Below are 41,580 nucleotides of genomic sequence, written 5' to 3'. Positions count from 1 at the left end.
AATCCTCCTATAGAGGAGAAAAAAATCAACGTCGACATAAAAACTGTACGGATGGTGCCTCTAAAAATGATTAAAAAAACAAAGCATCTCCAAAATCGGGTTTTTAGAGATGCCCTTAACGATTAACGATTAACGATTAACGACTAACAAATTCACATGAGAGACGTAATGTTATTTTTTCATTTCATCGGAATCACGATGGGATTAGGTACAAGCTTCGCGCATGCTTTCCTGGGAATAGCCGCGGCAAAGATGTCAACAGAAGAAGCTGCCAAGTTCAGGATGCACACGCTTGTCCTGGGAAAGATGGGACATGTAGGCCTTGCGTTGCTATTGGTCTCCGGTTTTTACCTGATCACGCCCTATTGGAAATCACTTGCTGATATGCCTTTGTTGATCGTAAAACTCGTACTTGTACTAACGCTAATTATCCTGATCGTCATCATCACCCGGGCTTCTAAGAAGGCGCAGCAAGGTGATGCAGAAGGGCAGCTTAAAAAAATGGCGGCAGTAGGTAAGTTAACGTTAATTGTCGCGCTGGCTATTGTTGGCGTAGCTATCGCTGTATTTCACTAAATAAAACTGCGATGCATATTATCTTTTCACGTGTCCATTAGTGATTCATGTTCTAAATTACAAAATCATCTTAATGAAAATGACGAGAGAAAAATTGATTGACTTGGTAATAGAAATTATTAGTGTCGAGGGAAAAACGTTGGAACAGATTGATAGGCTTATCGAGGTGTTTGAAAAGAATGTCCCCCATCCGTCACCGACTGATTTAATTTATCATGAGGATCTCACGCCCGAAGAGATCGTCGACAAGGCTTTGCGCTACAAGCCAATTCAGCTTTGAATGATACAGAACTTGAGCGCTGAAAATAGGCAAATCGTCTGATTGTTCAAGATAAATCACGACGTTCATCAGCGACGCTAATGTATTGATACTGTAAACACCTATGGCTAAAAATACACCGCCGGTTATAATTCGTATGAGTGCACTTGAGTCTTCATATCGATATTTTTTAACTTGGTGTTTATTGATGACGTGGAATACACTTTTGGTTCACACTTGGATCTCCAGGAATGTTTCTCCTCGGAATTCTTTGAAGTAGAAGATGTCAAATACGATCTTCGATATGATGGTTTGAATTTCATGCAACGAAGTTTCTGCGTCTTGATGCTTTTGTCGAAAGGTTAACTTATCGCCGCCTTCTTCAATCGTGAATCCTAACGCTATAAAATGGTCAAGACCATGGTTGGTGATGGTCATGGATTTTCTCAATGCTTGAACGTTCGAGACCTCAATTTTAAGAATAGCGCCGTCGGTTGATAAGCGAAGTGCAAGATTAGCGGATTTTTTTAGTACGATGTTAATGCCCTTTATCTTTCTAGACAAGAGTTCGCCCAAATGTTCAAACAGAATGGAACTTTCTGTAAGCGCGTCGGTTTCCTTCTCCCGGCTCGTGGAGAACGTGTCGTCGTCTTGTGTGGGTATACCAAAAATTTCCGCTAGACTTTTCTTGTCGAAATTTTTGTCATCGAGATTATTTAGTGTGTGAAGCTTCTTGTTGATGATGGCTATCCCTTCTTGGTGAAAATGAGCCGTTAAGTATTCGCCATTTTTTACAGCGTCATCGATCAAATTTTTCAGGTTTGCTTTTTCTTGTTCGAGCTCCTGTATCAAAGTGTGTAGCGCATTCAAATTCTAAGTGTTTGATTTCCTGTTGCCAACGTTGTATCGTGTCTTCATTTGTATATTAAATGAAGTAAGTATAGATATCGAAGTTACAAAATTAGTAGGAGAATGAGCAATCTGCATAGTTTGTTGTGAACTACAATGTGGCAATTTTATTTTGATTGTCATGATTACCTTTCCAGCGTAGCTGTATTTTTTATTCGCTGAAAAAATCCATCGCGATAGCATTGATGAGTTCTGGTCTTTCTGCAAATACTTCATGCGTTGTATTCGGTAACACGCAGTACTGACTGTTTTTTATTTTTCTATGCATCTCTAATCCATGGTCTAAGGAAATCATATCGCGGTCACCAAGTACAATCATGACGGGAATGTTAATGCCTGCATACACGCTTTCTGAAAAATATTCCCTGTCGTAGACCATCGTGTTCATGTTGTGAAAGACTTTTTTCCAATCCTTTTTGGGTGTTAAGGTATTGTACCATTCGATGTCTTTTGTGTTTTGCGATTCCCAGTATTCCAGTGACGGTGGGGTGACTGAGTCGAGAATAACGCCTTCTGGAATATTGAAGCCTCGCAACCCATTATTTGCGCCAACGGCAATCACCTTCTTGATTTTATCCGCGCGTTTATTGGCGAGTAGAATACTGACAATACCACCGTCACTCCATCCCATCACATAAGCACTATCCAATTTCAACGAGTCGATTAGTTTTGACATTGTGTCGGTGAGCCACGCATAACTCAAGGTATCTGTTTCTCCCGACATGCCTTGCCCGGGCGTATCGGGTGCAATTACCCGGTAGTGTTTTGAAAAAGCGGCGATGCATTTTTCGAAATCTCTTATGCTTCGGTTGATTCCGCCACCTGAGAGTAAAATCAGTGGCGTACCGTGTCCACATTCTTCGTAGTAGACCGTTGTACCATTGATGTTTACAACGCCAGTACTATTCGCTGCAACGCGATTGGCCTCCGGTGCTGATTTACAGCTAATCCAAAGAAACGAAATGAAAATTAATGAAAGTGTATTTTTCATAGTGAAGTAAGGATGCGCCGCGTCCGTAAAAAGTTGATCCTGCTTTAGTACGTGTCTGCGACATTTACCATCTTATAATTTCATTGTGGCTCACAAACCAAGTAAATCGATTCGCGTATCGTTTGGTCACTAGTTATTAGGACAAGATTGCCATGTCCTGTCAGACTCCCCGCGATTCGTCTACTTTCTAAGGTTCCTGAAATGTGAATCTCTAATGAATCATTTTTAAATGCGCTGAGGAATGGACCAGCCTTGATGTTCAGTGGGGTAGTTGCTTCTAGATGTATTGTTTGCCCTCGAAAGTTTATCCTCATTTGCCCATCTTTTTCAATAAGCGCAATCATAAGTTTACCCCAATAATCATGTTCGTCAACGGCAACGATGCAACTGATCGTTTCCCACTCTGAGTAAGATAATGCAAACTCCATCAGGGGGTGGTGTGTGGAATCTTTGCGATACAATTCCCCCGCTGTCAAGGTAATGGTGTCTAAATAGACTTTTCTACCAGCATCGGAAGTTCGCTGATAAACTATTTTCTTGCCACAATCAATTGAAATAGGGTAGGTGATTGAATCAGCAACACCCGGCGTACGTGTTTTAGTATGGTCGATGCAGCTGAAAGCAATGATAGCGTTGAATGCAAATAGTAGTTTGTTCATCACAATTAATAGCCATTATTTACTTTCTTAGTTTATCGAATACCAAATAGATCAACGGACCAACCACAACGAAGAACACAATAAAAAAAGTCCAAAGTATCTTATGCCGGTTTTTGTTGTCCTTTCTCCATAACTTCATAAGTGCAACGATGGCCAGTACTAGGGCTACAGCTTGAATGATCAAGGGGTGTACTTCAACAGTTATAAGTTCCATTTTGCTAATTTAGAATGACTGTGATTTTTACAATGTAGTATCAATTGATCAAACTAATGGCGAACAAACAAGCCTTTACATCATCATAGGCGTTTTTTGTTCCGCAGTAGATCCAATCATCGTGTGTGGTGTCGGTCTCAATATTGTGTCGGATAAACAATGTAGATCCGAACAGCATAATTGCGAACAACGCCGTGAAGAAAACTAATATGATGACGAGGTTGATACACTTCATGATATCTAGCGATGGAACTTTAACTTTTTTAATACTGCCTCTTCGTCTACTTTTAGTTTTTGGTCAATGGATTCCCAGTCGTTCTCAGAGAGCTTATCGTAAAAGAAGTTTAGGTCGTTTAGATAGGTGGAGAAGTACTTGGTAAGAGACGAGAGAGAATTATTCCAATGGTGCATGACCTTTTTGATCTCTTCGTTCGCAACGGCTTTGTTGTGATTTTTTAATGCCGTGAAAATAACGACTGCTTCATTTCGTTTGCTGAAGTTGCCGGTCGGGAATTGTCTAAGGTTCTGTGCTATTTCCAATGTAGAGCGATACTGTTCAAAGTAGGGAAGTACGTACGCGACAATTTGTCTAGTGATAAAGTCGGCAAGTAACGGATGCTCAAGAGTGATGCGCGTATGATTTCTGATGTTCGGAACGATCTCCTCAATGTTTACGATACCGCTGAGTTCGTCGTGTATAAAGATGGTATTACAATAAGGCATGATACTGATCGCGATGGTATAGTGTTCGCTTACACCAGTCCAAGATCCTCTCGTGTCTATATGAATGGTTTGAATAACGTCTTGAGAAATTCGTTGGATCATTCTCCCGTTTAATCGAAAGCCGAGAGGCGCTAAGTTATCGGCGATGGATTTTGTGAAAGCTTTAAAAGCATTTTTAAGCTCTTCCTTGGCTAACGGCGTGTACACTTTTAAGTCTTCCCATTTCATAGAATTCGATATTAGGGTAACGGTTGGTTGTGTCCGTATTAATTTTGAAAAATTGGTTGGCTATGGAGCCGAATTGGTTGTATTTACCCCTTCAAGTACAAGGCTACATCGGCAAACGTCGGATGTCCAGATTCATTAATTTTGTTTCTTTGGTCGTCGAGATTTAGTTTGAACAGAATATCACGTGCTTGAAACTTTTCAGTTGTGGTGTCAAATCGACTGCGACTAATGCTTATATGAATATGGAAATGATAATCCACGTCATTTAGCAATCCTTCGTAAAATGTATATTTTAGGTGGCTGCGTACAGGACCTGAATTTGCAAGCATAACCTTGATGAACTTTCTACTTGGATTATTTCCCGTGAAGTAAGTCCATGCATGCGTAGCTTTTTCTGGATCTTCAAAGATGTCGAAGTGCAATGAATATTCTGTTGATCCAGAAAGATCTTGCTCGGATATTGAAAGTTGACATTGGTAGCCCGCGTATATTTTTTCGTTAGACGACCGACTTGCCTGTCCAGAAACATTGTATCGAAGCCATAGGGTAGTCAGTGTATGATATGATGGATTGATGGCATTCCATTCGAGGCTTAGCGCAATTTTTTCTTCGACAGGAAAGGTTGAATTCCAAATGTTATCAACCAGGTTGTCGTGTGCAGAGAGGTTATTATTTGTGATGAAGTCTTGTAGTGTCATTGCTAAACAAAGTTAGAAGCCCTTTCGTATGATTCTGTAACACCGCCGGCGTCTATGCAAGTACATGCAAACATCTTAACGCCAACGGCAAGAAATGTTATCAGTAAAAATATGCTTTTGGCTATACCGCTTCGACGTGGAATAGAATGGTATGGATGTAGATTATGCATGTTGGGGTAACGGTTGTCGGGTAAATTTAGTGATTATTTGGCAATCACTTAGCGATCGATCATTTACATCGATCGCGATTGGCCTGATGTAGGAAAGATTAATAGTTTTGTAACGGACGTGCTCAGAGCAAACTTGTAACGGAAAGGCTATGCGACTAAAATTCACCATCTGCATTTTTCTTGCTTTCATGACGTCAATCCTGATACAGCGGTGTAAACGTGAAGCCCCTGCGGCGAACATTGCCCCGGGAGCAATATGCCTCATCGCCGATGGACTTGGCAACTATGGTCTGATAAAAGTAATTAAGGTGGGGAATAACGCGATCCATTTTATTATTTACGCTAATCGTTATCACGGCAGTCCACCGCAGCAGTTTGATGTATCGATGATTGAAGAAGCTGCTCCTCATTTAAACCCTTTAGCGTTAATCGGTAAAGAAGAATTTGAAGATTGGAAGCCAGTAGTTGTTGCTGTAGAAGCTGTGCGAGAGGAAGAGTTCCAACCTTTGACGCGGCGGAAGAAATAGTTGCTTGCATTGAAGAACGCTTAGGGGGTTTTCTTCAATGGATTTTGATGTTTCAAATTACCTAACGTCTTGGAGGGTGCTAGGCGGCTGGCCATCTTTTTAAGGCAATCTTCTATGGATGCGATTTCAAAAGGTCAATGATTTTCGATGTAGTATCCGACCTCATTAAATTCATCATCAAAAAATATCTTTGCGTTTGAAGGAATGTTGAGGCTGTCCGATACCCTTGTATTCATCAACCTCACGGATCCGTAGGGGAATTCATGTTCCTCAACCTGGTCAAATAGATTTTTGGTCGTCAATCTAACCTGTCTGTCCTCATCGTTGAATTCAAACGCAATGATAATGCTGCGGTAATTGTAAATGCGATTAATGATCAATACAACTGTACTTCCGATGAGTAGTCCAACCCCACCTGTTATTGTCAATGCGGCGATAGACATGCTCCGCATGCCGTAAAAAATTTTCAGAATCGAAATTGCAGTTGGATCTTGTTCACGATCATGATGATAAAGTGCAACGCAGACAAATATGGCGATTACAATATAGAGGACAGTCAGAAGCCTTCTAATTTTGCGCGTTCCAGAGAAGTCACGTTGGTAATATTTGGATTTGAAGTGCTGCATTTTTTGTCTCGTGATTTACAAGACTACCAGCGGACGATTATCTAGTGAATTTTGTTTCCCTTTAAATCCTCCTGGATTTTCGTTAACCGATTGTCTATAGATGCTAAACCATTTAGTATTTCATTAACACCTTGTTTTATAATCCTGACGATGACGATACCAAAAATTAATATCGTTAAAAAAATTAATGTTAGTAAAAGTTCCATAGTGTCCTTGGGCTGTGGTGTGAAATGTTTGTTGATGTGAGATATTAAATATTTGTATTTAGGCCGTTGTACTTACCTATTCAAGCAGCCAGTTCAGTTTTTCTGCGTTGAGAATGTTTTTACCTTTCAAGTCTTTAATCGTGGCAATCTTAATGCGTTCAAATCCAACCCTTTTTCCAAAATCTTTTATGTTTCCGAACTCGCTTTCACAGAACAATTCATTATTGTTCTCATCTATAAAGTAGTAGAATTGACCTTGCATATCGCATAGGTCATCTTCTTCCCAGTATGTGAAAAGTCTTTCGAGTGTCAATTCTGTTGCTCGAACGAAATCTTTTTCCTTCGGCGCGATGTTCTCCCATTGTTTTATCTGCTCTTCGTGCGCGTACCGGGTGATCGGTATTTCAGTCCAATAAATTCTCCGTACTTGATTTATCTTGAAATCAAAGGAATCTGTATTGAGGAGTGTCCCAAGCGTTTTAGCATTCTTTAAAACCGAGGTAACCATTTCTCTCTTTTTCTTCGATAAAGAATTAAGAAACTCCTTTTGAATGTTTATTAAATGGGTTTGAAGATTCATAGTGTATGCCTGTGAAGAACGTCAAATCTGTTTGCATCGATGGTCTTAATGAACGCGTTCCATACCACGCGTCAATAATTCGATAGGATAGAACATCGTGAAATAAACAAACAAAATGGACGCTAACAATGCGATGGTCATGAACACCCAGTTGGGTTGACCTTTGTGTTCTTCAACGTTATAGGGCACTAGTTTGGTGCCTGCAATAAAATCGCCAATGCGCCTTTCGTTGTTGGCAAGGGCAAGGATCCCTTCTATGGGCCACAGGATGATTGTCAGATTTCTAACAAAACATCTTAGGGCATTTGCAGGCTGTCCCGTTTTAATATCGATAAGTTGGAGTTTTAAAATTCTCTTGCCGAGGCTTCTCCCGAGATAGATGTCTTTGTTGAAGTACAGCGGAAACGCGAAGAGATTCAGATAATAGTTGCCGAGCATGAGTTTCGGCTGTGCGTTGGGATTTCCGAAAGTTTGCGCGATGTCGTATATCACGCCTGGCATAACAACAACCATAATGATGACCGTCATCAACACGTGGTCTAATAGCATGGTGCCAATTCGATTCCCAGTATTCAGGGTGTTCATTTGTAAATCGGGGTTACAGGGCGTTTAAACGGCGTTGCTCACAACTTGGATGCGGCCGTTTAAGTTTTACTTAAAAATAGAGAATCAAATTTAAACTTCCGTCAGTTTTCCTGGCTTCATCCTCTAGTGCCAACGGTTTTGTTCTTGCTGAATATCTGCATCGCGCATCTCGTCTATACTTTTGTTACTGGGACCAGTGACAAATTCAGTTACATCATTGTTGGGGTGTCATGTATTGCCTTGGTGACTTCCCTTGTTTTGAGACGCAAGGTCTTGTTGGTAACCGCCGCATTTCTTTATGCCTGTATATTTGTCGTCGGCGTTGTGGCGTAGTTGCGCACTGCCCAGGCAGAAGTTTCTTATGTGCAGATAAGGGATGGAATCCTATCTTTACGTTCCCATGCCAAACGTATTACACGATCTCGATCAACTTTCAACAACTCAACTATGGATTCTTTTCTTGGTAGAGAATCTACTCATTACGCTTAGTGTGCTTGTTATTGGTGGGTGGATCATGAAAAGTCATCAAAAACCGCGGACACGCCCGACGCGAAAAGATTGGGTTATATGCGGTGTAACGAACGTAATCAATACCGTTGTGACGTACCTCGGCTTTTACTTATGTCAGACAGGTTATATTGCGATCGACACACAATTGTCGTGGTACATTCTTCTGGATTTTATGATACTTTTCTTTGCCATGGATTTGTTGATGTACGTGTTTCACTACCTTATCCATAAGTCTTTCTTATATGAGGTTGTACATGGGTTACATCATCAATCCGTGAATCCGAAGCCGATCGATCTTTTTGTACTGCATCCGGTCGAAACGTTTGCCTTCGGAACGTTGTGGCTGGTGTTGCTGATGACGAATTCCTTTTCGCTGATCGCGATCATGATATACCTCACGGTTAATGTCGCCTTTGGATTATTGGGTCACTTGGAAATTGAACCGTTGCCGGAATTATGGCGACAAAAACGAATCTTTCGTTATATCGGTACAGCCACATTTCATCATCGTCACCACCAAGATGTAACGGCAAATTTTGGTTTCTATACCAGTTTGTGGGATAAGTTATTTGGTACTTTCGGTAAGTCATGAAATAACATTCTCCACGCCGCATACGCGCCAAACCAACCGGCTATTCCAACCGAAGATTCAGTTCCTGTGTCAAATTGCTTTAAAACGTCGTATCCTGTAATTTCGCACAAAAGAATAGACAATGACAAGAAAGGAAATAGCCGATAAGATTTTAGCACGTTTGGAACCGATGAAAGCGGAACTTGCAAAAGAGTTTGCAAAGCCGGGTCGTGTCAATACGTTTTATGTTGATGATCTGCTTGATGAGGCCTCTGCCAAGAAAATCTACGAAGCATTTCCTGATAAAAGTGAAATGATGGAGAAGAAGTCGTTACGGGAATACAAGAATGTAGCGGCGCAGATGAATAAATACAATCCGTTGTTGGAAGAAGCCGTCTATGCTTTTCAAGATCCACGGCTCATCGCCTTGGTGAGTGAAATTACAGGTCTTCGTGAAGCCATTCCAGATGATCGACTCTATGCCGGTGGGATTAGCTTGATGTCGCAAGGGAATTTTTTGAATCCACACCTAGACAACTCACACGACAATGCGCGTGAACATTATCGGATTCTTAATTTGCTCTACTATGTTACGCCGAACTGGGAAGAGTCATTTGGTGGAAATCTTGAGCTTTGGGATAATGGTGTCGATAAACCTCAACGTACAATCTTCAGTAAGTTCAATCGTTTGGCGGTGATGATTACGAATAAATCGTCTTTCCATTCCGTAAGCAAAGTGGTAGTTGACGGCAACAGATGTTGTGTATCGAATTATTACTTCTCATCGATCCCAGCAGAGCGTGAGCATTATTTCCATGTTACTTCGTTCTATGGACGCCCTGAAGAGAAGTTTAAGGATTTTATCTTGAGGATAGATTCCTCCTTAAGGAATTTGGTGCGCAAGGTATTTAAGAAGGGCGTTGTTAAGACAAAGCACATCTACGATAAAAACGTAAAATAGCATACCAGCATAATAACATTGAGTGTAGCCATGAACGCGAGTTCGTGGCTTTTTTGTTTAAATCGATAGCGCTGCGTTCTGATCAATCTCCTGATCGCACTTTTAAAAAGTGTAAAGACCACAGTAAATCAATAGCGCGGGTCGAACACTGTTTTATCGTCGGTTTTCTTACATAAGCGTCTGTAAATCGCACTAAAAGGGCGATATTTGGAGCACATTTTCCTGTCCTTGTTAACCCCAATTGCCTACAGAAAATGACGTTACCGCAACCATTATGTTACGCTGCCTTTTGCCGGAAGATGGCAGCAGTCATTTTTACTTTCCAACTTGGATTTCTTATGGCACACGTACTGCGTAAAACGGTAACACCGCTTATCATACTTCTGTTGCCCTTGGTTTTCATGGCATGTTTTAAAGAGGAAGAAATTCCAGTAACCACGGATTTTACCTATAGAATTGCCAATGAGCGTGCGATTATTCCTGCGAAAATTGCGATTGATAATAAGACCAGCGGGGCCGACTTTTACACCTGGACTTTCGAGGGCGCAACACCTTCATCGTCGAATAAAAAACAGCCCGGTGAAATTTCGTATTCGTCTCCGGGCACTTACACCATTAAGCTTGAAGCGTGGAATGATACGCAACGTTCGGTTAAAGAAATTCAAATCGTATTGGATGCGGAAGCAACATTAGATTTCGCTACAGAAATTCTTGTGAACGATTTTGCTCCTGCCACGGTGGTGATTACAAACAACGAAGTGGCCCCCGTTTACGAATGGATCTTCGAGGGCGGCACACCAGCTACTTCGTCGGCTGCAAATCCTCCGGAGGTCGTCTATAATACGCCGGGCACATACGAGATTATACTCCGCGTTTCCGATGGTGATGGCGCTTTCACTACCGATACACGTACAATAGAAGTGAAGCCAGCACTTGCGCCAGCGTTTCAATTTGTCCCGACGTTACTAGATGAAGATTATGAAGCGCCAGTATCAGGTAATCTTCAGAATCAAACCATCAGTGGTATCACGTATCAATGGCAATCGTCGGGAGGCACAATCGGTAATAAAAATGCTGAACACACAACCCTCCAGTTCGCGGCCGCTGGTACTTATACTGTTACACTCACGGCGTCGAATGGAAAAGAAACGAAGTCGGTTCAACAGCAAATTGTTATTAAGCCGAATACAAATTTGTTTGTCTACAACGATGTAAAATTCGGCGTGAGTAGTGCTCATGAAACGCTCGGAAGCTTTTTCTCTCCCTCGTTAAAAGCAATTCTTAAGAAGGCGGATGTGAACGGTGACAACGGTACTACAATCGATCTCGTGTTTTTCGGTATCAACTCGTCATTCAATTATTGCCGCTTTATTTCACCAGACTCAACAACGAAGTTTACGCTTCCGGAAATTCCCCAAGCGAGCCATACATATTTTGTCAATACGCAAGAAAGTACTACGCTGAATTTTACGGTGAGTAACTTCGATGCGATGAAGAACGATACACCGATAAAATCATTAGCGATCAAGCAAAACGACACGGGTACAAAGTTTTTTTCAATGTCGTCAACACCCCGAGTTGTTCTCTTCCAAACTAACGATGGTCGTAAGGGCGCGATTAAAATTAAGAACTTCGTAAACGAGGGTACGCAGTCGTACATCATAGCTGACGTTAAAATTCAAAAACTTCCCTGATGAAAAAAACTCTACGATTTTTAACACGCGGAAGCTGGATGGACGTCATAAGCACGTTGCTGTTGCTACAGGTGATCGCATCTGCGGCGTATGGTCAGCAAGTTGATTTGAACAACGTAAAAAAGAACTTTACAGAGAAACCGTTTCGCATGGGTGGCGGTATTTCTGCCAACACAATTTTTTATGATGGTAACGATGGACAAGGTCGACAACCGTTTACTTATTTTCTGAATGGCAATGTAAATTTCAATCTGTTTAACCAGATCAATCTTCCATTCTCTTTCAGCTTAACAAATTTGGGTGCCGATTATGGTTACCCGACATTACCCAATCGCTTGAGTGTTCATCCCATGTACAAGTCTATTACGGGACACATTGGCGATGTTGCCATGAGTTTTTCTCCTTACACATTGAATGGCCACATGTTCAGAGGTGTTGGTGTAGACGTTGCGCCGAAGGGGCCTTGGAAGTTTAGCGCCATGTACGGAAGACTACAGCGAGCCAGTGAATTCGATTCTGCCAGGACACTTGTGCCTGCTGCTTATCAACGGATGGGCTATGGCGCAAAGGTTCGTTACGATCAAAGTGGCTACTACGCCGGTATGAATTTCTTTACCGCGAAAGATGATCCGAATTCATTGAAGTTTCATCCCGATAGCTTAAATATCTTTCCACAGCATAACGTTGCTTTCGGATGGGAAGGCGGAGTTAAATTAATCGACAACTTGATGCTTTCGGGTGAATTTGGATTAAGCTTGCTCACCCGCGACATTCGATCAAATAGAGAAAGCGACTCTTGGCTTGACGACGTTTTTGTTAACCGTACATCGACGCACGCTTACAAAGCTTACAAAGTTAATCTGAATTATCAGTTATTTAAAAATACAATCGGTCTCGGCTATGAGCGTATCGATCCGGAGTATAGGACCCTCGGTGCCTACTATTTCAACAATGACTATGAAAACATCACTGTGAATTATGCGCGTCCATTTCTGCAAGATAAAATCACGATCGCGTTAAGCTGGGGAATTCAACGTGATGATCTAAATAACGACAAAGAGCAATCGTCAAAGCGATTGGTAAGCTCTGCCAACATCAATTATACGCCGAATGAGAATTTTAATGCGGCACTTTCTTATTCCGGATTTCAAACATACATGAACATCCGATCACAGTTTGACTACATCAACGGACAGACACCATACGATAACTTGGATACACTAGACTTTACACAGTTGTCACAAAACCTTGCGCTTACCACACTGTATTCTTTCGGCAAGAACGAAAATCGTCGCCACAGCTTAAATACAAATTTAAGTTATCAAGAGGCTGCCGATAAACAAGGTGATGTGATCAGGCCCGGCGCGTTATCGCAATTCTATAATTTCAGCACACAATATACTTTGTTGTTCGTACCGCAGGCTGTGAGTGTTCATGCCTCGATTAACGCAACCTATAATTTAGTAGGTGGTGAAGAGTTTATCATTGTAGGGCCAACCGCAGGAGCGAAGGCAAGGATCTTTCAAAAGAAATTGACAACAGGTCTATCATGTTCGTATAATGTGAGTTATCAGGCGTCTGAAAGGCAAGGTAAGGTTGTCAATGTTCGCTGGAATGCGGGTTATGCCGTAGCGAAGAAACACATGCTGATGGCCAACACCGTTTGGCAACAACGTGATTTGAAGACGCGCAGCAATGCACAGTCGATTACGGCAACGGTGGGATATTCCTATAGTTTTTGAGCGTTATTAAGTGTTCAAGTGTTCAAGTAAAATGGACTGACTAAGTTGAAACGAACTAGGTGTTCAAGTAAATGCACTGGCTCACCGGAAACGAATTAAATGTTCGAGTGTTCAGGTGTTCAAGTGTTCAAGTAAATGCACTGGCTAAGCGTAACGAATTAAGTGTTCGCGCACTGGCTAACCGGTTGACTGGAAACCGAAAACAAGCTCCCCCACGCTTACGCAAAAAAAAAGCACACTATCTACTAGCGTGCCGTTTAGATTAAGCCACTGATTTTATTTCTTTATCGCGCCGATGTTACCGTTTGGTTCTCTTTACTAAATGCGGGCGTATAGTTTTTTGCATCTGTTTCACTTAGCATTCCTTTTCCTGGATTTCCCTTTACCGTGGGCAAGTGCGCGATGTTCATCGTTCTCACTGCTTCGCCCAGCATTTCAAGTTCCATGAGATGATTAGCGATACGATTCGCGTCAATCTCATTTGATACGCCATTTACACTCATGGCAATTAACTTTCCTGCTTCGTTGTACTGCGGTGTAAAAGAGTATGCGGGATATAACTGGGCATAGTCATATAGTTTTTTCGACACAGCATTGATCGAAGCTTGTACGTTTTTATAATCAGTTTGTGATTTGATTTCCGTTTGAGCTTTCGCGGTAACACTAGCGAGTCCGAAAGCGGCAACAAATGCGGTGCGTTGTAGGAGGTTCATGCGGTGTATGAGTTATTCGACACGAACATGTGGGGAAAATTTGTGCCAACTCATCGAATGGCCGATCGCCGTTAATTAATGCGTATCTACAACTATAAAAGTTCAATTTGCTCTCTATTTGGGATAGGTTTAAACCAAAAATTGGAAATACAGGAACGCGTTGATGAAATCATTATCCGGGAAATCACGGTTTCGGGTATGCAGCGATGTGGCCATCTTCGAAGGATACTTTGATCACAAAAGCATGGGAAATGAGTGATTGTGGAGCCCGCATGAAAGTGTAGCCATGAAGGTTGCACATGAATTCTGGTTTAACCTGAATTTTTCGTTATTTTCGATCTGTTTATTACATCAAACTTACTAGAGTTGGCACATGAGAACCCCTCAAAACACCTTCGGGCTTAGCATAATCCCTTTGCTCGTTCTAATCATGATGATGGTTGGAACGCATGCGTATGCGCAACAGACGGTATCGATCGGCGATACCCAAACCAAAGCGAATGCTGTTCTCTATTTGAAAGCAGTGAACAGCAACCAGGGTTTGATCATTCCCGTTGTGGCCAGTCGTAATTCCATTGCTTCGCCTGGAGCTGAAGCTGGGATGTTGGTTTTTGACAAAAGCGATAACAAGTTGTACTATCACAATGGCTCTTCGTGGGTCGAAGCCGGAGCAACATCGGGTGGTGGCAGTAATGTTAACTTAACTGCTGGGCAGAATATTACGATTGCCGGCAGTTTTCCCAATTTTACGATATCTGCTCCGTCTGTTGATCCTATTGTCGGCAACGAGGTGACGCAAATCAATACCCGTGGCGGTCTCGAACTTACCGGATCCGGCACCGCTGCAAGCCCACTAACCGTCGGACTCGTACAAGGAACAGTCGATGGACAAATATTGAAGTGGAACAACACTACAAAGAAGTGGGAGGTCGGGACAATGACCGGCGGCGGGTCCGTTGTGCAGGTGTCAACGGGAACAGGATTGACGGGTGGACCGATTACAACATCAGGAACCATTAGCCTTGCCAACACAGCGGTGGCTGCCGGAACGTACGGAAGCGCAACAACAGCAGCGCAAGTCACCGTGGATGCACAAGGAAGAATTACCGCAGCGTCGAGCAATACATTTCCAGATGCAAGCGCGACCAATGAAATTCAAAATCTCTCAACATCAGGAACAGGATCAGCTGCAACCGGCGAGAGCTTCCCATTGAATATATCGAGCGGTACAGGTGTTACCATTCGCGAAGGAACAAACGTGTCAATCACCAATGCTTCCAATGTACTTACTATTAGCACGACTGGCGCGGCGGGTGTTACGAGCGTAGCCACTGGAACAGGACTTACTGGTGGACCGATCACCACTACCGGTACGATTGCACTTGCTAACACTGCAGTTGCTGCGGGCACTTATGGAAACGCTTCGAACGTGGCTCAATTTACTGTTGATGCACAAGGAAGAATTACTGCGGCATCGAACGTTGCACTTCCTGCAGCGGTAGGTGATCTCGATGATCTTTCCGATGTGACGATTGGAACTACTGCGGGCGGTCAAATTTTGGTGAATGATGGATCAGGTCAATTTCGCAATGTGCCAATGTCTTCAGATGCATCGCTCACGGCAGCTGGTGCACTAACCTTGAACGCAGGCGCAGTATCCGGCGGTGTCGGTGGTGATATTGCTGATGCGTCTATTACAAGCGCAGATCTTGCCAATGGGGCAGTGTCCGGTGGCGTTGGTGGTGTGATCGCGGATGGATCGATCGCGGCCGCAGATCTGAGCAGCATGGGAGCCACGGCAAGCCAGGTGATGCAGTACAATGGTACAGCTTGGGTACCAGCAACCATTAGCGGCTCAGCGCTCACAACGCTTAACGTGATTCCAAAAGGCAATGGTAGTGCTCAAGTAGCGTCACAGGTTTTTGACGATGGAACCAATGTCGGTATCGGAACAACAACACCAACAAAAAAACTAGACATCAATGGCGATCTGAATTTCAGCACAGGGTCAAGCATTTTTGTCAACGGCATTCGTGTATTCAACAACACGGGTAATAGCAATACTTTCTTAGGCAATAACACCGGACTTAACATCACGGCGAATCACAATACGTTTTTGGGTTTTGAAACAGGAAGGGCGAACACCAGCGGTACATACAATTTGTTTGTCGGTAGAGGTGCAGGTACGGCGAACACGACAGGAGGCTATAATGCCTTTATCGGCGCTGATGCTGGTTTTAGTATGCTCACGGGATCGCTCAATACTTTCGTTGGATTCAACGCGGGCAAGTTTGCTACTGCCATGACATCGGGAACAATGTTGGGAAACAAAGCCGGAGAAAATACAACAGGCGATTTCAACACATTTGTAGGTGAGCGCGCAGGACAACTCACGACCACAGGCGAAGAGAGCGTGATGGTAGGAAGAATGAGCGGGGCGACGAATACGACAGGTGGCCGTCTTACTTTAATTGGCCACGGAGCCGATGTATCTACTGCTGGCTTGACAAACGCAACAGCGATCGGACATGATGCGACGGTAAGTGCAAGCAATACAGTCGTTCTTGGGAATGGTGCAGATGTTGGTATCGGTGTTTCGAATCCAGGAATTGAAACCGGCGCGAATCGTTATCTGACCGTGTCTGCAGGAGCGTTAACCAACAGTGGTTTCGGTTCTATTGAAATTCAAGGTGGTCAAGGTACAATAGGTCAGCCTGTAGGACGAATGGATTTTATATCAAACTCTTCGCCGGGAAATTCAGCGATCGCGCGTATCGAGGTACGTTCAGCGAACTCCGCCCAGTTTAGAGGTGACATGATCTTCTATACCAAAACAGGAAGTTCGTATGCAGCAGCGGCATTGGTGGAGCGCATGCGGATTGGCGATGATGGACTTGTTGGAATAGGGCGCCCTGCAGCGACAAACAGGCTGGAAGTTGAAGGACAAGCATCAAAAACTACAGGTGGCGATTGGGCCACGAACTCGGATCAAAGAATCAAGACCAATATCAGCACCGTGCCGCACGGTATAGAAACAATTAAACAACTCAGACCCGTAATGTTTCAATACACAGACTATTGGAAACAAAAGCACCCGAGTATCGAGAATCGTTTTTACTATAGCTACATCGCACAAGAGTACCAAAAAGTATTTCCGCATGCCGTAACTGGAAGCGGTCAGTATATCGAGGGTGATCCGGTTGAAGTCTTACAAGTAGACTCTTATGATGCACAAATTGTTTCCATCAAAGCGATTCAAGAGTTGATTGAAAAAGTGGAACGCCTTGAAAAAGAAAACGCAGACTTGAAAGCACAAAACGTAACGCTCGAAAAAGATCTTCGCGCGGAAATAGACGAGATTAAGAAGCTGATCGGTGTTGAAGCGAAAGCTAAACGATAAGCGTATGATGACCAAGTTCAGCGTTATTAGCTTTTGTTTGCTCCTCGCAGCAAAGGTATCGGCACAAATAACCATTGCCAACGGTACAGCGATTGTGGCATCAGATGGTACCGAGATCGTTGCTGCGGTAAAAGGAAATGTAAGCAACGGCAGCACCTATGATTTCGCGAATGCCAATCTTCGAATTACGTTGCAGCCCAATACGATCGATCAAACTATTGGCGGAAATCTTGTTGTGCAGAGTCTTAATCTTGTCTCTGGCACAAACACGATAGCGAACGGTACACTCACCCTCAAGGAACAGATCTATTTCAACACAGGACTTCTGATGCCAGGCAGTAGTGGAAAAATTTTGTATACCGGTGTTCGTGAAAATATCCATGGAGACGAAGCGGGCAGATTTGACGATTCCTATGTAGACGGCAAATTTTATGTATTGCATAGCGGAAGAAATTTTTTCCCGATAGGAACAGAATCAATAGGATTTGCGCCAGCCTACCTAGATGGGAATGGTACTGATGAAGTCGCCATGCAAGTGTTCGGCGAAGATGGTGGCTTTTTATTTGATCCCACGGGGAACATTGGTGAAGTTGATGTAACACGATATTGGGAAATCACAACGGCGAATCTAGCAGGCCTCGATTCGAAAGTTACACTCGCGACAAACGGTGTTGTTATGGCGAATCCAGATTTAGCACCTGTCGTTGTTCAAGCGGATGCGCCAGGAACGCATGTCGAGAATTTATTGAGCGTCATCAACGGCGCTGAAATTACGAGTAGACGCTCCGTTACAAAGCCAATCGTAACCGTTGGTGGCAGCCGCGAAGTTGAATTGGTGATTCATGATATTATTACACCTTTTTCAACGGGTGATCCTAATGATTACCTCGTGATCGACAACATTGAGAAATTTATGGTTAACAAAGTAACGTTGTTAGATCGGTGGGGTGGGAAAGTTCACGAGTGGAACAACTTTACAAACTATGGACCTCCGTATCTAAATCCAGATGGATTTGATTTCAAGACACTAAGCCCTGGCGGTTATATCTGCGTAGTCGAGTACGGCGATCCAGAGTCGGGCATGAACACGAAGTCGCAAATGGTAACAGTTCTCAAAGTTAACTAAGCTGCTTATGAAGAAACTTCTACTTCTCCAAGGAATACTGATACTCTTCTGTGCAACGTTGCAAGCACAGGATATTCCGCTGTTCAGTCAAAAGTTAACGAATTCATTCATGTACAATCCTGCTATTGCAGGTCATACGCATGGATCGGTAACGGCATCTTACCGCAAGAATTATAGTGGTGTTGCTGGTGCGCCAACAAACTACTTTATCAGTTTGCATACGCCGCTAGCCAACCATCGCTTTGGTCTCGGAGCAAATGTTTTTCAAGAAGATGTTACGTTTTTAAGGAATACCTATGCATCGATGGCGTTCGCGTATCATTTAAAATTCAACAAGTTTACAAGCCTCTCGATGGGTGTTGCCGGCGAATATAATTCGATCGGAACCAACGGTGCCCCTATTGGAAGCATAGAAGATCCAGAGTACGTTGCCATCACGCAAGGGAAGATTAATCACTACGATTATTCCTTTGGAATTCACTATCAAAATCGGTTTGTGAAAGCGGGTATTGCTGCCAACAGATTGTCGTCGACATGGCTAAAAGAAGAAGCATCGTTATCGAATTACTATTCTAGTTTTATTCAAGGCTTGATTCCCATACGCGGTGGTGAAGATTTGCTTGAACCTTATGTAGCATATCGTAAACTATCAAACGTGAACAACACGGTTGATGCCGGTCTTTTCTACACCTACAATAACCTCATTACTTTGGGCGGTTCTTGGCGTACAGGTGGTGTAGCGAGTGGCACACTGGCCGTACGTCCTTCCAAATACATTCTACTCGGCTACTCTTATGAAACGATTATGGGTAATGTAGGCGGATTTGTCGGTGCCGCCAATGAGATCACCATTCGTTTTGACTTCAACGACGAAAGTTACAAAGAGCGTTTCCGGGCCGATTATAAATCAGCGGTGTCCTACCGTCGTAAGACCGTGGGTTCGTTTGGTGCGAGTAGAAGTGGTAAGAGTCCAAAACAGTTGCATAAGCGCCAGAAAAAACTAGCGCCTTATTCGCCGAACAACCGCTATCAGAACATTAAAAAACTTGGCGTGAAATCTAAAGGAAGTTCGATGAAGAAACCTGGTTCGAAAGGAAGAAAGGGGCCATCGAAACGAAGACGCTAGTTGCTAGGAACATCAAACATTCGGTGGACGGGCTTACTTCTGAAAAATAACGGAGAGTCGCGGTCCACAATACGAATTCTATTTCTATGGCCTAGCTTGAAATAAGGCCTATCGAGGATGTACATAAGTGCGCCAACAGTAATGAGTGTAGCCGATGTAATACCAACACCGCGACTGAACTCATATTTTTCATCTTGTACAATACCAACATTGATCATATCCGCCAATGGCAGGAGTAGGCCTGCAAGTATCGCGTTGAAGCCTATTTCCCGTATCGTAATTTTGCGTTGCGCGCCGATATCCACAAGCATGATTTTGTAGTAGGGAACCGTGTCGTTATTCGTGATGATGGTCGTGTCGGTGAGTTCGACAATCCGTTCAAGTCTGAACTGCTTGCGATCGGATAAAGAGTATCTGATCAAATCTCCCGGTTCAAATCGCTTGACAACATTTTGTTTTCGGATGATCACCACTTGTTGTTGCGCGAAACATGTGATGCACACGAATAAGGATAATGACAGGAGTAACGTATTCTTCATGAGGAGTAGATGCACGAACTCAAAAAAAAGTTGGCGGACAAATGCATGCCCGCCAACCAACCTTGTTAGACGCGAATCGAAGGTTTACAGTTTCACAGTTTCATGATCCACCCAAATCGGTCTGGCTGTGTGCCTCGTTTGATTGCATCCAATTCTTGATAAATTTTATGTGCGATAACACGTTGCTCCACCGGCGGGAGCGTGTATAAGTTTCCTTCGTAACCTATTGCTTCAATATTGGCGATAGTCGCTGCGGTACCCACGCCAAATGCTTCTTGTAATGTTCCTTGTGTGAGGTGCGCTACGATCTCCTTTACCGATACTTTTCGCTCTTCAACTTTCATTCCCCAGCTCTGTGCAAGTTTAACAATACTGTCGCGGGTAATGCCGGCGAGGATAGAATCGCTTAACGCTGGCGTCACCAGGGTGTCGTTGAAGACAAACATCACGTTCATTGTGCCTGATTCTTCGATGTATTCATGTTTCACACCATCGGTCCAGATGAGTTGATGAAAACCTTCTTGCGCGGCGAGCTTCGTCGGATAGATGGCGCCACCGTAGTTGCCACCAGCTTTTGCATAACCCGTTCCACCGGCTACGGCGCGTGTATAATGTGTTTCGATCTTAACTTTTACGGGATTAGAATAATACGCGCCAACAGGACTCATGATGATCATGAACGTAAAATCCTGCGATGGACGAATCCCAATGTATTCATCAGCTGAAAATACAAAGGGACGAATGTACAGAGAGCTACCCGGTGCTGAAGGAATCCAAGCTTTATCGACATGCAAGAGTTCACGAAGGCCTTCCATAAAAATCTCCTCAGGAACGGGTGGCATACACATCCGATCGGCGGAGAGATTCAGTCGTTGAAGATTGTCATGCGGCCTGAAGATGAGTACTTCACCATTCGTGCCGAGATACGCCTTCATGCCTTCGAAGATGGATTGCCCGTAATGGATGGCTGGCGTAGCAGGGCTTACCAGCATATGTCCGTAAGGAACGATCCGGAAGTTCTTCCATTGTCCATCGCGATAATCGGCCATGAACATGTGGTCAGTATAAACTTTACCAAAAGGAAGATTATTGAAATCGGTTTGTGGCAAACGCGACTCCGTAACCCCTTCCAGGGTTATCTTGATAGTGTCGACCATTTTCGGTTAATGAGTTCCGTAAAGGTATCTAAAAAAACGGAACGGCTAACATACGTTAGTGGAATTTTTGGAGATGCCGATAACAAAAGCCTAACCACTTTCAGCTTTGAGCTTTAGCTACTAGTGCCCTGGAATTTTTAGTTTGGTAATAACCCGCGTTTTTAATCACTAATCGATGGTTTTTGAAGTGCGTAAAAAACAGGGGTTTGTCCTTAAAAAAATCAATTTAATTGCGCGTGTGCGCGGCGGCCCAACTTAAACGCGGGGGAGCCCCGGCATGTGCGATGGGCAGCATGTTTAAGTTTCCCCTTTTTCTTTTGTTACTTTTCTATTTGGGGACGCAAAAAGAACAGTAAGAAGAGGCTGATGCATGAACGAATCAGAGGACTCAGTAGAACATTCAAAAAGTTGATAAGGGTAAGTGCGATCCGGGTTTTTGGGCCGCTATGAAAATATTTTTCCGGACACTAATAAATAGCTTTCAGCTTTCTGCTTTCTTCCTACATTTTCGGTTTCCAAGGCGCCTCAGGGGCATTTAATTCATGCGCCATTTTACGGCAAAGCACAAATATGTAATCGGAAAGACGGTTAAGGTATTTAATCACGATGGGAAGCACTTCCGCTTGGCGCGATAGTGAAATGGTAAGACGCTCGGCGCGTCGGCATACCGTACGTGCAATGTGGCCGTTGGACACGCTGACATGGCCGCCCGGAAGAACAAAAAAGCGCATCGGCGGGAGCAAAGCATCCATGCCGTCAATAGCTTGTTCTAAAGTTGTGATATCGTCTTCTATAAGGGCTGGAATTTTGACTTTCGTGTTTCCAGGTTCGGTAGCAAGTATTGATCCGATCGTGAACAAACGATCTTGAATATGGAGTAGAATTTCTTCGCGCGATTGATTTACAGGTTGATCACGAAGCAAACCGATCCACGAGTTCAGCTCGTCGATGGTACCGTACGTTTCGATGCGCAGGTCGTCTTTCGGAACACGCTTTCCCCCGAAGAGTCCGGTAGTGCCTTGGTCGCCGGTTTTGGTATAGATCTTCATATTGGGGACGTGTTGAGGTGTTGACGTGAGTGTTCGAGTTAAATGCATTCAAACTTTAGACTTTTAACCTTACACTTTAAACTTTCGCTCACGCTTTTGTTTCTACTAACGGTCTTCCGCGAGATACATTTTCATTCTTACGATCCCATTCGATCAGTCCATCGCGAAGGCGGATAATGCGATGCGAATAGTGCGCGATATCGTCTTCGTGCGTTACCATGATGATGGTATTACCCTTGTCGTGCAATTCTTGAAACAGCGCCATGATGTCGTACGATGTTTTACTATCCAAGTTACCGGTAGGTTCATCGGCGAGTATGATAGACGGGTTGTTTACCAGCGCGCGCGCAATCGCCACACGTTGACGTTGTCCGCCGGAAAGTTCGTTTGGTTTGTGGTGATGACGTGTAGCAAGGTCAACATTCTTCAACGCTTCCATCGCCATTTCTTCGCGGTCAGATTTAGAATAACCGGCATAAATTAATGGAAGGGCTACGTTCTCAAGTGCAGTAGCCCGAGGAAGCAGGTTGAAGGTTTGAAACACGAATCCAATTTCTTTATTTCTAACCTCGGCGAGTTCATTTTCAGTCATCTCACTCACCAAGTGATTGTTAAGGCTATACGTGCCAGAAGTAGGCGTATCGAGACATCCGACGATGTTCATCAGTGTCGATTTACCCGATCCTGATGGTCCCATAAAAGCCACATATTCTCCTTTATCGATCGAAATTGAAATGTCTTGCAGGGCGTTCACAATGTTGTCGCCCATCTTATACATTCGCGAAATGTGGTGTGTTTCTATGATTTTCATGGCTCAATTAGTATCGGATTTAACGGTCTAATTACAGGGATGAGGGTGAAAGTTAAAAAGTTTTCTGGCAATGTTCAGGCACGCACGCCTTCATACTGTCAAGTTTAAACAACCGGTTAATTTGTTAGCATGAATGGCGCTTAATTTCTGTTCCTTGACGTCTCGTATGACAAAAAGTTACAAACCACGCAATATATGTCACGCCTGTTGCAATAAAGATCAGGGATGCAGTACAAATTCAACCGCGGCTTGGATCACGGCGTCGTCCTTCAAAATTCGTGTATGACCGAGCCCTTTCGTTCGCATGAGGTGCGCACTGGGATAAATTTGGATAAGTGCTTCAGCATGTTTAATCGTTACCTCACGATCATCTTCATCGTGGATGAGCAATAAGTCAACGTGATGAGGAAGATGTTTGACAAAGTACATTGCTGTAAATTCATCGAAGGGTCTTCCATATGTTTTTTGCATGTAGGTCTTGAAGTGTTCTCCTGTTGACCACGAACCATTGATATTTCGCAAGTAAGTTTTGATGATCTCATCACCAATCGTTGGCGAACCAATGTTTACGATCCTTTTAAACTCAAGCCCGTTCATGGTAGCAAATAATGCCGCACCTCCACCGAAGGAGTGACAAATCACGCCCACTGGCATACCTTCCTGCGCGAGAATTTGTTTCAAGACTAGCTCGAATTCAAGAATCTGTGTTTTAGATCCATCCGATTTTCCATGTGCTGGTCCGTCGAAAGCGACGACACTGAGCCCTGCTGCCTGTAACGGCTTGATGAATCGCCTGAATTGCGTTCCGCGCCCTGCCCATCCATGAATACAGAGCACATAAGATTTCGATTCGCCCCAGCGATATCCGTGAATGTTTTTTCCTTCAACATTTAAGGAAAAAGGCTTCGCGAAATTTTCCGCCTGGCGTTCTTTTTCCGGAACAGGATAACGCAAAGGAGAGAAGAATATTTTTCGGAAGTAGCGATGTGCCAACGGTGGCGCTACGCGTTCCAGCTTGGGAAAGAACCAGCGTACGAATTTTAATAGAAACGGTGTCTTATCTTTTTTATTCATCAGCTTATTTAGCGCTTCGCGATATCGAATTCAAAAGTTTGTGTACTGTGATCGAAAGTTTTTAAGTCGTAGATGCGCTCACTAAAGATAACATGATCATGTTGATCGACCAATACGACGGTACTGCAGCGCGACCCATAGTTGTCGGTTTTAATGAACATGGAAGATAATGCGCGCTCACGATCGAGCGGTAATCCGGTTTGCGGCAGTTCGGTGTCTGGCGCAAGCTGCTCGTCGTACAAAATGTCGAAGAGCGACGCTGGCGTGATTATTGGCTGCGACAATGTTTCTTTAAACTTTTTGTTTCCGCGAAGCACTTTCGGCCAAGGCGAATCAAGTAAGTGATTGCTCAATCCGTGAAGACCTTCCGAAATTTTGGACACGCCATCGCGGTAATTCGAATAGTACCAAAGGGCTTCAGGGTTTCCGACAATCAAATTAAATCCGTTATAGGCTTTTCCGTTGACGGCAATGGTATTAATATAATTTTCTGCTGTTGTCTTTTCGATGAGATAATCCGACACGAGCATACCACGCGAAGGTGCTGCGGGATTTATATTTTGCGGATCGCGATAGTTGGTAAGCATGCTAATTTTACCATCCTTTGCCATGGCCATCCACGTTCCATTGGCTTCGAGATCACGACCGCCGAGTATCTGTGGATGATCTTTCCAAAAATGTGCAGCTTCCGTTTTTCGATTGTAGAACTCATCGCGATTCGCTGCCACGATAAGTTTGTAAGTAGGATGTGCTTTAAGCGATATGAAAATAAGACACATGGTGGTTTTGTGTTAGCTCATCCGAAGAATACCAAGTTGATTTCCCAGCATAAGGTGCGCAACGTTCCTCTTTCAGCTTTAGGCTTTCTGCTTTCAGCTTCCTCACTGTTCTTCAAACAATTCGAGCTGATCCGGCAGTAAGGTAAACGATTTTCGATGAAACGGCGTAATGCCAAGTTGTTTAATTCCTTCGCGGTGTGCTTGCGTTGGGTATCCGACGTTGGTTTCCCAGAAATAGCCGGGGTATTGTTGTGCGAGGTTTTGCATCATATCGTCGCGATACGTTTTGGCTAGAATCGATGCCGCTGCAATGGAGAGAAATTTTCCATCGCCTTTAATGATGCACTGATGATTGATGTCGGGATATTGTTTAAAGCGATTGCCATCGATGAGTAGCAGGGAGGGGCGTACACTCAATTGATCAATGGCTTTATGCATCGCTAAAAACGAAGCATTTAAAATATTGATGCGATCGATTTCTTCGTGGTCGACTTCCGCTACAGCCCAAGCCATGGCGTCACGTTCAATGTCGAAGCGTAGCGTCTCACGTTCTTGTCGCGTAAGTTGTTTGGAATCGTTGAGGAGTTTGTGCTTATACTTTTTGGGAAGTACTACTGCCGCGGCAACGACGGGGCCCGCAAGGCAACCTCGCCCGGCTTCGTCACAACCTGCTTCAACATGTTCCTTGGAGTACGATGAACGCAACATAGATTTACAAACTTAAGCTTGATTTTCATTCGAGACAAAAAAGAAATCGATAGCTTTGAAATTGTTTATCAGCTGCGCTGTGCAGTATTCGGTTGGTGTTCACAGACAATGTGTTACAAAGCCAAAGATAACGTCTAAGTCGATTGTTTAGCAGGAAGAAATATGTCGAAAGAAGTGATTAAAAATCCCTGGACCACCTTGTCGGGTGAAAGTAAATATGATAATCGTTGGATCAATGTAACGGAGTATCAAGTGCTTAATCCTGCGGGCGGAAAAGGAATTTACGGGAAAGTACATTTTAAGAATAAGGCGATTGGTATTATTGCGTTGGACGAGGATGATAATACCTGGTTGGTTGGACAATTTCGCTACACACTAAGTGAATGGTCGTGGGAAATTCCCGAGGGAGGTGGCCCATTCGAGGAGGAACCGCTGGCGTGCGCGAAAAGAGAGCTGAAGGAAGAAACAGGCCTCACAGCAAAGCGATGGACGCAAATTGCACGTGTTCATCTTTCCAATTCAGTATCCGACGAAGAGGGCTTTTTGTTTTTGGCACAAGACCTGGAACATGGCGAAGTGGAGTTCGAAGAAACAGAAGCGGATATGAAGGTGATGAAGCTCCCCTTGAAGGATGCCGTGGCCATGGTCGATCGTGGTGAAATTACCGATAGCCTCAGCGTCATTGCCTTACAAGCGTTGGCACGCATGCGAAAAATTTAAGTCGTTTAGGTTGATTCGGTGTTGAAATAAAACTTACCCAACCAGTTCATATTTTTTTTTTATCTTTTCAGAAAGGAACCCATGATCGAAGCCAAACCTGTCAAGCTATCGCAGACCACGATTACCGAATTGATGATCCCATCGTATGCAAACTTCGGTGGAAAAATCCACGGTGGTATTCTTTTGTCGCTGATGGACAAGGTAGCGTACGCATGCGCCGCCAAACACGCCGGAACATATTGCGTCACCGTTACGGTCGACAAAGTTGAATTTCTTCAGCCCGTAGAAGTAGGAGAACTCGTATCGCTTCACGCCTCCGTGAATTACGTTGGCAACTCGTCGCTCATCGTGGGGATTCGTGTCGAGGCGCAGAATGTAAAAAAAGGTACGGTGAAGCACACCAATTCATCTTATTTTACGATGGTGGCGAAAGGTGAAGATGATAAACCCACGACAGTTCCTAAACTGATTCTTGAAAATGCGGAAGACATCAAGCGCTTTATTGAGGCGATGCGCATGAAGGATATCAAGGCTAAGATCAAAGAGCAAATGGATGATGCACTGTCGAATATTGAGATTAGCCAGGCGAAAGAAATCCTCAAGAAAGAACGATGCATTATTGCCTAACACCGCTATGAAAAGAATTTTAATTGCCCTCATCCTTGTTGCGACAATACCCTCCTTAGCGCAAACCCAGGAGATTTTATCACAACGCGACCAAGCGAAACTGATGGATGAAATTCTCGACGATCGACTGAAGCACCTTCTTCCTTTGTTGATGCGTCGCGAGGGAATTGATATGTGGGTGATTGTCTCACGCGAGTACAACGAAGATCCTGTAATCGAAACGATGTTACCTGCTACATGGATGGCTGCGCGCAGAACAACAATGTTGGTGGTCATCGATCATGGTGCTGAACCGATGGAATACCTCGCTGTTTCTCGATATGATGTTGGGAAGATTTTTCAAAGGGCCTGGGATCCCGATCACGAACCCGACCAATGGAAGCAACTGGCCAAAATTATCGAAGATAAAAGTCCAAAGAAGATCGGCGTCAACAAGTCGGAACACTTTGGTTTGGCCGATGGAATATCAGCAACGGATTATGATAATATACTGAAGCATGTCAACAAGAAGTTTCATCCGAATATTGTCAGTGCACAATCATTGGCAGTGGCGTGGCTAGAAACAAGAAGCGATAGAGAATTGACGATCTATCCGCAAATATGTCGCCTCGCGCACGACATTATCCAAGAAGGGTTTTCAGAAAAAGTGATCCATCCAGGAATTACGACTACAGACGATCTTGTTTGGTGGTATCGTGAACGAATCAAAGAACTGAAACTCGACACGTGGTTTCATCCGTCGGTTTCAATTCAACGTAATGAAGCGGATTTGATTTTTATAAAACGACCGCAGCCCGTGGTAATTCTTCCTGGCGATTTACTCCACGTCGATTTCGGTATTAGCTATTTGCGATTGAATACCGACACCCAGCAACATGCCTATATTTTAAAGCCTGAAGAAACGGATGCGCCCGATTATCTGAAGCGCGCGTTAGCAAGGGGAAATAAATTGCAAGACATTCTCATCCGGAATTTTGGTGCAGGTAAAACAGGCAATGAAATTTTAGCGGCATCGCGTAAGCAAGCTGTTGATCAAGGTTTAACACCATCGATTTATACGCACCCGATTGGCTACCACGGCCACGCAGCGGGAACAACGATCGGTATGTGGGATCAACAAAATGGAGTGCCCTTTCAAGGCGACTACATTATGCACTATAACACCGCTTATTCAATTGAACTTAATGTTACCGTTTATGTTATCGAGTGGAAAAAAGAAATTCAAATTAAGTTAGAAGAAGACGGTGTATTTGATGAAACCAAGGGCTTCCGATATTTAGACGGGCGACAAACGGAATTGATAATCATCCCGCGACCGGCCAAATACATTAAACCTTGATTCGTTATCTTCGGCTATGCGTTTCGTTCGGACCATTCATACATACTACGGTTTTGGGATTTTTGTCATCACCTTTTTTATCGCGTTTCCAATACTGCTCGTTCCGATCATTTTTCCCAGGGCATTTCGGCTCGTTGGCGTTGTGAATCGATGGTGGGCCCGCACCGTGTTTACGTTGGTGTTCCTTCCTTTTCGCGTTGAATATCGGGAGAAATTAAAACGCAAGCAGTCCTATATTTTTTGTCCCAATCATTTTTCATACATCGATATTCCAACAATGGGGTTGAATCATCACAATACCATTTTTGTAGGAAAAAATGATTACGAGAATATTCCGTTGTTCGGGTATATGTATCGAAAACTTCATATTACGGTTGATCGATCGAAGTTGAAGAGTCGGGCTACGACGGTGAAGCGTTCGCTAGCGGCAATCGACGATGGAAAAAGCTTAGTCATTTTTCCAGAGGGCGGGATCATTACCGAAAAAGATCCTGTTTTGGCGCGTTTTAAGGATGGCGCATTCAGGATGGCGATAGAGAAACAAATTCCAATCGTACCTGTGACCATTCCCCATAATTGGATAATTTTGCCCCCGGATGAATTTCTGCTGCGTTGGCATCCTATGAAAGTAATCTTTCATGAGCCCATTCAAACAAAAGGAATGACGCTCGATCAGGTCGCAACGCTCAAAGCACAAGTATTTGAAATCATTCACACAGAATTGCAAAGACATCTAAGTCATGAAAATAGACCGCACCTTGTTGGATAAAATTGCGCACCTTTCTCGTCTAGAGTTCGACGAAAAAGACGCAGAAAAAATGATGAAAGATATGACCGCGATTGTCGACTGGGTGGAAAAATTGAAAGAAGTGAATACCGATGGTGTTGAACCGTTAACCACCATGAGTCATGAGATCAACATGCTTCGCGAAGATGAAGTGAAACCTCACCTTGATCACGAGGCTGCCCTGCTGAATGCACCGAAGAAAGATGATGTGTACTTCCGCGTACCGAAAGTCCTTGAATAAACTGTACTTGAATACGAATACCATGAACCCGGTCGTTGATACTACCGGGTTGTTTTTTTAAATCTCCCGCTATGTCACCGCTTTTTTTCTGGAAACTTTGGATTAAAGATTATCGCTACACGTGGGTTGCGCTTGCAATCTTGCTGACGTTATCCATCGGCTACTTGTGGTTTGCCTATGCAAAAGGGCCAGACAATGTAATGCATTGGGATAAGTTGCAAGAGCAAAAAATAATTGAAACAACAGTACACAGTTTTCGACTTGGACCCTTGTCACTCGATGTGCCAGCGGATAGTTATGTAATTCTAGAACATCTCAATGGTAGCGATCTCAAACCAAACATCACAGCCTACTATATTTTCTTGGTTGTATTGGTGATCAGTGCCATTGTGCTGATCACGGTGATTTCATCACTCGATGGTTTTTGGTTCTTTGCAGGGATGACGGCTGTCATTCTTTTCCTGATTGGGATGCGTTTCGAAGTCCTTGGTATTATGGGACGTTACGACCAGGTTGTCCCATCCGTGATTCTTGGCTGTTATCTGTTGCTTGCATTTTACTTTAACCGCTTTCGCCCTTCAACAACGTTTCCAATTCGGCTAGCCTCATTTGCGCTTTTAACAGCTATGGTAGCGATCGTAATCACATTTCTTTCGGTGGTCGAGAATCCGATGGCGTATTTGGCTGTTACGGGATATGTGCCGGCGTTGGTGCTCTCGTTGTTATTCATCATCATGACGGCGCATGAAGTCTTCGCTTTTTTGATCAAGGCCGCAGGGCAGGGATCTTCGAAAAATCTTCGTCACGTGGCGATCATTTGCTTTGTATACTTCCTCAATCTCCTCATTACGGCGCTGCATGAAGTGGGTACGATACAATGGGACTTTGTCTACATCAACGCTTACTTCCTGTTGACATTGGCAGCGGTTATCGGCATCTGGGGGTACAAAGACCGTGAAGTGCTGTATGAAAACATTTTTCCATTTTATCCCCTCGGCGCATTCTTCTTCCTCGCGTTGGGTGCGATATGTTTGATCACCACCGGACAACTCGTCGCGAACGATAATGATCCTGCGATACGTGTAATTCGTCATACAATCATTTACAGTCACACCGGATACGGTTTGATATTCATGATTTATGTTATCGCAAATTTCATTCAAACGCTAGGGGAGAATCGATCTATAGCCGAACACTTATACCGTCCACAACGGATGCCTTATTTTACATACCGCTTAGCCGGAACCATCACGATGCTTGCATTTTTCTTTGTGTCTTTCTGGCAAGGTTATGTTAGCGATGCCACGGCGGCATTTTATAATATGTCGGGTGATCTCCATGCGATGGAAAATGATCCGGAATATGCAGAAGGTTTGTATAAAAAATCGAAGAGTCAAAGCGTCTTAAACCATCGTGCGAATTACAGCCTTGCAAACGCGGCGATGTCGCAATTTAGATTTCGCGATGCGCAAGATTTCTATGAATCCGCTAACCTGAAACGTCCTACGAGTTACTCGATCTTAAACTATGCGAACACGTATCTCTGGGAACTGGAATACAAAGAGGCTATTCGTGCTTATCGGAGAATTCTTGCGTCGAAGGAACAAGTTGATGCGGCTGCCGTGAATTTAGGATACGCGTATATCAAATACGGTGGTGTTGATTCGGCGCTATTCTATCTCAGCGATGCCCGTGAAATATCGTTAACGAAGACGACGGCAGAACTTAACTTCCTTGCGCTGGCAGCAACGAAGGTACTCCCCATCGATACCGACTCGACGTTGAAGATTTTCGATACCGATGATGCTGGCGTGAAGGCGAATTCACTTGCTCTTGGAAGTTTGCTTGGGCAACGGGTAAATGTCGTATCGGATCCGCTGGTCAAGCAACCGATGAGTCTTCAAGAAGCGACGTTACTGAATAATTATATTATCCACAACGCAACAACGCTAGATACGACATTCACACGCGATGCGTTTGCCATTGCGTCGGATTCGTTGAACGCTGATTTTAGTGAAGCGCTGAAAGCTTCTCTTGCCTACGCGTTTTATCATCAAGGCAATGTGCGTAAGGCGCTAGAAATCCTTGCTGAGCTCGTTTATCGAAGTCAGGCCTACCAAGGGAAGTTTAATTATATCATGGGGTTGTGGGCCTTAGAACAGCAAACGCCGGAGCTTGCAGCCGAGTACTTTGATTATGCTAACTTCTACAACTACAAAAATGGTCGACTGTACTACGCCATCGCATTAACGGAGGCGCGCAGAACTTCGGAAGCACTTGTTGCTTGGGATTCCATCTTGGTAGCTGGTGATTTGTCTGCGCAGCGCATTGCGACTAACATGAGGCGCATACTTACGCTGCGGTCAGACCAACTCGCCGGGCTTAGCGATTCAGACCTCTATCAATTCAATCGTTACCGCGTCACAAATGATGATTCCGTTACCACGGAACGCCTGTTAAACGGTTTTACAAATGCGAACTATAAAGCACAGGCATTGCTCGATGTCAGCAAGCGTTTGTTTGACGAAGGGAAAGTGGTGAAAGCTATCCGTTACTATCAGCGCATAGCAGGTCTCTCGTTGACAGATTCGAATTTGTACAACAACGTTCGCCACTTTGAACTTGAGATGTTGGCGTCGCGTGGTGAGTTGCGCTCTTTGGCAACGCAAATCAATAAAGACATACATTTCGGACCGACTCGTTTCTTGCAGAAAGTTTGGTACACAGCACTGCTTAGTGAACAGAGCGGTGACCTAGCAACGGCGACAAGAAATTATGATATCCTGGCTAGCTACAACCCATTCTTCGTAGAAGGTCTTGAAGCCGCGGCAGCATTTTACAGGAAAAAGGATGCGAAGAGTTTAAAGCCTTATAATATTCTCGCGGAGGCGGTTCAAGTGAACAAGCGCTCGCTGAAATTGTTGAGGGCGTATCACGCGGAGGCTATACGCATGGGATTCGATGAGTTTGCCGCGACCGCAGCAGAAACGATTGTAGAAATAGAAAGCGCTAAGGACTATTAAGCCTTAGCGCGTTTTGTTTTTGCCTTACGACCAGCAACAGATTTTCCGTTTAAAGATTTTCCATTCTTGTGGCCATTCTTGCTTTTCTTCGACGTTGATTTAGTAGCCTTCTTTTTCTTTGCTTCTTTCTCAGCGTCTTTGGCTTCCTGTTTCCAGAGTTTGATATTTTCGCGGATTACCTTCCAATAATCTTTTCCGTAGTCAACGAAGATTTCAGCACCTGCCGGAATATCTTTCTTTGACTCGATATACGGAATTAACCCATCTGTAACATAATCGCAGTTATTGTTAATCCCTTTGATCTTTACAAGGCCACGGGCATCGTTAGCGTAACGCGCGAGTGCATTTTTTGTAGGAAGGGCATTAATAACGTGGTTACGATTCACATAGAATATATAGCCGTTCTTACCATCTTCATCTGCAACATCTTTCCATGCGGATTTTTTTCCCTTGTATTCCACAATACGGGTTCCTTTCGCGATCGCTTTCTTGGTGAAAAGCCCCTTACCTGAATTTGGGATCGTTGATTTCTTAACGAAGAGATATTTTTCTAAAAGTGCCATGTAAATTGTTCTTAAAAAACGCGTGAAGATAGAATAAAAATACGCTATCGAAAAAGTCCTGCCACAGAAAGCTGCCTGAACGCAGAGGGATAGAAAAAAAGGAAGCGCACTCCCTTGTGGAAGCGCGCTTAACCAAACCCAAACCAGACGTAAATTTTGTGATGTTAAGGCCTCACTATCGTTTTCGGCAACCTATGCGTAAGCTTATCGCTTCCCATATAGCAATGTCAGGTACCATTGCTTTGTCGATGAAAACGGCGATAGCAGGAATAAACTGAAGAGCCCCGATAAAACAAGCCACTCCGGCTGTTCAAACAGTAGGCTTATGTAGGTAAAGATTACCAGCAGCCGAAAGTGCTCGAGGTAATACATCCATGTTCGTTGCTCAAGCAACGCGCCACAATTGATCAGCGTCACAATCGTGAATAGCACGCCAAAGAATTTGTCGATAACAGTCAAATGTGAGAAGAACAGACTGAAGACGAATGTCAGCAGAATAATGAATATGAACTGCGCGGTTACATACTGTTTGTACGCCAATGTACCACGCACTTGTTGTCGCGAGGCAAGGTATATTCGCTCCAGTTTAGGACGAATGTTCTGATCGAGTACCTCCGGATTTCCAAAGATAATTTTAAATTTCGCTCTAAGGCCGTGTGTTTTTCTTATCGCATACAACATTTCAAGGTAGTAATGGAAATGTTGCCAAATGAAACTATGACTTTTGATGGGATGTGTTAATCCATAGACTGTGGCACCATGCTCTTCTTCTTTTTCTGTTTGAAATGTTCCGAATATCTTATCCCAGAAAACAAAAAGGTCGCCATAGTTTTTATCAAGATATTTTTCGTTCGAAGCATGATGGACGCGATGATGAGACGGTGTAATGAAAATGTGCTCGAGCCATCCAAGTTTGCCAACGATCTGGGTATGCGTAAAAAAGGAATAAGCACCGTGGATAATCAAGGTCGCTATAACCATCGATGGATGAAAACCTGCCAATGGAAGCAGTGCCCAAAATACGTTTCGCACGATAGCTTGTAATGTTGTTATTCTTGCAGAAACCGAGTAATTGAATTCCTCGCTCTGATGGTGCACAATATGCGCGCCCCAGAAAAGATTTACTTCATGGCCAAGCCGGTGATACCAATACCAAACAAGGTCAGTGGACAAAATGAGGATACCCCACATCCACCAAGTATTCGGTAATGCCCAGATCGCGAAGTTTTCATAGACGTAATAAAATACACCGTAAAAACTCGCCGTAAGGAATAGATTGAGTAGTCGCTCTGCCACGCCAATACTAAAATTTGCAATCGAGCTGTCGAATTTGAAGAGATACTTGCGGCCTTGTTTTGTGGCGATGAAATATTCTAACCCGACGAAAATGAAAAAAGCGGGTATTGCAAATGCAGCGTAGTTCAGCGGAGTGCTACTCCAAGAATGCTCTGACATGTTGATTAAAAAGTTTTGGTTGCTCCATCATCGGTACATGACCGCAGTGGTCTAGAAAAATTACTTCTGCGTTTGGCAGCGCATTGTAGAACTCGAGGGCAGTCTCCGGCGGTGTTACTGTATCTTGTAATCCCCAGACCAGTAGGGTAGGCGTTGTAATTTCATCCAGGATGTGTGATAAGTTGTTCTTCTGGGCTGCGCGTGCAAGACTTAATAGACTTAAGGTATTGGCTTTTGTTTGAACCGTAGAGTACACCTCGTCAACGAGTTCTTTCGTAACGACGTCTTGGCGATAGAATGTGTTGCGTACTTTGTCACGGATGTAGTCGTAGTCTTTGATGCGCGGAAACGTACCACCAAAAGAATTCTCAAAAAGACCCGAACTTCCTGCGAGGATAAGTTTTTTTACACGCTTCGGTTCGCGCCATGCATAAAGCAAGGCAACGTGTCCTCCGAGCGAATTGCCCATCAACGTGATATTGTTGAGTTGATGATGTTCTACAAACTGTGTTACAAAAACAACGAGATCATCAAGGCGTTCTTTCGATAACGGTGTCGAATAAAATGGAAGCCTCGGAATGATTACACGGTATTGGTTACCGAATTCTTCGGCAACAGAAGTCCAATTGCTCAGATTACCAAAAAGTCCGTGCAACAACACGATCGCGTCTCCCGAGCCAATGTCAAGCAGTGGCTGGTAATCGAATTGAATAGGCGATGTTATTAATTTTCTATTCAAGAACATGGCGCAAAGATTTTAAGCTTTCAATTGACTAAAAGCAATGTTGAATCATGCATCAACATTGGTGGCCACGTTTGCGCCTTATCTTAAAGAAGTTCCACCAAAAGATCCTTAAGACGGGCGCAACCGGAAGCCATATTGTCTAGAGAAATCATGATCTCTCATCGCCCCGATGTTGGCGGCAATGACAAATCGTGCTGGTAGGAAAAGAGGAGTCCACCAGTGATTTCACGTGATTTTAATAATTCGTGCAAGTCGATTTTCTTTTCAAAAAAAAACAATCAACATCATGCCGTTGGCCGACACGACGGATTTCTTCTTGCCGTTTAGAGGATATCAACACTGGTGGGCTATTGATTATCTACTAATTCTATAGACAAAAGTATATTTATAGGTTGGATCTCCAAAATGTTTTGCATTTATTTTTTTAATCCCATACAAAAAGCGAGAGGCTCCCATAAATATTGGAAGCCTCTGCTGCATTCTGTAAACTCAATTAAAATCTGCTATGGTGATTTTCTCAAATACACATTGCCGTATTTTGATTCGAAGGCATACCGTGGACCTGTTCCCGGTTTAGCAGAGACCAGCGTGTGAAAATGCTCATCTTTAGAATTTTCGCCGATAAACTTCACGTCCAAGTTCGAATAGATTTGACCAAAGTTGGTCTCGGCAACAAGTTCTCCCATCAACTTTTCTTTTACCGATGCGTCAACGCCGCCGTAAGTCGAAATGGCTGTAAGGGGACCGGTAAAATCTTTAACTTCTACCATGCCGTATGTCGATTGAACAGTAGTCTCTACGTTGCGTGGTACTTTGATTTCAAGAATAATTTCAAAATCAACGCCCCTGCTTTGACTCTCGAATGTTTTACCGTTTTCACTTTGGTATTTTTTTAACGCTTCCTTATCGTGAAATACCATTTTTTTTCCATCGCGAACGACCGTAATACGCTGCGGAAGATTTTTAAAATCACGGATGATATTCTTTACAACAACGGTGTTCCCGGATGTATTCGTCTGAAGTTCGAAAGCGTTGTCGTTCTCGCCGTCATTGATGCTTACGGTTCCTTGAATAGCGATTTCCGATTTGTCCCATGTAGTGATGCGAACCATTTCTGGGTAATCAAAAACAAACGATATTTTTTGTCCTGATTGTATGGCGATGGATTTGTTGATCTGAGTTTGCGCGGATGCACTAACCATAGAGATCAACATGACCACGAAGAGATACGTATATTTTTTCATGACCTTGATCGTTTTAATTTCGTCAGGATATTTTATGCCCTGACGAAATTGGTTATTTAGTTTTTCTCAGATAAACGTTGTTGTGCGTTGACGAAAGATTGAGGTCAATACCACCGCCGTTGATTTTACCCACAACGTTGGAGTTGTATACAACCATGTCATCTTCTTTGCGATCCATATCAATTTTGAAGTCAGGGTCTACGTAGAGTTCGCCGTACACGGTACCCAACTTCAAGTTTGCTTTGAATGCAACGGGCAACGCTACGTCTACATGTCCGTGAACGGAAACAATAGACACTGGATTTTTAACGGTAGCAGGAAGCTTCGCATCGATGTCGCCATGAACTGTTTTTACAGTCATAGGACCTGTTGAATTGGTAATCGTCACGCGATTATGGAGTGTAGAGACCTCAAGTTCGCCGTCGAAGTTTTTTACTTCAAGGTCGCTACCATAAGGTGATGTGTGCGAATAGGAAACCGTTACACCTTTTGGAACTTTGATGACGATCTCAGGTCCGTCCATCTTTTTTAACTGACGTACTTCAACCACACCATTTTTGTCAACGATCGACAAGCCAATGCCAGAATTGTCTTCAAGTCCGTAGCCGCTTACAGCTTTCAGTCCAACAGCGCGCTCGTCTTTTTCGTTGCTGTGATTTTTATTGACGAATATGATCTCATTTCCGGTTGTACCTTCGATGGTCACATGATTCACTTCTTTGATGGCAAGTGTGCCAGTGGTTTTAGCAAGTTTATATTCTTGTCCGTAGATCAATCCTGAGGTTGCCGTTGCTAGGATTAATGTTGCCCATATTTTTTTCATTGTCGTCGTGTTTACGTGTTTAATAATTTGTGTGTGTGTGATGTATAGCATGCTTAAGTTTTTCTTTAGGATAATCGGAGGATGCCGGCGTGTGCTTCGTCTTTCACTTCCTTGAGCATCTCTTCGTCGTTGGTTATTTTTTCAAGTTCTTGCAATGATCCTTTCTCGTTCATCTCTACCAATATTCGAATCAACGCGATTTGAACGATGGGATCTTTTTGGGTGGATAACGCGTCGATCAGTGCGCGGCGAACCATCGGGTCTTGATGAAATTTTCCAAGCGCTTCTAATGCCGCCACGCGTACATTGGTGTTAGGATCGTCGTTCATCGTTTTAATCAAGGCGCCGAGAATTTCGCGATCTGCTTTTTCGATTTTCTTAATGGCTACCGTCACGCCGAGTAATCGTTGACTTGCGGAATGTTCGTTGTCGAGCTTCGCCATCATTTCTTGCTTCGTTTCTTGTAGCAATCGTTTTGCTTCGGCGAGTTCCGATTGTTGTTGATTGTACTTGCTAATGAAATATCCCAATCCACCACCGACGACTAGTAAAGTAACAGCGGCGGCAATACGATAGAATGCAGGCGAGAAGAAAACAACTTTTGTAGAGGATGTTTTTTTTTCATTTGCCAGCATGGCGTCGAACGAAGATTTTAGTTTCTGACTCGGTTCGTATGCGGTAGATTCATTCATCATACCGATTACTTCTGTTAGCTGGCGGTGTAGTTTTACTGCTTCAGGGTTTGATAGCAGTTCGGCTTCAACCAACGCTTTGTCGGCAGCGCTGATGTTTCCATCAATGTAGTCGATCAATAAGCTTTCTAATTTTTCTTTTTCCATGACAAATAGTCGTTTGAAGCGTTTATATTTTTTCAAGCTCAAAGTAGTGCTCGCGTAATTTTCCGATGGCACGATGAACTTTTACTTTGATGTTGGCAACCGTTGTATTCATGATCGTTGCTACTTCTTCGTATTTCAAGTGTTGGAAGCGCGTTAAGATCAACAACTCGCGTTGCTCTTCGGAGAGCAGGGCCATCGACCGTTGCAAGAGGATCTCTTTTTCTTCCATATCTGTTGACTCTTCTTTATCCTCGATACTTTCACTGACACGGTCAACCGATACAAAGTCGGAGAACTTGTTTTTCTTCGATTGATAGTGATCAGAAAATACATTCCGCGCTACTTGATAAATCCACGCTTGGAATAAATTTCCTTCGCGATAGCTGGTGCGATACTTAATAATGCGAAGGAAGACGTTTTGTGTGAGGTCTTCTGCAACTTCGCGGTCTGTCGTCATTCGCGCCAGGAAGTTGAAAATTCGTTTATGGTAGCGCTCAAAAAGCACAGAAACCTGCTGAAGATCACCGTTTTTCACGGCTTCCATGATTATTTCGTCGGTCATCAGGCTAAAGCTTTTTGGTCAAGTTTGTAGTGGTTACAGGCGGATAGTGGAAAGGTTACAAACTAATTTAAAAAAATCTGCTCCCACGCCGAGATAAATGCTGTAAGTCATAACGTTTCGCAGAAAAATGCCGAGGAAGGAAGAGAATATTGCGTTAGCGATTGAGCGCGTGTTTGAGCCCGACATGGGATGTGGGCGGCTTGGCGAGTAGCGAAAGCGCGACCCGAGCCTCGAGGGAAACGCCCAAAGCTTTCAACTTTCAACCTTTAACTTTCTACTAATTCCACCTCAACCTTACATACTTATCATTCTTCTTAAAGTGCGCTGGTATTGCTTTCAGTATGGCGTCTCTCAATTTTTGAAGAAGGAGCTCTTTCATGAAGCCGCTGTGTACAGCAAGACTCACTTCACGAACTGGCTCAGGTGCAGTAAAATGTTTTACGTGTTTGTTCTTGTTGCTTGCGGCGAGTTCTGGTATGAGTGTGTAACCGTAATTGTTATCGACCATGGCTTTCAGTGTTTCGAATGAACCACTTTGATAGTTCAATTGATTATTCGATTTCATGGTTTTGGTCGCACATAGATTCATGACTTGTCCGCGAAAGCAGTGGCCTTCTTCGAGCAGCAGAAGATTTTCAGGTGTGAGGGATTTTAGACTGACTTTCTCCTGCTGAAAGTATTTCAGATTTTCTGATGTATAAAGTAGTATCGGTTCATAGAATACGGGCACTTCGCGTATCTCTTTATCGTCGATTGGTGTAACGAGAATGGCGAGGTCGATGCGATTGTTCTTGAGTTGGCGAACAATCTCTTCGGTTTGCATTTCCATCACCGTGAAAGAAGTGCCAGGGTGTTTTTGAAGGAATTCATTTAAGAATCGCGGCAGTAGGTACGGCGCTAACGTTGGGATTACGGCTAGCCTATATTCACCTTCGATGGAGTCTTTTTCGTTCTTAATAAAGTCTTTTAGATTTCTGACCTCCTGTAAAATCAATCGTGCGCGCGCGATAACAATTTCTCCAGGAGCCGTTGGTTTGAGCGGTTGCGTCTTCTCGAAAATCTTGACGCCGAGTTCGTCTTCCAACTTCTTTACCATCATGCTCAGCGTGGGCTGCGTGACGTGGCAATGTTCCGCGGCCTTTACGTGGTTTCGGTGAATATCCAACGCCACGATATATTCCAGTTGTTGTAGATTCATTCGATTGAGCTGAGTGTTAAAACGGTGTAATAAACGGTGTAAATATAAGCATAGGAATTATTGATGTGATTTATAACGAAGACAAATATATTTTTGTATCATCGCGAAAAATTTTAACAACTACATAAATCATGAGTAAAGGATTGTTATCAGTGGGCCAGCCTTTCCCAACCTTCAAAAAGGCAGCTGTTGTATCACTAGAAAAAGGAAAAGAGTTTTTTGACATTTCTTCTGAAGATTTTATCAATGATGAAGGTCGTTGGACAGTAATGTTCTGGTGGCCAAAGGATTTTACTTTCGTATGCCCGACTGAAATTGCTGAGTTCAATAAAAATTACGGTGAGTTCCGTGATCGTAATGCTAACTTGATCGGTGCTTCTACTGATTCTGAGTTCGTACACCTTGCATGGCGCAATAACCACAACGATCTCCGTGATCTTAAATTCCCAATGCTTGCTGACACGTCGAAGTCACTTGCCGAAGATCTTGGTATCCTTGAGCCAAACGAAAAAATCGCTTACCGTGCTACATTCATTATCGATCCAACAGGTATCGTTCGTTGGGTGAGCATCTATGATCTTAACGTAGGTCGCAATGTGAAGGAAGTTATCCGTGTGCTCGATGCGTTACAGACTGACGAGCTTTGTCCTTGCAACTGGGAAAAAGGTAAAGAAACTTTGAAAGTATAGTGTCATGGAAGCTACGCTGACATATTCTGAATCTACGCAAGAGTTCCTTGAATTTCTGAAGCTCGACAAAGATTTCCGTACGGAGTCTCTCGATACGCTGGAGGAAGGAAAGTCACGCTACCTTGCTGATTTGAAACTGAACTTCAAGAACTCTTTTGAGAGTGATTATTTAACGAAGAAAGAAATTGCATTGTTGGGAATTTCTCTTGCTGCAAATGCGGGGAATACCATTCTGCGTGAGTTCTTCAAAAATAATGCGCAGCAAGAAGGAGCTTCTGTAGAAGAAATTGCAGAGGGAATCGCTTGTGCATCTTTGTTGAGTGCGAACAACGTGTTCTATCGTTTTCGTCACTTCATGAACAAAGACAAATACAACGAGATACCTGCACGCATTAAGATGAACATTATGGCAAGACCAGTTACAGGGAAGGAATTCTTTGAACTGATGAGTCTCGCTGTGAGCGCCGTAAATGGATGTGAAATGTGTGTGACGTCGCACGAAAAGTCGCTGCTCGAATTGGGTGCGAAAGAAGAGCGCGTTTTCGAAGCCGTACGGTTAGCTGCTGTTATTACCAGCCTGTCGAAAGTTATCTATTAAGATACGTCTGGTTATAGTTTTAGGGTCTCGACGAAAGTTGAGGCCCTTTTTTTGTATTTGCATTTCTCCTTTAAGCGATAAAAACAAACGAGGCTGTCTCAAAAGGGCAGCCTCTTCTTTTGTGTATGGATAAAAAAAAAGAAGAGAACGTGAGTCCTCTTCTAGTTGCAAGTCGTTATCTTGCTTGTGTGTACTAAAACAAAAGTAGTCTTTAAG

44 protein-coding genes are annotated in these 41,580 nt (G+C 43.6%); 18 read left to right on the top strand and 26 right to left on the bottom strand.

What is annotated here, in order from left to right; all coding sequences use genetic code 11:
- The first annotated feature begins 156 nt into the window (after positions 1 to 156).
- Positions 157 to 576 carry a hypothetical protein gene (locus DQQ10_RS26895; RefSeq protein ID WP_133259782.1) on the top strand — a complete coding sequence of 140 codons (420 nt, stop codon included), beginning with the start codon at positions 157 to 159 and terminating at the stop codon, positions 574 to 576.
- Between the two features lie 73 nt (positions 577 to 649).
- Positions 650 to 856 carry a bacteriocin immunity protein gene (locus DQQ10_RS26890; RefSeq protein WP_245970555.1) on the top strand — a complete coding sequence of 69 codons (207 nt, stop codon included), beginning with the start codon at positions 650 to 652 and terminating at the stop codon, positions 854 to 856.
- Positions 857 to 1,066: 210 nt separating this feature from the next.
- Here the strand turns inward: DQQ10_RS26890 and DQQ10_RS26885 are convergent, their stop codons facing one another.
- The 7 genes from DQQ10_RS26885 to DQQ10_RS26855 form a co-directional block, all read right to left on the bottom strand.
- Positions 1,067 to 1,705, bottom strand: a complete 639-nt coding sequence (locus DQQ10_RS26885; RefSeq protein WP_133259781.1) for a hypothetical protein — start codon at positions 1,703 to 1,705, stop codon at positions 1,067 to 1,069.
- A gap of 190 nt (positions 1,706 to 1,895) precedes the next feature.
- A complete protein-coding gene (locus DQQ10_RS26880; protein WP_112750054.1) occupies positions 1,896 to 2,735 on the bottom strand; it encodes an alpha/beta fold hydrolase in 840 nt (279 codons plus the stop codon).
- An 80-nt stretch (positions 2,736 to 2,815) separates the two neighbouring features.
- Entirely contained in the window at positions 2,816 to 3,394 is a 579-nt protein-coding gene (locus DQQ10_RS26875) for a hypothetical protein (RefSeq protein ID WP_112750053.1), read from the bottom strand.
- Positions 3,395 to 3,413: 19 nt separating this feature from the next.
- Positions 3,414 to 3,608 (bottom strand): PLDc N-terminal domain-containing protein, encoded by a 195-nt coding sequence (locus DQQ10_RS26870; RefSeq protein WP_112750052.1) that lies wholly within the window; start codon positions 3,606 to 3,608, stop codon positions 3,414 to 3,416.
- 40 nt (positions 3,609 to 3,648) lie between these two features.
- On the bottom strand, positions 3,649 to 3,843 hold the full coding sequence (locus DQQ10_RS26865; protein ID WP_112750051.1) for a hypothetical protein: 195 nt from the start codon (positions 3,841 to 3,843) through the stop codon (positions 3,649 to 3,651).
- Positions 3,844 to 3,848: 5 nt separating this feature from the next.
- Positions 3,849 to 4,559, bottom strand: coding sequence for a hypothetical protein (locus tag DQQ10_RS26860; protein ID WP_112750050.1), 711 nt, complete (start codon positions 4,557 to 4,559; stop codon positions 3,849 to 3,851).
- An 83-nt stretch (positions 4,560 to 4,642) separates the two neighbouring features.
- Positions 4,643 to 5,257 carry a hypothetical protein gene (locus tag DQQ10_RS26855; RefSeq protein ID WP_112750049.1) on the bottom strand — a complete coding sequence of 205 codons (615 nt, stop codon included), beginning with the start codon at positions 5,255 to 5,257 and terminating at the stop codon, positions 4,643 to 4,645.
- 319 nt (positions 5,258 to 5,576) lie between these two features.
- Here DQQ10_RS26855 and DQQ10_RS26850 point away from each other — a divergent pair, with 319 nt between their 5' ends.
- Positions 5,577 to 5,954: a hypothetical protein gene (locus tag DQQ10_RS26850; protein ID WP_112750048.1), complete on the top strand. Its 378-nt coding sequence runs from the start codon at positions 5,577 to 5,579 to the stop codon at positions 5,952 to 5,954.
- Between the two features lie 134 nt (positions 5,955 to 6,088).
- Here DQQ10_RS26850 and DQQ10_RS26845 read toward each other — a convergent pair whose 3' ends face one another.
- The 3 genes from DQQ10_RS26845 to DQQ10_RS26835 form a co-directional block, all read right to left on the bottom strand.
- Positions 6,089 to 6,580 (bottom strand): hypothetical protein, encoded by a 492-nt coding sequence (locus DQQ10_RS26845; RefSeq protein WP_112750047.1) that lies wholly within the window; start codon positions 6,578 to 6,580, stop codon positions 6,089 to 6,091.
- Between the two features lie 282 nt (positions 6,581 to 6,862).
- Positions 6,863 to 7,366 (bottom strand): hypothetical protein, encoded by a 504-nt coding sequence (locus DQQ10_RS26840; protein WP_112750046.1) that lies wholly within the window; start codon positions 7,364 to 7,366, stop codon positions 6,863 to 6,865.
- Between the two features lie 45 nt (positions 7,367 to 7,411).
- Complete coding sequence (locus DQQ10_RS26835; RefSeq protein WP_112750045.1) at positions 7,412 to 7,951, bottom strand: RDD family protein; 540 nt, start codon at positions 7,949 to 7,951, stop codon at positions 7,412 to 7,414.
- A gap of 400 nt (positions 7,952 to 8,351) precedes the next feature.
- Here DQQ10_RS26835 and DQQ10_RS26830 point away from each other — a divergent pair, with 400 nt between their 5' ends.
- The 4 genes from DQQ10_RS26830 (at position 8,352) to DQQ10_RS26815 (ending at position 13,429) form a co-directional block, all read left to right on the top strand.
- Positions 8,352 to 9,053 carry a sterol desaturase family protein gene (locus DQQ10_RS26830; RefSeq protein WP_221409804.1) on the top strand — a complete coding sequence of 234 codons (702 nt, stop codon included), beginning with the start codon at positions 8,352 to 8,354 and terminating at the stop codon, positions 9,051 to 9,053.
- A gap of 121 nt (positions 9,054 to 9,174) precedes the next feature.
- Positions 9,175 to 9,993 carry a 2OG-Fe(II) oxygenase gene (locus DQQ10_RS26825; RefSeq protein WP_112750043.1) on the top strand — a complete coding sequence of 273 codons (819 nt, stop codon included), beginning with the start codon at positions 9,175 to 9,177 and terminating at the stop codon, positions 9,991 to 9,993.
- A 338-nt stretch (positions 9,994 to 10,331) separates the two neighbouring features.
- Positions 10,332 to 11,687, top strand: coding sequence for a PKD domain-containing protein (locus DQQ10_RS26820; protein WP_165824141.1), 1,356 nt, complete (start codon positions 10,332 to 10,334; stop codon positions 11,685 to 11,687).
- A complete protein-coding gene (locus tag DQQ10_RS26815; RefSeq protein ID WP_133259780.1) occupies positions 11,687 to 13,429 on the top strand; it encodes a hypothetical protein in 1,743 nt (580 codons plus the stop codon). Before DQQ10_RS26820 ends, DQQ10_RS26815 begins: the two co-directional genes overlap by 1 nt.
- A gap of 284 nt (positions 13,430 to 13,713) precedes the next feature.
- Here DQQ10_RS26815 and DQQ10_RS26810 read toward each other — a convergent pair whose 3' ends face one another.
- Entirely contained in the window at positions 13,714 to 14,142 is a 429-nt protein-coding gene (locus tag DQQ10_RS26810) for a hypothetical protein (RefSeq protein WP_112750040.1), read from the bottom strand.
- Between the two features lie 373 nt (positions 14,143 to 14,515).
- On the opposite strand from DQQ10_RS26810, the gene DQQ10_RS26805 reads away from it, so the two are divergent.
- From DQQ10_RS26805 to DQQ10_RS26795, 3 genes are read left to right on the top strand one after another with little or no spacing between them, the layout of a single operon-like run.
- The gene (locus DQQ10_RS26805) at positions 14,516 to 17,542 is read left to right on the top strand and encodes a tail fiber domain-containing protein (RefSeq protein WP_112750039.1); all 3,027 of its coding nucleotides are present in this window, start codon (positions 14,516 to 14,518) and stop codon (positions 17,540 to 17,542) included.
- A gap of 4 nt (positions 17,543 to 17,546) precedes the next feature.
- Positions 17,547 to 18,668 (top strand): T9SS type B sorting domain-containing protein, encoded by a 1,122-nt coding sequence (locus DQQ10_RS26800; protein WP_112750038.1) that lies wholly within the window; start codon positions 17,547 to 17,549, stop codon positions 18,666 to 18,668.
- 7 nt (positions 18,669 to 18,675) lie between these two features.
- Positions 18,676 to 19,794, top strand: coding sequence for a PorP/SprF family type IX secretion system membrane protein (locus DQQ10_RS26795; RefSeq protein ID WP_112750037.1), 1,119 nt, complete (start codon positions 18,676 to 18,678; stop codon positions 19,792 to 19,794).
- Here the strand turns inward: DQQ10_RS26795 and DQQ10_RS26790 are convergent.
- From DQQ10_RS26790 to DQQ10_RS26760, 7 genes are all read right to left on the bottom strand, one after another.
- Complete coding sequence (locus tag DQQ10_RS26790; RefSeq protein WP_112750036.1) at positions 19,791 to 20,333, bottom strand: hypothetical protein; 543 nt, start codon at positions 20,331 to 20,333, stop codon at positions 19,791 to 19,793. The genes DQQ10_RS26795 and DQQ10_RS26790 overlap by 4 nt on opposite strands.
- 92 nt (positions 20,334 to 20,425) lie before the next feature.
- Positions 20,426 to 21,490, bottom strand: a complete 1,065-nt coding sequence (locus DQQ10_RS26785) for a branched-chain amino acid aminotransferase (RefSeq protein ID WP_112750035.1) — start codon at positions 21,488 to 21,490, stop codon at positions 20,426 to 20,428.
- Positions 21,491 to 21,990: 500 nt separating this feature from the next.
- Positions 21,991 to 22,539 (bottom strand): cob(I)yrinic acid a,c-diamide adenosyltransferase, encoded by a 549-nt coding sequence (locus DQQ10_RS26780; protein ID WP_112750034.1) that lies wholly within the window; start codon positions 22,537 to 22,539, stop codon positions 21,991 to 21,993.
- An 88-nt stretch (positions 22,540 to 22,627) separates the two neighbouring features.
- A complete protein-coding gene (locus tag DQQ10_RS26775) occupies positions 22,628 to 23,350 on the bottom strand; it encodes an ABC transporter ATP-binding protein (protein ID WP_112750033.1) in 723 nt (240 codons plus the stop codon).
- A gap of 219 nt (positions 23,351 to 23,569) precedes the next feature.
- Positions 23,570 to 24,424: an alpha/beta hydrolase gene (locus DQQ10_RS26770; RefSeq protein ID WP_112750032.1), complete on the bottom strand. Its 855-nt coding sequence runs from the start codon at positions 24,422 to 24,424 to the stop codon at positions 23,570 to 23,572.
- Positions 24,425 to 24,432: 8 nt separating this feature from the next.
- Complete coding sequence (locus DQQ10_RS26765; protein ID WP_112750031.1) at positions 24,433 to 25,203, bottom strand: NRDE family protein; 771 nt, start codon at positions 25,201 to 25,203, stop codon at positions 24,433 to 24,435.
- Positions 25,204 to 25,305: 102 nt separating this feature from the next.
- Entirely contained in the window at positions 25,306 to 25,911 is a 606-nt protein-coding gene (locus DQQ10_RS26760; RefSeq protein WP_112750030.1) for a ribonuclease HII, read from the bottom strand.
- 162 nt (positions 25,912 to 26,073) lie between these two features.
- Between DQQ10_RS26760 and DQQ10_RS26755 the strand changes: the two genes are divergently transcribed.
- The 6 genes from DQQ10_RS26755 (at position 26,074) to DQQ10_RS26730 (ending at position 32,648) form a co-directional block, all read left to right on the top strand.
- A complete protein-coding gene (locus DQQ10_RS26755; RefSeq protein WP_112750029.1) occupies positions 26,074 to 26,631 on the top strand; it encodes an NUDIX domain-containing protein in 558 nt (185 codons plus the stop codon).
- An 81-nt stretch (positions 26,632 to 26,712) separates the two neighbouring features.
- Positions 26,713 to 27,258: an acyl-CoA thioesterase gene (locus DQQ10_RS26750; protein ID WP_112750028.1), complete on the top strand. Its 546-nt coding sequence runs from the start codon at positions 26,713 to 26,715 to the stop codon at positions 27,256 to 27,258.
- A gap of 7 nt (positions 27,259 to 27,265) precedes the next feature.
- Positions 27,266 to 28,597 (top strand): M24 family metallopeptidase, encoded by a 1,332-nt coding sequence (locus tag DQQ10_RS26745; protein ID WP_112750027.1) that lies wholly within the window; start codon positions 27,266 to 27,268, stop codon positions 28,595 to 28,597.
- 16 nt (positions 28,598 to 28,613) lie between these two features.
- On the top strand, positions 28,614 to 29,366 hold the full coding sequence (locus tag DQQ10_RS26740; RefSeq protein ID WP_112750026.1) for a lysophospholipid acyltransferase family protein: 753 nt from the start codon (positions 28,614 to 28,616) through the stop codon (positions 29,364 to 29,366).
- Entirely contained in the window at positions 29,338 to 29,625 is a 288-nt protein-coding gene (gene gatC, locus DQQ10_RS26735; protein ID WP_112750025.1) for an Asp-tRNA(Asn)/Glu-tRNA(Gln) amidotransferase subunit GatC, read from the top strand. The genes DQQ10_RS26740 and gatC overlap by 29 nt, the downstream gene beginning before the upstream one ends.
- Before the next feature lie 71 nt (positions 29,626 to 29,696).
- A complete protein-coding gene (locus DQQ10_RS26730) occupies positions 29,697 to 32,648 on the top strand; it encodes a tetratricopeptide repeat protein (protein ID WP_112750024.1) in 2,952 nt (983 codons plus the stop codon).
- Here DQQ10_RS26730 and DQQ10_RS26725 read toward each other — a convergent pair.
- The 8 genes from DQQ10_RS26725 to DQQ10_RS26690 form a co-directional block, all read right to left on the bottom strand.
- Complete coding sequence (locus tag DQQ10_RS26725) at positions 32,645 to 33,211, bottom strand: SET domain-containing protein (protein WP_112750023.1); 567 nt, start codon at positions 33,209 to 33,211, stop codon at positions 32,645 to 32,647. The two genes, DQQ10_RS26730 and DQQ10_RS26725, sit on opposite strands and share 4 nt — an antisense overlap.
- Before the next feature lie 204 nt (positions 33,212 to 33,415).
- Positions 33,416 to 34,666: a sterol desaturase family protein gene (locus DQQ10_RS26720; RefSeq protein WP_112750022.1), complete on the bottom strand. Its 1,251-nt coding sequence runs from the start codon at positions 34,664 to 34,666 to the stop codon at positions 33,416 to 33,418.
- The gene (locus DQQ10_RS26715) at positions 34,644 to 35,411 is read right to left on the bottom strand and encodes an alpha/beta fold hydrolase (RefSeq protein ID WP_112750021.1); all 768 of its coding nucleotides are present in this window, start codon (positions 35,409 to 35,411) and stop codon (positions 34,644 to 34,646) included. Before DQQ10_RS26715 ends, DQQ10_RS26720 begins: the two co-directional genes overlap by 23 nt.
- Positions 35,412 to 35,914: 503 nt before the next feature.
- Positions 35,915 to 36,655, bottom strand: a complete 741-nt coding sequence (locus tag DQQ10_RS26710; RefSeq protein WP_112750020.1) for a hypothetical protein — start codon at positions 36,653 to 36,655, stop codon at positions 35,915 to 35,917.
- 52 nt (positions 36,656 to 36,707) lie between these two features.
- On the bottom strand, positions 36,708 to 37,478 hold the full coding sequence (locus DQQ10_RS26705) for a DUF4097 family beta strand repeat-containing protein (RefSeq protein ID WP_133259779.1): 771 nt from the start codon (positions 37,476 to 37,478) through the stop codon (positions 36,708 to 36,710).
- A gap of 65 nt (positions 37,479 to 37,543) precedes the next feature.
- Positions 37,544 to 38,317, bottom strand: coding sequence for a HEAT repeat domain-containing protein (locus DQQ10_RS26700; RefSeq protein ID WP_112750018.1), 774 nt, complete (start codon positions 38,315 to 38,317; stop codon positions 37,544 to 37,546).
- Between the two features lie 22 nt (positions 38,318 to 38,339).
- Positions 38,340 to 38,879 (bottom strand): RNA polymerase sigma factor, encoded by a 540-nt coding sequence (locus DQQ10_RS26695; RefSeq protein WP_112750017.1) that lies wholly within the window; start codon positions 38,877 to 38,879, stop codon positions 38,340 to 38,342.
- Positions 38,880 to 39,156: 277 nt separating this feature from the next.
- Positions 39,157 to 40,077, bottom strand: a complete 921-nt coding sequence (locus tag DQQ10_RS26690; protein WP_112750016.1) for a hydrogen peroxide-inducible genes activator — start codon at positions 40,075 to 40,077, stop codon at positions 39,157 to 39,159.
- Between the two features lie 131 nt (positions 40,078 to 40,208).
- Between DQQ10_RS26690 and DQQ10_RS26685 the strand changes: the two genes are divergently transcribed.
- Both DQQ10_RS26685 and DQQ10_RS26680 read left to right on the top strand, forming a co-directional pair.
- A complete protein-coding gene (locus DQQ10_RS26685) occupies positions 40,209 to 40,766 on the top strand; it encodes a peroxiredoxin (RefSeq protein WP_112750015.1) in 558 nt (185 codons plus the stop codon).
- A 4-nt stretch (positions 40,767 to 40,770) separates the two neighbouring features.
- Positions 40,771 to 41,364, top strand: a complete 594-nt coding sequence (locus DQQ10_RS26680; RefSeq protein WP_112750014.1) for a carboxymuconolactone decarboxylase family protein — start codon at positions 40,771 to 40,773, stop codon at positions 41,362 to 41,364.
- Positions 41,365 to 41,580: the final 216 nt, after the last annotated feature.

The organism is Pseudochryseolinea flava (genome assembly GCF_003286915.1).
GTDB lineage: Bacteria > Bacteroidota > Bacteroidia > Cytophagales > Cyclobacteriaceae > Ohtaekwangia > Ohtaekwangia flava.
Note: the sequence above shows the minus strand (reverse complement) of the source record. Positions and strands in the feature narration are given on the sequence as shown.

Coding starts and splice junctions, on each gene's coding strand:
- DQQ10_RS26770 (WP_112750032.1), bottom strand. CDS start 24,424: ATGAATAAAAAAGATAAGACACCGTTTCTATTAAAATTCGTACGCTGG.
- DQQ10_RS26830 (WP_221409804.1), top strand. CDS start 8,352: ATGCCAAACGTATTACACGATCTCGATCAACTTTCAACAACTCAACTA.
- DQQ10_RS26800 (WP_112750038.1), top strand. CDS start 17,547: ATGATGACCAAGTTCAGCGTTATTAGCTTTTGTTTGCTCCTCGCAGCA.
- DQQ10_RS26695 (WP_112750017.1), bottom strand. CDS start 38,879: ATGACCGACGAAATAATCATGGAAGCCGTGAAAAACGGTGATCTTCAG.
- DQQ10_RS26685 (WP_112750015.1), top strand. CDS start 40,209: ATGAGTAAAGGATTGTTATCAGTGGGCCAGCCTTTCCCAACCTTCAAA.
- DQQ10_RS26895 (WP_133259782.1), top strand. CDS start 157: ATGAGAGACGTAATGTTATTTTTTCATTTCATCGGAATCACGATGGGA.
- DQQ10_RS26730 (WP_112750024.1), top strand. CDS start 29,697: ATGTCACCGCTTTTTTTCTGGAAACTTTGGATTAAAGATTATCGCTAC.
- DQQ10_RS26805 (WP_112750039.1), top strand. CDS start 14,516: ATGAGAACCCCTCAAAACACCTTCGGGCTTAGCATAATCCCTTTGCTC.
- DQQ10_RS26850 (WP_112750048.1), top strand. CDS start 5,577: ATGCGACTAAAATTCACCATCTGCATTTTTCTTGCTTTCATGACGTCA.
- DQQ10_RS26780 (WP_112750034.1), bottom strand. CDS start 22,539: ATGAAGATCTATACCAAAACCGGCGACCAAGGCACTACCGGACTCTTC.
- DQQ10_RS26835 (WP_112750045.1), bottom strand. CDS start 7,951: ATGAACACCCTGAATACTGGGAATCGAATTGGCACCATGCTATTAGAC.
- DQQ10_RS26840 (WP_112750046.1), bottom strand. CDS start 7,366: ATGAATCTTCAAACCCATTTAATAAACATTCAAAAGGAGTTTCTTAAT.
- DQQ10_RS26715 (WP_112750021.1), bottom strand. CDS start 35,411: ATGTTCTTGAATAGAAAATTAATAACATCGCCTATTCAATTCGATTAC.
- DQQ10_RS26870 (WP_112750052.1), bottom strand. CDS start 3,608: ATGGAACTTATAACTGTTGAAGTACACCCCTTGATCATTCAAGCTGTA.
- DQQ10_RS26720 (WP_112750022.1), bottom strand. CDS start 34,666: ATGTCAGAGCATTCTTGGAGTAGCACTCCGCTGAACTACGCTGCATTT.
- DQQ10_RS26700 (WP_112750018.1), bottom strand. CDS start 38,317: ATGGAAAAAGAAAAATTAGAAAGCTTATTGATCGACTACATTGATGGA.
- DQQ10_RS26755 (WP_112750029.1), top strand. CDS start 26,074: ATGTCGAAAGAAGTGATTAAAAATCCCTGGACCACCTTGTCGGGTGAA.
- gatC (WP_112750025.1), top strand. CDS start 29,338: ATGAAAATAGACCGCACCTTGTTGGATAAAATTGCGCACCTTTCTCGT.
- DQQ10_RS26860 (WP_112750050.1), bottom strand. CDS start 4,559: ATGAAATGGGAAGACTTAAAAGTGTACACGCCGTTAGCCAAGGAAGAG.
- DQQ10_RS26790 (WP_112750036.1), bottom strand. CDS start 20,333: ATGAAGAATACGTTACTCCTGTCATTATCCTTATTCGTGTGCATCACA.
- DQQ10_RS26765 (WP_112750031.1), bottom strand. CDS start 25,203: ATGTGTCTTATTTTCATATCGCTTAAAGCACATCCTACTTACAAACTT.
- DQQ10_RS26795 (WP_112750037.1), top strand. CDS start 18,676: ATGAAGAAACTTCTACTTCTCCAAGGAATACTGATACTCTTCTGTGCA.
- DQQ10_RS26705 (WP_133259779.1), bottom strand. CDS start 37,478: ATGAAAAAAATATGGGCAACATTAATCCTAGCAACGGCAACCTCAGGA.
- DQQ10_RS26825 (WP_112750043.1), top strand. CDS start 9,175: ATGACAAGAAAGGAAATAGCCGATAAGATTTTAGCACGTTTGGAACCG.
- DQQ10_RS26745 (WP_112750027.1), top strand. CDS start 27,266: ATGAAAAGAATTTTAATTGCCCTCATCCTTGTTGCGACAATACCCTCC.
- DQQ10_RS26690 (WP_112750016.1), bottom strand. CDS start 40,077: ATGAATCTACAACAACTGGAATATATCGTGGCGTTGGATATTCACCGA.
- DQQ10_RS26875 (WP_112750053.1), bottom strand. CDS start 3,394: ATGAACAAACTACTATTTGCATTCAACGCTATCATTGCTTTCAGCTGC.
- DQQ10_RS26775 (WP_112750033.1), bottom strand. CDS start 23,350: ATGAAAATCATAGAAACACACCACATTTCGCGAATGTATAAGATGGGC.
- DQQ10_RS26880 (WP_112750054.1), bottom strand. CDS start 2,735: ATGAAAAATACACTTTCATTAATTTTCATTTCGTTTCTTTGGATTAGC.
- DQQ10_RS26845 (WP_112750047.1), bottom strand. CDS start 6,580: ATGCAGCACTTCAAATCCAAATATTACCAACGTGACTTCTCTGGAACG.
- DQQ10_RS26725 (WP_112750023.1), bottom strand. CDS start 33,211: ATGGCACTTTTAGAAAAATATCTCTTCGTTAAGAAATCAACGATCCCA.
- DQQ10_RS26760 (WP_112750030.1), bottom strand. CDS start 25,911: ATGTTGCGTTCATCGTACTCCAAGGAACATGTTGAAGCAGGTTGTGAC.
- DQQ10_RS26750 (WP_112750028.1), top strand. CDS start 26,713: ATGATCGAAGCCAAACCTGTCAAGCTATCGCAGACCACGATTACCGAA.
- DQQ10_RS26680 (WP_112750014.1), top strand. CDS start 40,771: ATGGAAGCTACGCTGACATATTCTGAATCTACGCAAGAGTTCCTTGAA.
- DQQ10_RS26855 (WP_112750049.1), bottom strand. CDS start 5,257: ATGACACTACAAGACTTCATCACAAATAATAACCTCTCTGCACACGAC.
- DQQ10_RS26890 (WP_245970555.1), top strand. CDS start 650: ATGAAAATGACGAGAGAAAAATTGATTGACTTGGTAATAGAAATTATT.
- DQQ10_RS26740 (WP_112750026.1), top strand. CDS start 28,614: ATGCGTTTCGTTCGGACCATTCATACATACTACGGTTTTGGGATTTTT.
- DQQ10_RS26710 (WP_112750020.1), bottom strand. CDS start 36,655: ATGAAAAAATATACGTATCTCTTCGTGGTCATGTTGATCTCTATGGTT.
- DQQ10_RS26865 (WP_112750051.1), bottom strand. CDS start 3,843: ATGAAGTGTATCAACCTCGTCATCATATTAGTTTTCTTCACGGCGTTG.
- DQQ10_RS26820 (WP_165824141.1), top strand. CDS start 10,332: ATGGCACACGTACTGCGTAAAACGGTAACACCGCTTATCATACTTCTG.
- DQQ10_RS26810 (WP_112750040.1), bottom strand. CDS start 14,142: ATGAACCTCCTACAACGCACCGCATTTGTTGCCGCTTTCGGACTCGCT.
- DQQ10_RS26785 (WP_112750035.1), bottom strand. CDS start 21,490: ATGGTCGACACTATCAAGATAACCCTGGAAGGGGTTACGGAGTCGCGT.
- DQQ10_RS26815 (WP_133259780.1), top strand. CDS start 11,687: ATGAAAAAAACTCTACGATTTTTAACACGCGGAAGCTGGATGGACGTC.